The organism is Streptomyces sp. NPDC014676 (genome assembly GCF_043084105.1).
Taxonomy (GTDB): Bacteria; Actinomycetota; Actinomycetes; order Streptomycetales; family Streptomycetaceae; genus Streptomyces.
This window is the reverse complement of the sequence record NZ_JBIBZI010000007.1, coordinates 182730-238650: the sequence shown is the minus strand read 5'-3', so window position 1 is coordinate 238650 and position 55921 is coordinate 182730. Positions and strand designations below refer to the sequence as shown.

Annotated in this window: 50 protein-coding genes and 1 pseudogene (1 of these 51 running past the window's edge); 16 read left to right on the top strand and 35 right to left on the bottom strand. The window is 72.7% G+C overall.

Features of this window, described 5'->3' with window-relative positions; translation table 11 throughout:
- On the bottom strand, positions 1-1153 hold the 5' portion of the coding sequence (gene argH / locus ACF1DX_RS21580) for an argininosuccinate lyase (RefSeq protein WP_391792756.1). It extends 278 nt beyond the left edge of the window; the window shows 1153 of its 1431 coding nt (coding positions 1-1153); its start codon is at positions 1151-1153; its stop codon lies off the left edge, out of view.
- A 104-nt stretch (positions 1154-1257) separates the two neighbouring features.
- Positions 1258-2451: an argininosuccinate synthase gene (locus tag ACF1DX_RS21575; protein ID WP_391792755.1), complete on the bottom strand. Its 1194-nt coding sequence runs from the start codon at positions 2449-2451 to the stop codon at positions 1258-1260.
- Between the two features lie 202 nt (positions 2452-2653).
- Here ACF1DX_RS21575 and ACF1DX_RS21570 point away from each other — a divergent pair, with 202 nt between their 5' ends.
- From ACF1DX_RS21570 to ACF1DX_RS21550, 5 genes are all read left to right on the top strand, one after another.
- Complete coding sequence (locus ACF1DX_RS21570; RefSeq protein ID WP_391792754.1) at positions 2654-3103, top strand: hypothetical protein; 450 nt, start codon at positions 2654-2656, stop codon at positions 3101-3103.
- Between the two features lie 115 nt (positions 3104-3218).
- Positions 3219-3806, top strand: coding sequence for a pyridoxamine 5'-phosphate oxidase family protein (locus ACF1DX_RS21565; protein ID WP_391792753.1), 588 nt, complete (start codon positions 3219-3221; stop codon positions 3804-3806).
- 212 nt (positions 3807-4018) lie between these two features.
- Positions 4019-5401, top strand: a complete 1383-nt coding sequence (locus ACF1DX_RS21560; protein WP_391792752.1) for a ferric reductase-like transmembrane domain-containing protein — start codon at positions 4019-4021, stop codon at positions 5399-5401.
- A gap of 60 nt (positions 5402-5461) precedes the next feature.
- Complete coding sequence (locus tag ACF1DX_RS21555) at positions 5462-6232, top strand: FMN-binding protein (RefSeq protein WP_391792751.1); 771 nt, start codon at positions 5462-5464, stop codon at positions 6230-6232.
- A 55-nt stretch (positions 6233-6287) separates the two neighbouring features.
- A complete protein-coding gene (locus ACF1DX_RS21550) occupies positions 6288-7025 on the top strand; it encodes an FAD:protein FMN transferase (RefSeq protein ID WP_391792911.1) in 738 nt (245 codons plus the stop codon).
- A 391-nt stretch (positions 7026-7416) separates the two neighbouring features.
- Here the strand turns inward: ACF1DX_RS21550 and ACF1DX_RS21545 are convergent, their stop codons facing one another.
- The 9 genes from ACF1DX_RS21545 to ACF1DX_RS21505 all read right to left on the bottom strand — a co-directional run bounded on the left by ACF1DX_RS21545 (position 7417) and on the right by ACF1DX_RS21505 (position 19211).
- Positions 7417-7956, bottom strand: a complete 540-nt coding sequence (locus ACF1DX_RS21545) for an arginine repressor (protein WP_073933707.1) — start codon at positions 7954-7956, stop codon at positions 7417-7419.
- A 7-nt stretch (positions 7957-7963) separates the two neighbouring features.
- Positions 7964-9169: an acetylornithine transaminase gene (locus ACF1DX_RS21540; protein ID WP_391792750.1), complete on the bottom strand. Its 1206-nt coding sequence runs from the start codon at positions 9167-9169 to the stop codon at positions 7964-7966.
- Entirely contained in the window at positions 9166-10074 is a 909-nt protein-coding gene (argB, locus tag ACF1DX_RS21535; RefSeq protein WP_391792749.1) for an acetylglutamate kinase, read from the bottom strand. Before argB ends, ACF1DX_RS21540 begins: the two co-directional genes overlap by 4 nt.
- Entirely contained in the window at positions 10071-11222 is a 1152-nt protein-coding gene (argJ, locus tag ACF1DX_RS21530) for a bifunctional glutamate N-acetyltransferase/amino-acid acetyltransferase ArgJ (RefSeq protein WP_391792748.1), read from the bottom strand. The genes argB and argJ overlap by 4 nt, the downstream gene beginning before the upstream one ends.
- Positions 11219-12247, bottom strand: coding sequence for an N-acetyl-gamma-glutamyl-phosphate reductase (argC, locus tag ACF1DX_RS21525; RefSeq protein ID WP_391792747.1), 1029 nt, complete (start codon positions 12245-12247; stop codon positions 11219-11221). Before argC ends, argJ begins: the two co-directional genes overlap by 4 nt.
- A 45-nt stretch (positions 12248-12292) precedes the next feature.
- Entirely contained in the window at positions 12293-12697 is a 405-nt protein-coding gene (locus ACF1DX_RS21520; RefSeq protein ID WP_391792746.1) for a GtrA family protein, read from the bottom strand.
- Positions 12697-13674, bottom strand: a complete 978-nt coding sequence (locus tag ACF1DX_RS21515; protein WP_391792745.1) for a glycosyltransferase family 2 protein — start codon at positions 13672-13674, stop codon at positions 12697-12699. The genes ACF1DX_RS21520 and ACF1DX_RS21515 overlap by 1 nt, the downstream gene beginning before the upstream one ends.
- Before the next feature lie 17 nt (positions 13675-13691).
- Positions 13692-16352 (bottom strand): YfhO family protein, encoded by a 2661-nt coding sequence (locus tag ACF1DX_RS21510; protein ID WP_391792744.1) that lies wholly within the window; start codon positions 16350-16352, stop codon positions 13692-13694.
- A gap of 375 nt (positions 16353-16727) precedes the next feature.
- A complete protein-coding gene (locus ACF1DX_RS21505) occupies positions 16728-19211 on the bottom strand; it encodes an alpha-L-arabinofuranosidase C-terminal domain-containing protein (protein ID WP_391792743.1) in 2484 nt (827 codons plus the stop codon).
- Positions 19212-19363: 152 nt separating this feature from the next.
- Here ACF1DX_RS21505 and ACF1DX_RS21500 point away from each other — a divergent pair, with 152 nt between their 5' ends.
- Positions 19364-19804 carry a DUF6314 family protein gene (locus tag ACF1DX_RS21500; RefSeq protein ID WP_391792910.1) on the top strand — a complete coding sequence of 147 codons (441 nt, stop codon included), beginning with the start codon at positions 19364-19366 and terminating at the stop codon, positions 19802-19804.
- Here ACF1DX_RS21500 and ACF1DX_RS21495 read toward each other — a convergent pair.
- The 3 genes and pseudogenes from ACF1DX_RS21495 to ACF1DX_RS21485 form a co-directional block, all read right to left on the bottom strand.
- Positions 19786-20380, bottom strand: a pseudogene (locus ACF1DX_RS21495) (histidine phosphatase family protein). The gene ACF1DX_RS21500 and the pseudogene ACF1DX_RS21495 sit on opposite strands and share 19 nt — an antisense overlap.
- A 120-nt stretch (positions 20381-20500) precedes the next feature.
- Positions 20501-20938: a GNAT family N-acetyltransferase gene (locus ACF1DX_RS21490; RefSeq protein ID WP_391792742.1), complete on the bottom strand. Its 438-nt coding sequence runs from the start codon at positions 20936-20938 to the stop codon at positions 20501-20503.
- A gap of 40 nt (positions 20939-20978) precedes the next feature.
- Positions 20979-22415 carry a PLP-dependent aminotransferase family protein gene (locus ACF1DX_RS21485; protein ID WP_391792741.1) on the bottom strand — a complete coding sequence of 479 codons (1437 nt, stop codon included), beginning with the start codon at positions 22413-22415 and terminating at the stop codon, positions 20979-20981.
- On the opposite strand from ACF1DX_RS21485, the gene ACF1DX_RS21480 reads away from it, so the two are divergent.
- Both ACF1DX_RS21480 and ACF1DX_RS21475 read left to right on the top strand, forming a co-directional pair.
- The gene (locus ACF1DX_RS21480; protein ID WP_391792740.1) at positions 22414-23331 is read left to right on the top strand and encodes a DMT family transporter; all 918 of its coding nucleotides are present in this window, start codon (positions 22414-22416) and stop codon (positions 23329-23331) included. The genes ACF1DX_RS21485 and ACF1DX_RS21480 overlap by 2 nt on opposite strands.
- Before the next feature lie 12 nt (positions 23332-23343).
- Positions 23344-23541, top strand: a complete 198-nt coding sequence (locus ACF1DX_RS21475; protein ID WP_085575587.1) for a DUF1918 domain-containing protein — start codon at positions 23344-23346, stop codon at positions 23539-23541.
- Between the two features lie 88 nt (positions 23542-23629).
- Here ACF1DX_RS21475 and ACF1DX_RS21470 read toward each other — a convergent pair whose 3' ends face one another.
- The gene (locus ACF1DX_RS21470) at positions 23630-24844 is read right to left on the bottom strand and encodes a glycoside hydrolase family 10 protein (RefSeq protein WP_391792909.1); all 1215 of its coding nucleotides are present in this window, start codon (positions 24842-24844) and stop codon (positions 23630-23632) included.
- Positions 24845-25033: 189 nt separating this feature from the next.
- On the opposite strand from ACF1DX_RS21470, the gene ACF1DX_RS21465 reads away from it, so the two are divergent.
- Positions 25034-25891 carry a 3-hydroxybutyryl-CoA dehydrogenase gene (locus ACF1DX_RS21465; RefSeq protein WP_391792739.1) on the top strand — a complete coding sequence of 286 codons (858 nt, stop codon included), beginning with the start codon at positions 25034-25036 and terminating at the stop codon, positions 25889-25891.
- A 49-nt stretch (positions 25892-25940) separates the two neighbouring features.
- Here the strand turns inward: ACF1DX_RS21465 and ACF1DX_RS21460 are convergent, their stop codons facing one another.
- The 10 genes from ACF1DX_RS21460 to infC all read right to left on the bottom strand — a co-directional run bounded on the left by ACF1DX_RS21460 (position 25941) and on the right by infC (position 37298).
- Positions 25941-26486, bottom strand: a complete 546-nt coding sequence (locus ACF1DX_RS21460) for an NUDIX hydrolase (RefSeq protein WP_391792738.1) — start codon at positions 26484-26486, stop codon at positions 25941-25943.
- Positions 26487-26631: 145 nt separating this feature from the next.
- Positions 26632-27972: a transcriptional regulator gene (locus ACF1DX_RS21455; RefSeq protein ID WP_391792737.1), complete on the bottom strand. Its 1341-nt coding sequence runs from the start codon at positions 27970-27972 to the stop codon at positions 26632-26634.
- A 252-nt stretch (positions 27973-28224) separates the two neighbouring features.
- A complete protein-coding gene (locus tag ACF1DX_RS21450) occupies positions 28225-29334 on the bottom strand; it encodes a PP2C family protein-serine/threonine phosphatase (RefSeq protein WP_391792736.1) in 1110 nt (369 codons plus the stop codon).
- 411 nt (positions 29335-29745) lie between these two features.
- A complete protein-coding gene (gene pheT / locus ACF1DX_RS21445; protein ID WP_391792735.1) occupies positions 29746-32259 on the bottom strand; it encodes a phenylalanine--tRNA ligase subunit beta in 2514 nt (837 codons plus the stop codon).
- Positions 32259-33380 (bottom strand): phenylalanine--tRNA ligase subunit alpha, encoded by a 1122-nt coding sequence (gene pheS, locus ACF1DX_RS21440; protein WP_391792734.1) that lies wholly within the window; start codon positions 33378-33380, stop codon positions 32259-32261. The genes pheT and pheS overlap by 1 nt, the downstream gene beginning before the upstream one ends.
- A 146-nt stretch (positions 33381-33526) precedes the next feature.
- Positions 33527-34663, bottom strand: coding sequence for an ATP-binding protein (locus ACF1DX_RS21435; RefSeq protein ID WP_391792733.1), 1137 nt, complete (start codon positions 34661-34663; stop codon positions 33527-33529).
- A 91-nt stretch (positions 34664-34754) separates the two neighbouring features.
- Positions 34755-35603 carry a TrmH family RNA methyltransferase gene (locus tag ACF1DX_RS21430; protein ID WP_391792732.1) on the bottom strand — a complete coding sequence of 283 codons (849 nt, stop codon included), beginning with the start codon at positions 35601-35603 and terminating at the stop codon, positions 34755-34757.
- Positions 35604-35854: 251 nt separating this feature from the next.
- Complete coding sequence (gene rplT, locus ACF1DX_RS21425) at positions 35855-36238, bottom strand: 50S ribosomal protein L20 (protein ID WP_004933571.1); 384 nt, start codon at positions 36236-36238, stop codon at positions 35855-35857.
- A 97-nt stretch (positions 36239-36335) separates the two neighbouring features.
- Positions 36336-36530, bottom strand: a complete 195-nt coding sequence (gene rpmI, locus ACF1DX_RS21420; RefSeq protein ID WP_003977225.1) for a 50S ribosomal protein L35 — start codon at positions 36528-36530, stop codon at positions 36336-36338.
- A 114-nt stretch (positions 36531-36644) separates the two neighbouring features.
- Complete coding sequence (gene infC / locus ACF1DX_RS21415; protein WP_217130446.1) at positions 36645-37298, bottom strand: translation initiation factor IF-3; 654 nt, start codon at positions 37296-37298, stop codon at positions 36645-36647.
- Between the two features lie 395 nt (positions 37299-37693).
- Between infC and ACF1DX_RS21410 the strand changes: the two genes are divergently transcribed.
- On the top strand, positions 37694-38071 hold the full coding sequence (locus ACF1DX_RS21410; RefSeq protein ID WP_391792731.1) for a DUF1844 domain-containing protein: 378 nt from the start codon (positions 37694-37696) through the stop codon (positions 38069-38071).
- A 4-nt stretch (positions 38072-38075) separates the two neighbouring features.
- Here the strand turns inward: ACF1DX_RS21410 and ACF1DX_RS21405 are convergent, their stop codons facing one another.
- Positions 38076-38807: an SseB family protein gene (locus ACF1DX_RS21405; RefSeq protein WP_391792730.1), complete on the bottom strand. Its 732-nt coding sequence runs from the start codon at positions 38805-38807 to the stop codon at positions 38076-38078.
- Between the two features lie 117 nt (positions 38808-38924).
- On the opposite strand from ACF1DX_RS21405, the gene ACF1DX_RS21400 reads away from it, so the two are divergent.
- On the top strand, positions 38925-39908 hold the full coding sequence (locus tag ACF1DX_RS21400; protein ID WP_391792729.1) for a serine hydrolase: 984 nt from the start codon (positions 38925-38927) through the stop codon (positions 39906-39908).
- On the opposite strand, the gene mycP is transcribed toward ACF1DX_RS21400, so the two are convergent.
- Together mycP and ACF1DX_RS21390 are read right to left on the bottom strand one after the other, a co-directional pair.
- Positions 39893-41080 carry a type VII secretion-associated serine protease mycosin gene (mycP, locus tag ACF1DX_RS21395; RefSeq protein WP_391792728.1) on the bottom strand — a complete coding sequence of 396 codons (1188 nt, stop codon included), beginning with the start codon at positions 41078-41080 and terminating at the stop codon, positions 39893-39895. The genes ACF1DX_RS21400 and mycP overlap by 16 nt on opposite strands.
- Positions 41077-42036: a hypothetical protein gene (locus ACF1DX_RS21390; protein ID WP_391792727.1), complete on the bottom strand. Its 960-nt coding sequence runs from the start codon at positions 42034-42036 to the stop codon at positions 41077-41079. The genes mycP and ACF1DX_RS21390 overlap by 4 nt, the downstream gene beginning before the upstream one ends.
- A gap of 1026 nt (positions 42037-43062) precedes the next feature.
- Here ACF1DX_RS21390 and ACF1DX_RS21385 point away from each other — a divergent pair.
- The gene (locus ACF1DX_RS21385) at positions 43063-44265 is read left to right on the top strand and encodes an amino acid deaminase/aldolase (protein WP_391792726.1); all 1203 of its coding nucleotides are present in this window, start codon (positions 43063-43065) and stop codon (positions 44263-44265) included.
- A 4-nt stretch (positions 44266-44269) separates the two neighbouring features.
- On the opposite strand, the gene ACF1DX_RS21380 is transcribed toward ACF1DX_RS21385, so the two are convergent.
- From ACF1DX_RS21380 to ACF1DX_RS21365, 4 genes are read right to left on the bottom strand one after another with little or no spacing between them, the layout of a single operon-like run.
- Positions 44270-45163 carry a DUF2510 domain-containing protein gene (locus ACF1DX_RS21380; protein ID WP_391792908.1) on the bottom strand — a complete coding sequence of 298 codons (894 nt, stop codon included), beginning with the start codon at positions 45161-45163 and terminating at the stop codon, positions 44270-44272.
- A 28-nt stretch (positions 45164-45191) separates the two neighbouring features.
- On the bottom strand, positions 45192-45974 hold the full coding sequence (locus ACF1DX_RS21375; RefSeq protein ID WP_391792725.1) for a 3-oxoacyl-ACP reductase: 783 nt from the start codon (positions 45972-45974) through the stop codon (positions 45192-45194).
- Positions 45975-45980: 6 nt separating this feature from the next.
- Positions 45981-47354 carry an aldehyde dehydrogenase family protein gene (locus ACF1DX_RS21370; RefSeq protein ID WP_391792724.1) on the bottom strand — a complete coding sequence of 458 codons (1374 nt, stop codon included), beginning with the start codon at positions 47352-47354 and terminating at the stop codon, positions 45981-45983.
- An 8-nt stretch (positions 47355-47362) separates the two neighbouring features.
- Positions 47363-48733, bottom strand: a complete 1371-nt coding sequence (locus ACF1DX_RS21365; RefSeq protein WP_391792723.1) for a glutamine synthetase family protein — start codon at positions 48731-48733, stop codon at positions 47363-47365.
- 117 nt (positions 48734-48850) lie between these two features.
- On the opposite strand from ACF1DX_RS21365, the gene ACF1DX_RS21360 reads away from it, so the two are divergent.
- From ACF1DX_RS21360 to ACF1DX_RS21350, 3 genes are all read left to right on the top strand, one after another.
- The gene (locus tag ACF1DX_RS21360) at positions 48851-49585 is read left to right on the top strand and encodes a FadR/GntR family transcriptional regulator (RefSeq protein WP_391792722.1); all 735 of its coding nucleotides are present in this window, start codon (positions 48851-48853) and stop codon (positions 49583-49585) included.
- Positions 49586-49730: 145 nt separating this feature from the next.
- Positions 49731-51176 (top strand): ethanolamine permease, encoded by a 1446-nt coding sequence (gene eat / locus ACF1DX_RS21355; protein WP_391792721.1) that lies wholly within the window; start codon positions 49731-49733, stop codon positions 51174-51176.
- A gap of 21 nt (positions 51177-51197) precedes the next feature.
- Positions 51198-51899, top strand: a complete 702-nt coding sequence (locus ACF1DX_RS21350; protein ID WP_391792720.1) for a gamma-glutamyl-gamma-aminobutyrate hydrolase family protein — start codon at positions 51198-51200, stop codon at positions 51897-51899.
- 179 nt (positions 51900-52078) lie between these two features.
- Here ACF1DX_RS21350 and ACF1DX_RS21345 read toward each other — a convergent pair whose 3' ends face one another.
- Entirely contained in the window at positions 52079-53020 is a 942-nt protein-coding gene (locus tag ACF1DX_RS21345; protein ID WP_391792719.1) for a LysR family transcriptional regulator, read from the bottom strand.
- A 70-nt stretch (positions 53021-53090) separates the two neighbouring features.
- Here ACF1DX_RS21345 and ACF1DX_RS21340 point away from each other — a divergent pair, with 70 nt between their 5' ends.
- A complete protein-coding gene (locus ACF1DX_RS21340; protein WP_391792718.1) occupies positions 53091-54257 on the top strand; it encodes a TDT family transporter in 1167 nt (388 codons plus the stop codon).
- On the opposite strand, the gene ACF1DX_RS21335 is transcribed toward ACF1DX_RS21340, so the two are convergent.
- Both ACF1DX_RS21335 and ACF1DX_RS21330 read right to left on the bottom strand, forming a co-directional pair.
- Positions 54184-54912, bottom strand: a complete 729-nt coding sequence (locus tag ACF1DX_RS21335) for a helical backbone metal receptor (RefSeq protein WP_391792717.1) — start codon at positions 54910-54912, stop codon at positions 54184-54186. The two genes, ACF1DX_RS21340 and ACF1DX_RS21335, sit on opposite strands and share 74 nt — an antisense overlap.
- Positions 54909-55478 carry a helix-turn-helix domain-containing protein gene (locus ACF1DX_RS21330; protein ID WP_391792716.1) on the bottom strand — a complete coding sequence of 190 codons (570 nt, stop codon included), beginning with the start codon at positions 55476-55478 and terminating at the stop codon, positions 54909-54911. Before ACF1DX_RS21330 ends, ACF1DX_RS21335 begins: the two co-directional genes overlap by 4 nt.
- Between the last annotated feature and the right edge of the window lie 443 nt (positions 55479-55921).

Here is a 55921-nt window from a genome sequence, read left to right as displayed (position 1 = left end):
GCTTGACCAGCCACTCGGCGATGTCGGTGGCGAGGGAGAAGCCGGCCGGGGCCAGTTCCTCCATGCGCTCGCGGTGCACGGTGAGGGTGGCCATCATGCCGGTGAAGGCGGGGAGCAGAACCTCCAGCTGGTCGATGGAGTCGAAGACCGGCTCCTTGTCCTCCTGGAGGTCGCGGTTGTACGCGAGGGGCAGCGCCTTGAGGGTCGCCATCAGGCCGGTCAGGTTGCCGATGAGACGGCCGGACTTGCCGCGCGCCAGCTCGGCGATGTCCGGGTTCTTCTTCTGCGGCATGATCGACGAGCCGGTGGAGAACGCGTCGTGCAGGGTCACGAAGGAGAACTCCTTCGTGTTCCAGATGATGATCTCCTCGGCGATCCGGGAGACGTTCACGCCGATCATCGCGGTGATGAAGGCGAACTCGGCGACGAAGTCGCGGGAGGCCGTGCCGTCGATGGAGTTGGCGGCGCTGCCGTGCTCGAAGCCGAGGTCCGCGGCGACCGCCTCCGGGTCCAGGCCGAGGCTGCTGCCCGCGAGCGCTCCGGAACCGTACGGCGACACCGCCGTGCGCTCGTCCCACTGGCGCAGCCGCTCGGCGTCCCGGGACAGCGCCTGGACGTGGGCGAGGACGTGGTGGGCGAAGAGCACCGGCTGGGCGTGCTGGAGGTGGGTGCGGCCGGGCATGGCCACGTCCGGGTGGGCCTCGGCGAGGCCGACGAGCGCGTCCTGGAGGTCGGCGATCAGACCGCCGATGACGCGGGCGTGGTCCCGCAGGTACATGCGGAAGAGGGTGGCCACCTGGTCGTTGCGGGACCGGCCGGCGCGCAGCTTGCCGCCGAGGTCGGGGCCGAGACGCTCCAGCAGGCCGCGCTCGAGGGCGGTGTGGACGTCCTCGTCGGCGATGGTGCCGGTGAAGGAGCCGTCGGTGACGTCCGCTTCGAGCCGGTCGAGCCCGGCGAGCATGCGGGTCAGCTCGTCCTCGGTGAGCAGGCCCGCCGCGTGCAGCACGCGGGCGTGGGCACGCGAGCCGGCGATGTCGTAGGGCGCGAGCCGCCAGTCGAAGTGGACGGACGCGGACAGCTTCGCCAGGGCCTCGGCGGGACCGTCGGCGAAACGGCCGCCCCAGAGCCGTACGTCACCGCTGTTGCTGCTCACTTGCGTGCTCCTCGAAGGTTCCGGATGTGCCGCCGCCTCTCCACGGGCGCGTGGAGAGGCGGCTGTCAGGCCAGTGCGTGTGAGGGTTCGTCAGGCGCTACGGCTCAGGCGAGGTCGCGCTTGGCCGCGATCTTCGCCGACAGGCTGTAGATGTCGATGAACCCCTTGGCGGCAGCCTGGTCGAACGTGTCGCCCGTGTCGTACGTGGCCAGGTTGAAGTCGTACAGCGACGACTCCGAGCGCCGGCCGGTGACGACGGCGCGGCCGCCGTGCAGGGTCATCCGGATGTCGCCGTTGACGTGCTGGTTCGCCTCGGTGATGAAGCCGTCCAGGGCGCGCTTGAGCGGGGAGAACCACTGGCCGTCGTAGACCAGTTCGCCCCAGCGCTGCTCGACCTGCCGCTTGTAGCGGGCGAGCTCGCGCTCGACGGTGACGTTCTCCAGCTCCTGGTGGGCGGTGATCAGGGCGATCGCGCCGGGGGCCTCGTACACCTCGCGGGACTTGATGCCGACGAGGCGGTCCTCGACCATGTCGATCCGGCCGATGCCCTGGGCGCCGGCGCGCTCGTTGAGCTGCTGGATCGCCTGGAGGACGGTGACCGGCTTGCCGTCGACGGCGACGGGGACGCCCTCCTTGAAGGTGATGACGACCTCGTCGGGCTCACGCGCGACGGCGGGGTTCTGCGTGTACTCGTACACGTCCTCGATCGGCGCGTTCCAGATGTCCTCGAGGAAGCCGGTCTCGACGGCGCGGCCGAAGACGTTCTGGTCGATGGAGTAAGGGGACTTCTTGGTGGTCGCGATCGGCAGGCCCTTGGCCTCGCAGAAGGCGATGGCCTTGTCGCGGGTCATGGCGTAGTCGCGGACCGGGGCGATGCACTTCAGGTCGGGGGCGAGGGCGACGATGCCGGCCTCGAAGCGGACCTGGTCGTTGCCCTTGCCGGTGCAGCCGTGGGCGACGGTGGTGGCGCCGTGCTTCTGCGCGGCGGCGACGAGGTGCTTGACGATCGTCGGCCGGGACAGCGCGGAGACCAGCGGATAGCGGTCCATGTAGAGGGCGTTGGCCTTGATCGCCGGGAGGCAGTACTCCTCGGCGAACTCGTCCTTGGCGTCCGCGACCTCGGCCTCGACGGCACCGCAGGCGAGGGCGCGCTTGCGGATGACGTCCAGGTCCTCGCCGCCCTGGCCGACGTCGACCGCGACGGCGATGACCTCGGCGCCCGTCTCCTCGGCGATCCAGCCGATGGCGACGGAGGTGTCCAGACCGCCCGAGTAGGCGAGTACGACGCGCTCGGTCACGGGTTTCTCCTTACAGTGCATTCGCTGACATGCATGAGTATGCAGTAGTCCGCATGAATCGTCAATCTGCTCGCGAATCCGGGCCGGGTTGAACACCGGAAACCGCTTTCGCGTACTTGTCGCCGGACGCAGGCGCCGCGTCGGACCGATCGAGACAGCACGACAACCACCCGTGACACCCCGACCCGAGTGAGGCATCCGCATGTCCAGGGCCCTTCCGAAGTACAACAAGCGCCGCGTCGGCTTCATCGGCGGCGCCGCCGCGCTGGCGCTGTCCGGCGCGGTGATCGCCGGCTCCGCCCTCGCCGGCGAGTCGTCCGGGGACGGCGGCGACGCGAACGCCCGGACACTGGCGGGACCGGGCACGATCTCCTGCCCGGACGTGGCTCCGGAGCTGCCCGCGATCCCCGCCTCCGCCCAGGCCGAGGTCGACCGCAACCTCGGCGACCTCGACCAGCAGATCGCCGAAGCCGACAAGCGCCTCGCCGACACCGTCGGACAAGGCGGACCCGACTTCGTCCGGAACGCCATCCTCGGCCCCCTCGAGGACAAGCGCGTCGCCGCCATCAACCGCATCGCCACCGCCATCGGCCGCACCGCCGAACGCCCCTCCGGACTGGACTCCCTGGCCGCCTGCACACTCACCAAGTGAGGTGACAGGCGCTGTGGCCGCCCCGTACAAGCGCCGGCCGGGGCGGCCACGGTATTTCTCCAACGGCCGTCAATTGCTTAGACAAACGAAAGACCTGGCCTCATAATCGGTGGACATGGGAAAGACCTATGAGCGCATAGACGGCCGCCTCCGCACCTTCATCGAGGAACAGCCGGTCTTCTTCACCGCCACCGCCCCCCTGTCCGCCGACGGCACGGTCAATCTCTCGCCCAAGGGGCTCAAGGGGTCCTTCGTGGTCCTCGACGAGCTCACCGTCGCCTACCTCGACTTCGCCGGCTCCAACGCCGAGACCATCGCCCATCTGCGGGAGAACGGCCGGATCACCCTGATGTGGTGCGCGTTCCAGGGGCCGCCGAACATCGTGCGCGTGCACGGCCGCGGCGAGCCCGTCTTCCGGGACGATCCCCGCTTCGGGGAACTGCTCACCCGTTTCCCCGGCATCGACCCCTCGCTCCACGGCCTGCGCGCCGTCGTCGTCGTGACGGCCGAACTGATCCGGGACACCTGCGGATACGCAGTGCCCTTCATGGCGTACGAGAGCGAACGGGACCTGCACGGGAAGCGGTTCGCGCGGGAGGACGACGCCTCACTCGACGCGTACTTCACCAAGAAGGAGTACATCGCGACCAGCCTGGACGGACTCCCCGGGCTGCCGTTGCCGCTGCCCCCCTCCCCTGCCTGAGCCATGCGCCCAGGTGTCGCCCCCGCCGTCGTACGTCGCCTCCCCGCCCTCTCCCGGTGTCCGCCGTCCGGCCGCGCCGCTGCCGGACCGGACGGCGGACACCGGGAGGGGCGCACGACGGCCACCCGCCGCTGAGCCGCGCATCTCCTCTGAACACTCCGGCGTGACGGCACGTATGTGTGGGTCAAGGGTCAAGTCCCCACGGAGGAACCGTGACCACCACGCTCGCCGGCGGCCGTGCCGCCCGCCGCCAGACGATGCGCCGCATCCGTCCGCGCCGCTCTCCCGCCGTCCCCCTGCTGCTCGCGGTGGCCGCGGGCGCGGTGGCCGTGCTGTGGTTGTGGTGGACCAGCACACCGTCCATCGCGGACACCACCGGGAAGATCATCGCCGCGGGCCGGATCACCGGCCTGCTCGCCGGCTATCTGATGGCCCTGGTGGTGCTCCAGATGGCGCGCGTGCCCGCGCTGGAACGCCGGGTGGGCTCGGACCGGGTCGCCCGCTGGCACGCGATGAGCGGCCGCTACACCGTCAGCCTGGTCATCGCGCACGTCTTCCTGATCATGTGGGGCTACGCCCGGCAGGCGGGCAGGAGCCTCGGCGACATCGTGCAGCAGACGATCACCTCCATCAACACGCTGCCGGACATGGGCAAGGCCGCCATCGGCACCGGTCTGCTGTTCGTGATCGCCTTCCTCTCCATCGGCCCGGTCCGGCGCCGGCTGCCGTACGACGGCTGGTACCACGTGCACCTGCTGACGTACGCGGTGGTCTTCCTGACGTTCTGGCACCAGATCACCACCGGCAACGAGTTCGCCGTCGAACCGACCGCGAAGACCTTCTGGTACGGGCTCTACGGCGTCGTGACCGCACTGGTGCTGTGGTACCGGATCATCACCCCGGTACGGCTGAACCTGCGGCACCGGATGCGGGTCGAGGCGGTCATCGAGGAGACGCCGGGCATCGTGTCCGTGCTGATCGGCGGGCGCAGGCTGCACCGGATGGGCGCGGAGGCCGGGCAGTTCTTCCGCTGGCGGTTCAAGGCGCCGGGCATGCGGTTCAGCTCCCACCCGTACTCGCTGTCGGCGGCGCCCCGCCCGGACATGCTGCGGATCACGGTCAAGGCGATCGGCGACCACACCTCACGGCTGCGCGAGCTGGAGCCCGGCACGAAGGTGTGGGCGGAGGGCCCGTACGGGGCGCTGACCGCGCAGCGCCGCAGCCGCGGCAAGGTGCTGCTGGTGGCGGGCGGGGTGGGCATCACCCCGATGCGGGCGCTGTTCGAGACGCTGCCCGGCGCCTCCGGCGACATCACGCTGCTGTACCGGGCCAACAGCACCCAGGACCTGGCGCTGTGGGGCGAGCTGGCGAAGATCGCCGACGAACGGGGTGCCCGGCTGATGTACGCGGTGAACAGCCCCGACGGTGAGCGCCCCGACATCTCGGCGGAGAGCCTGCGCCGGAAGATCCCGGACGTCGACCGCCACGACGTGTTCATGTGCGGTCCGCCCGGGTTCGCGCAGTCGGTGTACGAAGCGCTGCGCGAGGCGGGAGTCCCCGCCCGGCGCATCCATCACGAGTCGTTCGAAATGTGAGCGACCGGTCAGCCAGCCATCCAGCCGGGTCATCCACACCCATCAGGAGCTTGAGAAGCGATGAGGAAGAGTCACCCCGTCCGGCGTGCCGTGCTCGCGACCGCTGCCACCGTGTCCGGCATCGTGCTGCTGCTGTCACTGAAGCCGGCGTCCGACCCCGGTTCGGCCGCCACGGCCGGCGGCGCGGTCCCGCCCGCGGCGGCCCAGTCGCCGCAGGGCGGCGCCGCCCAGCCCATCGGGGACGGCACCGTCACCGGTGACGCGGCACAGACCCAGTACGGGGCGGTGCAGGTCCGGCTGACGGTGAGCGGCGGGAAGATCACCAAGGCGGAGGCGGTGCAGGCGCCCAAGGGCGGACAGAGCGACCAGGTCACGTCCCACTCCGTGCCCCGGCTGAACCAGGCGACCGTGACGGCGCAGAGCGCGGACATCGACGTGGTGTCCGGGGCCACGTACACCAGCGGTGGGTACAAGAAGTCGCTGCAGTCGGCGCTGGACAAGGCGCGGGCGGCCGGGTCCCCGGGGGCTTCCGGATCGGACGGTGCCGGGAGCGCGCAGGCGCGGACCGTCACCGGGGACGTGGCGCAGACGCAGTACGGGCCGGTCCAGGTGCGGATCACCGTCAGCGGCGGGAAGATCACCAGGGCCGAGGCGGTGCAAACACCCAAGGGCGGGCAGAGCGACCAGGTCAACTCCGCCGCGGTGCCGAAGCTCAACCAGGCGGCGGTGGCGGCCGGGGACGCGGGGATCGACGCGGTGTCGGGGGCCACGTACACCAGCGCGGGGTACAAGCAGTCGCTCCAGTCGGCGCTGGACAAGGCCGGTGGCTGACACGGTGGCCGAGCCGGCCGAGGCTCCCGCCGCGGTGCGTCACGTGGAGGAGACGATGGGGACCGTCTTCTCCCTCGACGTCCGCGGCGGGGATCCCGCCGCGGTGCGCGCGGCGCTTCAGGAGGCGGTCGCGGGGCTGCACCGGGTGGACGAGGTGTTCAGCACGTACCGCGACGACAGCCAGATCTCCCGGCTGGCGCGGGGTGAGCTGAGTATCGGGGAGTGCGACGCCGAGGTCGCCGAGGTGCTGGAGCTGGCGGCGGAGGCGGAGCGGGTGAGCGAGGGCTGGTTCAGTCCGCGTTACCGGGGGCGGCTCGATCCGACGGGCGTGGTGAAGGGCTGGGCCACGGAACGGGCGGCGCGACGGCTCGCCGCCGCGGGGGCGACGGGGGTGAGCGTCAACGGGGGCGGAGACGTCCAGTTGCTGGGTGGGCCGGGGGCGGGGCGGCCGTGGCGGGTGGGGGTGTCGGACCCGTTGCGTCCGGGCGGTCTCGCCGCGGTCGTCTCCGCGGCGGGCGCCTCGGAGTTGGCTGTGGCGACGTCCGGCACGGCCGAACGGGGCGATCACATCGTCGACCCGCGCACGGGCCGCTCCGCGGTGACCGACCTGGTCGCGGTGACGGTCGTGGCCCCTCGCCTGACGTGGGCGGACTGCTGGGCCACGGCGGCGTTCGCGATGGGGTCGCGGGAGGGACTGCGATGGCTGGAGTCCCTCCCGGACGTCGAGGCCCTGCTGATCACGGGGGGCGACGAGGTGCGGTGCACCGGGGGGTTGGCGGGTCGGCTGGGGTGAGCGGCACTCCTGAGTGAGCGGCGCCGCGGCTGAGGCAACGGTTTCACTCACCGCGTTCGCGGGATGCCGCCGCGCCCACCCTCCCCCACCCTCGGCTGCGCTCGGACGGGGGGACCCCCATCGCCCTGGGGGCACCTCCCAGGCCTTCAAAGGCACTGGGGGAGGCACGACTGCCCGCGGCCGCAGGGGCCTCTCAGTGGGGAGTACCGCGGTTCCCCAGGGGCGCGGGGAACTGCGCGACCAGCCACAGACAGCCCGCAGCCGGCAGACCACCAGCCATGAGAACGCGAGCACTCGGTCGGCCGTATCGCGACTCCCCCAGGGGCGCGGGGAACTGCCCGATCGGCCACATGCGGCCCGCGGGGGCGTACCGGAGAGATGCGCGGAGCGCTCAGTGGCCGTTCTGGGCCAGGCGGAGCAAGTGGTCCGCCAGGGCCTGCCCTCCCGTCGGTTCCCGGCTGATCAGCAGCAGCGTGTCGTCGCCGGCGATCGTGCCGAGGATGTCGTGGAGTTCCGCCTGGTCGATGGCCGAGGCCAGGAACTGGGCCGCACCGGGCGGGGTCCGCAGGACCACCAGGTTCGCGGAGGCCTCCGCGGAGATCAGCAGCTCCTGCGACAGCCTCCGCATCCGCTCCTCCTTCGCCGACTCCCCCAGCGGAGCGCGAGGCGTGCGGAACCCCCCCTCGCTCGGCACCGCGTAGATCAGGTCGCCGTCGTTGTTGCGGATCTTCACCGCGTTCAGCTCGTCCAGGTCCCGCGACAGCGTCGCCTGGGTGACGCTCAGCCCGTCGTCCGCGAGCAGCTTCGCGAGCTGGCTCTGCGACCGCACCGGCTGCCGGTTGAGGATGTCCACGATCCGGCGGTGGCGTGCGGTGCGCGTCTGCGGCACGGCGGGCCCGGCCTGCTGACCCTGGTCCTGCTCCTGGCTCATCGTCGTCTCATTCTCCGGATCGTCCTTCCCCGCCCGCCGTACCGGCCTGGTCCAGGATGCCGGGCAGCGCCCCGAGGAAGGCGTCCACCGCGTCGTCCCCGAGGTTCAGCGGCGGCATCAGCCGTACGACATCGGGGGCGGGCGCGTTCACGAGGAATCCGGCGTCCTGAGCCGCCTGTTGCACCTGGGGCGCGAGCGGCTCGGTGAGCACGATACCCAGGAGGAGGCCCGCGCCCCGGACATGGTCGATCAAGGCGTGGCCGGATCCCTCGATCCCGTCGCGGAGTTTCTCGCCCTGCCGCTTGACGTTCTCCAGCAGCCCCGCGTCCTCGATGGTGTCGAGAACGGCGAGTCCCGCGGCGCAGGCGACCGGGTTGCCGCCGAAGGTCGTGCCGTGGTGGCCGGGCCGGAGCAGGTCGGCGGCGCGGCCGAAGGCGACGGTGGCGCCGAGCGGCAGGCCGCCGCCGAGCTGCTTGGCGAGGGTGACGACGTCCGGCAGGACGCCCTCGTGGGCCTGGTACTCGAACCAGTGCCCGGTCCGGCCGATGCCGGTCTGCACCTCGTCGAGGACGAGCAGCGCGCCGGTGGCGGCGGTGATGGCGCGGGCCGCCTTCAGGTAGCCGGCGGGCGGGACGACGACACCGAGTTCACCCTGGATGGGTTCGATGATCACCAGGGCCGTCTCCTCGGTGACCGCGGCGGCCAGCGCCTGCGCGTCGCCGAAGGGCACGTGGGTGACGTCGGCGGGCAGCGGCTGGAACGGCTCCCGCTTGCCGGGCTGCCCGGTGAGCGCGAGGGCGCCCATCGTGCGGCCGTGGAAGGCGCCCTCGGTGGCGACGACGTGGGTCCGCCCGGTGAGCCGGCCGATCTTGAAGGCGGCCTCGTTGGCCTCGGCGCCGGAGTTGCAGAAGAAGACCCTGCCGTCCCGGCCGAAGAGCCGGAGCAGCCGCTCGGCGAGGGCGACGGTCGGCTCGGCCATGAAGAAGTTGGAGATGTGGCCGAGGGAGCCGATCTGCCGGCTGACGGCCTCGACGATCGCCGGGTGGGCGTGGCCGAGGGCGTTGGTCGCGATGCCGCCGACGAAGTCGAGGTACTCCGTGCCCTCGGCGTCCCAGACCTTCGGGCCCTCGCCGCGTACGAGGGGCAGGCGCGGTGTGCCGTAGTTGTTCATCAGCGCGCCCTGCCACCGTGCGGTGAGCTCTGCGTTGGTCACGACTCCCCCTGTTCGTCGGGCACGACCATCGTGCCGATGCCCTCGTCCGTGAAGATCTCCAGCAGGATCGAGTGCTGGACCCGGCCGTCGATGACGCGGGCGGTGGTGACGCCGTTGCGTACGGCGTGCAGGCAGCCCTCCATCTTCGGCACCATGCCGGAGGACAGCTCCGGCAGGAGTTTCTCGAGCTGGGACGCGGTGAGGCGGCTGATCACCTCGTCGGAGTTCGGCCAGTCCTCGTAGAGTCCCTCGACGTCCGTGAGGACCATGAGGGTCTCGGCGCCCAGTGCAGCAGCGAGTGCCGCAGCCGCCGTATCAGCATTGACGTTGTAGACATGGTGGTCGTCCTGGCTGCGGGCGATCGAGGAGACGACCGGGATGCGGCCGTCGGCGAGCAGGGCCTCGATCGCACCGGTGTCGATGTCGGTGATCTCGCCGACCCGTCCGATGTCGACGAGCTCGCCGTCGATCTCGGGCCGGTGCCTGGTGGCGGTGAGGGTGTGCGCGTCCTCGCCGGTGAGGCCGACGGCGAGCGGGCCGTGCCGGTTGAGCAGCCCGACCAGTTCGCGCTGCACCTGTCCGGCGAGCACCATGCGGACGACGTCCATGGCGTCCTCGGTGGTGACGCGCAGGCCTGCCTTGAACTCGCTGACGATGCCGTGCCGGTCGAGCGCGCGGCTGATCTGAGGGCCGCCGCCGTGCACGACGACGGGCTTGAGGCCGGCGTGGCGCAGGAAGACGACGTCCTGGGCGAAGGCGGCCTTCAGGTCCTCGTCGACCATGGCGTTGCCGCCGAACTTGATGACGACGGTCTTGCCGTGGTGGCGGGTGAGCCAGGGCAGCGCCTCGATGAGGATCTGGGCCTTGGGCAGCGCGGTGTGCTTCCGCGTGGGTCCGTCGGTCATGAGGAATACGCGCTGTTCTCGTGGACGTAGTCGGCGGTGAGGTCGTTGGTCCAGATGACGGCGCCGGCGTCACCGGCGGCGAGGTCGGCGACGATGTGGACCTCGCGGTAGCGCATGTCGACCTGGTCGCGGTCCTCGCCGACGCCGCCGTTCTTGCAGACCCAGACGCCGTTGATGGCGACGTTGAGCTCGTCGGGCTCGAAGGCGGCCTTCGTCGTGCCGATCGCGGAGAGCACGCGGCCCCAGTTGGGGTCCTCGCCGTGGATCGCGCACTTGAGGAGGTTGTTGCGGGCGATGGAGCGGCCCACCTCGACGGCGTCGTCCTCGGTCGCCGCGTTGATCACCTCGACCTTGATGTCCTTGCTGGCGCCTTCCGCGTCCCGGATGAGCTGCTGGCCGAGGTCGTCGCAGACGGTCCGTACGGCCTCGGCGAAGTCGTCGTACTCCGGGGTGACGCCGGAGGCACCGGAGGCGAGCAGCAGCACGGTGTCGTTGGTGGACATGCAGCCGTCGGAGTCGACGCGGTCGAAGGTGACCTTGGTGGCGGCGCGGAGCGCCTTGTCCAGGGTGGCGCTGTCGACGTCGGCGTCGGTGGTGAGGACGACGAGCATGGTGGCGAGGCCGGGGGCGAGCATGCCGGCGCCCTTGGCCATGCCGCCGACGGTCCAGCCTTCCTTGGTGACCACGGAGGTCTTGTGGACGGTGTCGGTGGTCTTGATGGCGATGGCGGCCTTCTCACCGCCGTGCTCGGAGAGCTGGGCGGCGGCGGTCTCGACGCCGGGGAGCAGCTTGTCCATGGGGAGCAGCACGCCGATGAGTCCCGTCGAGCAGACGGCGATCTCGCCCGCGCCTGTGCCGAGCACCTCGGCCGCCTTCTCGGCGGTGGCGTGGGTGTCCTGGAAGCCCTTCGGTCCCGTACAGGCGTTTGCGCCGCCGGAGTTGAGGACGACGGCGGACAGCTGCCCGCTCTTCAGCACCTGCTCGGACCAGAGCACGGGCGCCGCCTTGACGCGGTTGGAGGTGAAGACGCCGGCGGCGGCGCGGCGGGGGCCGTTGTTGACCACGAGGGCCAGGTCGGGGTTGCCGTTCTCCTTGATCCCGGCGGCGATGCCCGCCGCCGTGAATCCCTTCGCTGCCGTCACACTCACGGCGCAACTCCGATCGTCGTCAGCCCGGTGGCCTCGTCGAGGCCCAGGGCGAGGTTCATGCTCTGGACGGCACCGCCCGCGGTGCCCTTGGTCAGGTTGTCGATGGCGCTGATCGCGATGATCCGGCCGGCGGCGGTGTCGTACGCGACCTGAATCTGAACGGCGTTGGAACCGTGGACGGACGCGGTCGCGGGCCACCGGCCCTCGGGCAGGAGGTGGACGAAGGGCTCGTCGGCGAAGGCCTTCTCATAGGCGGCGCGCACGGACTCGGCGGTGACGCCGGGCTTCGCCTTCGCGGTGCAGGTGGCGAGGATGCCACGGGGCATCGGCGCGAGGGTCGGCGTGAAGGAGACGGAGACCCGCTCGCCCGCCGCCGCGCTGAGGTTCTGGATCATCTCGGGGGTGTGCCGGTGCCCGCCGCCCACGCCGTACGGGGACATGGAGCCCATGACCTCGGAGCCCAGCAGGTGCGGCTTGAGCGCCTTGCCGGCGCCGGAGGTCCCGGAGGCGGCGACGATCACCGCCTCCGGCTCGGCGAGACCGGCGGCGTACGCCGGGAAGAGGGCGAGGGAGACGGCGGTCGGGTAGCAGCCGGGCACCGCGACGCGCTTGGACCCCTCCAGCGCGGCGCGGGCACCCGGCAGTTCGGGCAGGCCGTAGGGCCAGGTGCCGGCGTGCGGGGAGCCGTAGAACGCCTCCCAGTCGGCGGCGTCCTCCAGCCGGAAGTCGGCGCCCATGTCGATCACGAGCACCTCCTCGCCGAGCTGTTCGGCGACGGCGGCGGACTGGCCGTGCGGCAGCGCGAGGAAGACGACGTCGTGTCCGGCGAGCACCTCGGCGGTGGTCTCCTGGAGCGCACGGCCGGCCAGTGGCAGCAGGTGGGGCTGGAGCGCGCCGAGCCGCTGCCCCGCGTTGGAGTTGCCGGTCAGGGCACCGATCTCGACCTCGGGGTGGGCCAGGAGCAGGCGCAGGACCTCTCCGCCCGCGTATCCGCTCGCCCCGGCCACTGCCGCACGTACCACCATGTCCACCCTCCTCCGGATGGCATGACTATACGTTTCACTGCAGGTTTATGCAATCCGTGTGGGCTCCGCCCTCGTCGGCGCGGCCTCCGCCGCCGGGAGCATGATCCACCGGGAGACCACGAAGGTCACCGGGATCGCGGCCAGCGAGGCGAGCAGCGGGGCGAAGCGGCTGCCGACGTGCAGCAGGTCGACGAGCACATAGACGCCCACGGTCGTGACCAGGAAGTTCGCGGCGTTGGTCAGCGGGAACATCAGGAATTTCCGCCAGGTGGGCCGCGTCCGGTAGGTGAACTTGGCGTTGAGGAAAAAGGATCCGGTCATGCTGAGCAGGGTCGCGATGACATGGGCGACGAGATAAGGGAAACGGGTCAGGAACAACAGGTAGGGGCCGTAATAGGTGGCCGTGTTCACGACGCCGATCATGGCGAAGACGATGACCTGCCTTCTCATCAGGGAATGAGGTCTTTCGTCGTGCCGCGCGGGGCGTGGTCGTCGGCACGTTCCGCATTGGTCGCCTGCACCAGGAAGTGCGGGCGCCGCTTGACCTCGTAGTAGATCCGGCCGGTGTACTCTCCGATCACCCCGAGCATGATCATCTGCACTCCGACGAGGGCGGTGACGACGGTGATGATCGTGACGTAGCCGGGGGTCTGCACCCCGTTGACGAGCGCGGCGCCCACGATCCACGCGGTGTAGAGCCCGGCGCACAGCAGCAGGCCCATACCCAGGTAGAGGGCGGCGCGCAGGGGCCTGTTGTTGAAGGAGAGCAGGCCGTCGAGGCCGTAGTTGAGCAGCCTGCGCAGTGTCCAGGAGCTGCGGCCGTGCTCGCGTACGGCGTTCTCGTACTCGAAGGTGGTGCTGGGGAATCCGACCCAGGCGAACAGGCCCTTGGAGAAGCGGTTGTACTCGGTGAGGTTCAGGACCGCGTCCACCACGCGCCGGGACAGCAGCCGGAAGTCGCCGACGCCGTCCACGAGTTCGACGTCGACGAGCCGGTTGACGAGCCGGTAGTACAGGCGGGCGGTGAGGGTACGGGTGACCCGGTCGCCGCTCCTGGTGCGCCGGGCGATGACCTGGTCGTAACCCTGCGCACGCAGGTCGACCATGCGTGTGATCAGTTCCGGCGGGTGCTGGAGGTCTGCGTCCATGACGATCGAGGAGTCCCCCTTGGCGTGGCGCAGGCCGGCGAGCAGGGCGGCCTCCTTGCCGAAGTTGCGGCTGAAGGAGACGTACCGCACGCGCGGATCGCGGTCGGCCAGTTGCTGCAGGACGGCGAGAGTGCGGTCGTGGCTGCCGTCGTCGACGTACACGAACTCCATGTCGTGGCCGAGCGGCAGGAGTTCGTCGGCGACCTTCTGGACCTCGTCGTGGAACCGTTCGAGGACGTCTTCCTCGTTGTAGCAGGGCGCGACGATCGATATGAGCATGGCTCTCCCCCTGGACGTCAGGTGGCGCGGGTCAGGCGCTCGTGCGGTGGTGTGGTCATCGGCGGTGCCGTGGTGCGCCGCCGGCGGACGGCGGTGAGGGTGCCGAGCAGGATCAGCGCCAGGAGCGAGGCGCCCCCGACGGCCCCGCCCAGCCGCAGACCGGGCGGGTGGAAGGTGCAGGTGACACTGGTCGCGGAACCGTCGAGGGGGACGGCGATCAGACCGTAGTACTCCTTGGCGGGTACGGCGGGGGCGTCTCCCGCGGCACAGCGCCACCCGGCGATCCGGGGAGCCGCGAGCACGGCGGTCCCGGTGCTGCCGGCGGGGAGTTCGGCCCGTACGGTGCCGTCGGAGACGCTCACCTCGGTGGCGCCGGTGGAGCGGAGCCGGTCGGCGGCGGTGCGCAGCCGGGCTCTGTCCAGGCAGCCGACCGCGCCGTCCGGGACGACACCGGTGCGGTTCGGGGACAGCTCGATCCGCAGGTGCCCGGAGGCCGGGACGGTGCCGAGCGGCTCCATGGCGGCGATCTTGGTGCCGGGGTCGGACCGGAACCGCCCGGTCGAGCCGTCGGCCCCGGTCAGCCGGGCGGTGCCCGAGAAGTGCGGCGCCCACAGGTACACCTCGCTGCCGGCCGGGCACCGGGCGGTGATCGTCGGCCTGCCCCCGGCGGTCCCGGCGGGCGGGACACCGATCTTCAGGCCCGACCGCACACCGGTGCTGCGGTGCGGCTGCTTCCCGGAAGCGGTGCGCACGGTGAGGCGGGGCACGGTGTGGACGCGGGTGCCCAGCAGCAGTTCCTGGTTGCGGTACGGCGACGGCCCGAACGCGGAGACGTCCGTGCGCCCGTGAGCGGGCCCGTCGGACGGCCGGACCGTGACCAGGGGCGGCACGGCCCGCCGGGACACGCTCACCCCTCTGCCGTCCTGCGGGAACCAGTTCTGGTGCGGGTCCGGCGGAGAGTGCACGCGCGCGCCGACGGAGAAGATCACGTCCGTGACGGCGTTGTCCAGGCTCTGGAGGTTGCGGCCCCGGGAGGTGTAGCCGCCGCCGAGGGCGACGAGGGTGCGGCTGAGGACGTCGGAGGTCAGGCTGCTGTAGTACTGGGCGCCCTGACCGCCGACCAGCAGCGGGTCGTTGCCGACGGTCTGCTCACGGCCGGGGTCGGTGCGGTGGCGGGGCCAGCCGTCGGCGGCGGCGATCGCCTCCGCCTGTGTCCGCTGCCGGGCTCCCCAGGGCGCGTAGTCGTCGAGCCGGTCCAGCCGCATGCGCTCGGCCGCGGCGGCGGTGGCGGTGGTCTCACCGAGCTGCCCGCCGAGGAGCAGCACCACGGCGAGGCCCGCCGGCACCGCACGCCACCGGCCGCCGCCGGGCGGCTCGCCCACGGCGAAGGCCCTGCGGCCCGCGTCCACGTGGCCGAGCAGGGCCAGCCCGCCCAGCTCGGCCACGGCGGCGAGCAGCAGCACCGGCCAGGTGAAGGAGCGCACCAGGTCGCTCCGGCTCGCGACGGCGACGATCAGCGCGAGCAGCGCGCCCGCGGCGCCCAGCGCCCGTCCACCGGGCGGGCCGTAGGAGAGCGTGTGCCAGGCGGCGATCACGATCAGCGCGCACAGCACGAAGGTCTGGCGGTACGGGCTGCCCTGCGGCGTGGCGAAGGCATGCCACAGCAGGTGGGTGGGGCCCCATTGCAACGACAGCGCCACCGCGAGCACGAGCAGCGTCCACCCGGTGCGCACCCGTCGGGGAGCGGCCCGGTGGAAGGGCAGGGCGAGGGCGAGCACCAGCGCCGTGAGGCCCGTGTAGACGGCCGGTGTGCCGAAGCTGTACGTCGTCGGCAGCAGGCGGGCCAGCAGGTCCTCCGTCGGGACCGGCGCGAACTGCCGGACCCGGCCCGGGTAGGCGTGCTTGGTGCCTAAGTAGATCACCGTGATCAGCGGTGCGGCCAGGCCGACTCCGAGGGCGGCGGTGACGCCCGCCCGGCCGGCCGCCGCGAGCCGCCGCCGGCGCGGCAGGCCGGAGAGCCACAGCCGGAGCAGCAGGACCAGACCGGCGGCGAGGGTGGCCATGTAGGCGGTGTAGAAGTTGGCGATCCAGGCGAACGCCACGACGAGCACCCCGAGCAGTCGCCGCTGTCCGGTCAGCGTCCATTCGCCGACCAGGCACAGCAGCGGCAGAGCGAGCAGGCCGTCGAGCCACATCGGGTTGTACGAGGAGTCCGCCACGGTCCAGCCGCACAGGGCGTACGCCGCGCCCAGCAGACCCGCCGCCCACCAGCGGCCCGGGCGCAGCCGCAGCAGCAGCCAGGCCATCGCGGCGCCCGCACAGGCCACCTTCAGCAGGGTGATCACGTACACGGCGAGGTCGATCTCGTCGCGCGGGAAGAGCGCCACGAGCAGGGCGAAGGGGCTGCTGAGGTAGGTACCGAGATCGGGCAGGAAGCTCGCGCCGAACCCGGACTGCCAGTTGATGAGGAGACCGCCGTCGGCCCGGCCGTGCAGCAGGTCCCACAGATGGGCGTGGAACGGCACGTACTGGTTGCCCAGGTCGTTGACGCTCCGGGTGTGTGGGCCGAAGGGGTAGCTGCGGGCGACGGCGTCGGCGGCGCAGAGCACCGTGACGGTGAGGGCGGCCGCGAGCAGGGCGGCACGGGCCTTCGGCTCCGGAGCGGGTACCGGTGTCACACCCCTGCCCCTGTCCGCAGAGACAGCTGGGGCAGCGTCGAGCTTTCCATTTTCAGCAGGCTCCCGGGAAATTCGGGACACATGGCGCCCCGTCCGTCTGTTCGCTGCCTTAGACGGAAGAAGTTTCCGGTTGGTTGTGCCGTACCGAAAAAATGAGGAAGCGAATTCCGAATGGCTCGACAGGCCTTTTCACGGTGAGACGTTACGCAATTCGGAATAAGAAATGTCGAGTGAATGACCGGAAGATTAACGGACCTTGCGGGCGGGCGCGGGGAACTGCGCGCTCAGCCCGGGACGGCCTGCGCACGGCGAGCGACAGATGACGAACGGTGCGGGCCGCTGCCCCTCGGACAGCGGCCCGCTCGACTCTTGCGCCTACCTCTGCTTGATCCGCAGGAAGGTGACGGAGTTCGCCGGGAAGGTGTACGTGAACTCGCTGTCGACGTCCCTGAAGGTGGACGTCACCGGGGTGACCGGGGCGTCCGTCTCGGTGTTCACCGCGTCCGCGTCGGCGGCCAGGGTGGTCACGCGGGCCGTGGAGGAGACCCTCGCGCCGCCGAGGTCGATCGCGGTGCGGGCCTCGGACGGCCGGGCGTTGACGACCTTGACGATCAGGTCGCCGGTGCGGGCGTCCTCGGTGATCACCTGGCGGAACGGCTCGGCCGGCTTGTCGTCGGTGAAGCGGCCCCACTCCTGGCCGTCGAGGTAGAGGATCACCTGGCGGCCCCGCACCTTGACGTCGATGTCGTAGGCGCGGCCCGTCTCGATCGACCCGGCCTTGGAGATCAGTGTCGACTTGCCGCCGTCCGAGGCCTGCTCGACGGCGGACTGGGTGTTGTTCCAGCCGCCGAGGTTCCACCAGTAGTAGTTGCCGGTGTCCTTGACGCCGAAGGCGACGAGGAAGCCCTCCTTGCCTGCCTTCTTGGTGGCCTTCACATGGAGATCGTAGTCCTGCCAGGCCGGGTCCCCTGCCGTGACCAGGGTGTTCTCGGCGGCCTCGTCGGTCTGCACGTACTGCCCGTCCTGGACGCTCCAGCTTCCGCCCCCTCGCTGCGTCCACCGCGAGGCGTCACCGGAGAAGTCGTCGGTCAGCAGCGTCGTGCCGTCGGCGGCGGTCACCTTCACGTCGTCGTACGCCGCGCTCGTCGCCCACGTCGACAGGCCGACCGCTCCGGTGATGGGGCCGCTGACGTCCGGGGTGGTACTCGCCTCCGACGGGACCACGCGGTCGCCGACGTTGGTCATGAACAGCTTCTGGACCTCGTAGTTCGCCGAGCCCCAGGAGGCGTGGTTGTTGAACCAGATCATGTCCGGCGACCACTGGACGTAGTCCTCGTTGGCGAGCAGCGGCGCGTACGAGGCCAGCTCGACGATGTCGGCGTTGCGTTCCAGGCCGGTCATGAAGGCGGCTTCGGCGAGGCCGTTCTTCCAGGCGTTGCCCTGGGAGGCGTACTCGCCGAGGAAGACCTTCGGGCCGTTCCTGTCGTAGGAGTCGTAGCGGTCGTTGTTCTGGAGGAACCACTGCGGGCTGTTGTAGTAGTGCTCGTCGACCATGTCGACCCCGCCCTCGCGGCTCAGCTGCCAGGCGGTGTCGAAGGTGGTGCCGGAGTCGTCGGGGCCGGAGTTGGAGACGACGGTGATGTCCGGGTGCTCCGCCTCGATGGCGGCCCGGAACCGCTGGAAGCGGGCGAAGAACTCGCGCGGCAGGTTCTCCTCGTTGCCGACGGCGATGTGGGTGAGGCCGAAGGGCTTGCGGTGGCCCATCCCGGCGCGGACCTTGCCCCAGGTGGAGTCGGCCGGGCCGTTGGCGAACTCGATCAGGTCGAGGGTGTCCTGGATGTGCCGCTTCAGCAGTGCCTCGTCGTCGGTGGCCTTGTTCTGGCCGCAGCCGGTGACCAGCGCGGGGACGACGGGCAGCGGCATGGCGCCGATGTCCTCGGCGAAGCGGAAGTACTCGTAGTAGCCGAGGCCGTAACTCTGGTTGTAGCCCCAGAAGTTGGCGTTGGTGGCGCGCTCCTCGACCGGGCCGACGGTGTCCTTCCACTGGTAGGAGCGCTTGCGCTGCCAACCGGAGGCCTCGCTGTAGTCCTCCATGGAGCCGGTGTTGACCAGGCAGCCGCCGGGGAAGCGGACGAAGCCCGGTTCCAGGGCGGCGATCTTCTCGGCGAGGTCCTCGCGCAGCCCGTTGGGCTGGTTCTTGTACGTCTCGCGCGGGAACAGCGACACCATGTCGAGGGCCGCCGCGTCCGTGGTGGCGACGGCGAGCCGGCCGCGATTGCTGGTACGGGACGCCTTGAAGGTGGTCTCGTACTTGGCCCAGCCGCCCTCGACGGCCACCTTGCGGGCCTTCGCGAGCTCACCGGCGGCGTCCTTCAGCGTGACGGTGAGGGTGGTGGCGCCCTCGGCGCGGGCCCACACCGAGAAGTCGTACCGCTCACCCTCCTCGACCCGGATGCCGGTGTTGTAGCCGGAGTTCGTGACCGACGAACCGGCGGCCAGGGAGAGGTGGTTGCGGTTGCGCTCGTTGAGCCTGCCGGAGTCGTTCACCACCTCGGCCGTGCCGCCCACCGACCAGGAGGTCAGGGGGGTGTAGGAGCCGTTGTCGGCGGTGGAGTACTCGAAGGACCGGTTCTGCACGAGTTCGGCGTACAGACCGCCGTCGGCGGCCCGGTTGATGTCCTCGAAGAAGACGCCGTACATCGTGTCGTCGATCTCCGCGCCCTCGGCGCCCGGGTCGACGGTGATCGTGTAGTCGGTGGTGTCCTCGGCGTGCGCGGGGGCCGGGACGAGGGCGGCGGCCGTCAGGAGGGCGGTGGCGGTGAGCCCGAGGCGGGCGCGGTGGCGTGCTGTGCGTGACATGGACACTCGGCGGCTCTCTCTAGGAGTGAGTGACTCTAGGAGGTGTTCGATATATCGACCAATGGTCAGCACTTCGAACGGCAAGATAGGGAGGAGACAGGAGCACGTCAATGGGGCGTGCGACGACGGACACCACGCGGGAACGAGGCGGGATGGGTGAGTTCTGGCCAGTGCCCGACACACTGGGTTATCTGAGCGGCCGCTGGCGGGCGGAACGGACCGTGCGGGACCTGGCGAGCGGCGAGGAGGGGCGTTTCGAGGGAGCGGTCGTTTTCGGCCCGCTGGAGGGCGGCGGCCTGCTGCAGAGCGAGTCCGGCGACTTCACCTGGCGGGGCGTCACCCGGCCCGCCGAGCGGACCCTGCGCTTCCTGCCCGGACCGGGCGGCACGGCGGACGTACGGTTCGCGGACGGGCGCCCCTTCCACGGCCTGGACCTCACCGCGGGACGGTACGTCGCCGACCACCCCTGCTCGGCCGACCTCTACCGGGGCGAGTTCACCGTCCGGGACGCCGACCACTGGCGGACGGTCTGGCGGGTGCGCGGCCCCGCCAAGGACCTGGAGCTCACCACCGGCTACGCGCGCGTGGGCTGAGCGGACACCCCTTCGAGGCGCAGGTTCCAGCGGCCCGCCCGGCCGGCGACACCGATCGCCGACAGCGAGCGGACGTCGATGTTCCAGTACGTGGCGGGCGGGGCCTTGAGCACGTACACCAGAGCCGCGCGGATCACCGACGGCTCGGCCACCGCGACGACCCGGCAGCCGTCCTCGACCGGCCGGGTGTCGAGCCAGCCGCCGACCCGGCCGATGAAGTCGAGCAGTGACTCACCCCCGTGCGGGGTGGACCGCGGGTCGGCGAGCCAGGCGTCCACGGCCCCCCGGTTCCCGGGCCATCGCCTCCCCCAGGGTCAGTCCCCGCCAGCGACCCATGTCGCAGTCGCGCAGGGCGAGTTGCACCAGTGGCGCGTATCCGAGGCCCTCCCCGGTGGCGCGGCTGCGCGGGGCCGGGGAGCAGTAGCGCAGATCGGCCGCGGCGAGCGGCAGCAGTTCGTGCGCGGCCCGTTGCACCTCGCTCCAGCCGGCCTGGTCCAGCGGCCGGTCGTCCTCGAAACGTTCGGCGAGCACCGAGGAGCTCCCCGCGGCGGCGACGAACGTGACCCGAAGTGCCATGCGGGGATCGTGGGACGCCGGAGTGCGCGGGTCAAGAGGTGTCACGGAGACGTCACTCAAGGTGCATCCGGGTTTACCGGCCGGTAGGGACGCATCGGACAAATACCCCGGAGCGCGCCGTCATTCCTGGACGAGCGCCATCCAGTGGTCGGGCCGCTCCAGCGGCCGGAAACCGAACTTCGCGTAGACCCCGTGCGCGTCGTGCGTGGCCAGCATGATCCTCTTCACCCCACAGGGCCGCAGTTCCTCCCGCACGGCCGCCACCAGGGCCGTACCGACGCCCTTGCCGCGCACCGACGGGTCCACGTACACGTCGCACAGCCAGGCGAAGGTCGCCCGGTCGGTGACGACCCGGGCGTACGCCACCTGCTCCCCCGTGAGCGTGTCGTGGACGCCGAAGTTGAGCGAGCCCTCGATCGCCCGGTCCTGCTTCTCACGGGAGCGGCCCAGCGCCCAGTAGGCGTCGGTGGACAGCCACCGGTGCACGCGTTCGGCGTCGATGCGGGCGGGGTCGGTGGAGATCTCGTAGCCCTCGGGCAGGCGCGGGGAGTCGGTCATGACCGGATGCTCGCAGGTCGCGCGGGGCGGCGTCGAACGCTTATCCCAGCACCTCGTCCCAGGCGGCGCGCAGCCGCCGTACGCCCTCGGTGATCTCCCCGGTGCCGGCCACCGCCGCGAAGCTCAGCCGGAGGTGGCCGGCCGGGGGCTCGGCGCTGAAGTAGGGACGGCCGGGGGTGACGGCGACGCCCGCGCGCAGGGCGGCGGCGGTCAGGGCGGATTCGGACGTGCCGTCGGGCAGCCGCGGCCACAGGTGGTAGCCGCCGGACGGGATGTGCGGCAGGGCGAGTCCGGGCAGGTGGAGGCGGAGCGCGGCGGTCATCGCGTCCCGGCGGGCCCGCAACGCCACCGAGATCGCGCGCAGATGGCGCGGCCAGGCGGGCGAGCCGACGAGTTCCAGCGTGGCCTCCTGGAGCGGCCGGGGCACGAAGAAGGTGTCGACGACCTGGATGGCCCGCAGCCGTTCCAGGACCGGACCGTGCGCGGCGAGCGCGCTCACCCGGAAGCTGGGTGAGGTCGCCTTGGTCAGCGAGCAGACGTGCACCACCACCCCGTCGGGGTCGTCGGCGGCCAGCGGGCGCGGCAGCGGGCCCGCGTCCTCGTGCACCAGCCGCCGTACGAAGTCGTCCTCGACCACGAAGGCGCCCGCCTCGCGGGCGATGCGCAGCACCTCGCCGCGCCGCTCGGGGGCGAGCACGGCGCCGGTGGGGTTCTGGAAGAGCGGCTGGCAGACGAAGACGCGGGCGCCGGTCGCCCGGAACGCGTCCGCGAGCAGTGCGGGCCGTACGCCGTCCGCGTCCACCGGGACGGGCACCGGGCGCAGTCCGGCGGCGCGGGCGATGGCGAGCATGCCGGGGTAGGTGGGCGACTCGACGAGGACGGGGGCGCCCGGCGGGGCGAGTGCGCGCAGGGCGGTGGTCAGCGCGGACTGTCCGCCCGCGGTGACCAGCACGCCCGCCGCCGTGACCGGTCCGCCGATGCTGCGCGCGAACCACTCGCGCAGTTCGGGCAGCCCCTCCATGGGCGGCCGTCCCCAGGCGCCCGGCCGGCGTCCGGCGCGGGACAGTGCCGCCGCCATGGCCCGCTCGGGCTGGAGGGAGGGGTGCAGATAGCCGCCGTTGAACTCGATCACCCCGGGCGGCGGGGCGGCCAGCGAGACCAGTACCCCGGAGGCGTCCACCGAGCGCGGTACGAGGTCGGGGGCGCCGTCGGCGCTGAGGGTGACCTCCTGCCAGGAGGTGTCCCCGGCGGGCGCGGCCGCCTCCCGGGGCCGCGCCCGGAAGGCGCCGGCGCCGGGCCGGGTGACCACCAGACCCTCGGCGGCGAGCTGTGCCAGCGCCCGGGAGACGGTCACCGGACTCACCCGGAACCGCTCCACCAGGGCCCGGCTGGAGGGGAGCTTTCCACCGGGAGAGTAGCGGTCCAGCTCCCTTCGCAACCGTTCCGCCAGTTCATCGACGCTGCTACGCTCATGCATGAGAGCACAGAGTAGCGCTACCGCCGCATCACCGATAGCAGTCACCGCTCCCCGCGACCGCCGCGGCTTGGGCACCCTCCAGGCCGCCCTCGGCGTGATCGCCTTCTCCCTCACCTTCCCGGCCACCGCCTGGGGTCTCGAAGGGTTCGGGCCCTGGTCGCTGGTGGCCGTGCGCAGTGTGCTCGCGACGCTCATCGCCGGCGGCTGTCTGCTCGCGCTGCGCGTGCCGCCGCCGGACCGGAAGCACTGGCCCGGACTCGCGGTGGTCGGCGCGGGGGTGGTGCTCGGCTTCCCGATGCTGACCACCCTCGCCCTGCAGACCTCGACCACCGCGCACGCGGCCGTCGTGGTCGGCCTGCTCCCGCTGACCACGGCGCTGCTGTCCGCCCTGCGCGTCGGCTCCCGCCCCTCGCGCACCTTCTGGACGGCGGCCCTCGCGGGCGCGGCGGCGGTGCTGGCGTTCACCGTGCAGCAGAGCGGCGGCGCGCTGACCACGGCCGACCTGTACCTCTTCGCGGCGCTGCTGGTGTGCGCGGCCGGCTACACCGAGGGCGGCAGGCTGGCCCGGGTGATGCCGGGCTGGCAGGTGATCGGCTGGGCGCTGGTCCTGTGCCTGCCGCTCACCCTGCCCGTCGCCGCGGTCGCGCTGAGCGTCGAACCGGTGGAGCCGACCGCGCGCAGTGTGACCGGACTGCTGTGGGTGGCCGCCGGTTCGCAGTTCCTCGGGCTGATCGTCTGGTACCGGGGCATGGCGGCCATCGGCATCCCCAAGGCCAGCCAGTTGCAGCTGGCCCAGCCGCTGCTCACACTGGTGTGGTCGGTGCTGCTGCTGAACGAGCAGCTGACGGTGGCCGCCCCGCTGACGGCCGCGGCTGTGCTCGTGTGCATCGCCGTCACCCAGCGGGCACGCGGTTGAGAGGAGGCCCCGATGCGCGCAACCGAGGGTGACCAGCTTGTCCAGCACGGCAGGGTGGTCGGCCAGCACGACAAGGTCGGAGAGATCGTCGAAGTGATGGGCCAGGAAGGGAACCCGCCCTACCGCGTCCGCTTCCAGGACGGACACGAGGGCGTGTGCTCACCCGGCCCCGACACCGAGATCCGGCACAGGGCGACGCGACAGCGGTAGGAGGCGTCGTCGCCGGGCGGGGGCGCCGGGGGAGTGCGTGCCGGGCCCGCCCGGCCCGGCGGGATCCCGACGACACCCCTCCCCCGGATCAGCGCGGGGGTGCGGCCGGCCGCCGGTAGTGGTCGGCGACCACCCGCGCCATCGCCCCGACCGGGTCGGCCGTCACCTCGCGGGCGGCGAAGAAGACGTGTCCGCGCACCTCGGGGTGCTCGGCGGCCAGCGTGAGGTGGCGGGAGAGTTCGGCCGGGTCCCGCCAGGCCGCGGGCTGGGCCGGGTCGCCCGCCTTGTAGAGGGCCTCCCCCACGTACAACCGGGTCCCGGAGCCCCGGACGACCTCGGCCCACCAGGGCAGCAGCTCGGCGTAGTCGGCGGCGGCGAAGCCGATGTTCCAGTAGAGCTGGGGGCAGATGTAGTCGATCCAGTTCTCCCGGGCCCACCGGCGGGTGTCGGCGTGCAGGTCGTCGTACGTCTGCACGCCCGCGTGCGTGGCGGAGCCCCGCTCGTCCACGTCGGCGTTGCGCCACACCCCGAAGGGGCTGATGCCGAAGCGGGTGCCGGGGCGGATCTCCTTGATCCCGGCGGCCGTCTCCCGCACCAGCCGGTCGACGTTGTCCCGCCGCCAGGCCGCCCGGTCCGGGAAGCCGCCGCCGTGGGTGTCGTAGGCGAGGTCGTCGTCGAAGGTCTGCCCGGCCACCGGATACGGGTAGAAGTAGTCGTCGAAGTGGACCGCGTCGACGGGATAGCGGCGCACCGCGTCGAGCATCGCCTCCCGCACGAAGGCGCGGACCTCGGGCAGGCCCGGGTTGTAGTAGAGCTTGCCGCCGTACGGGACGGTCCAGCCGGGGTTTTGGCGGGCGGGGTGGGAGGCGGTGAGCCGGGTGGGGTCGGCGTGCAGGGCCACCCGGTACGGGTTGAACCAGGCGTGCAGTTCCAGACCGCGGGCGTGGGCCTCCGCGACGGCCGTGCCGAGCGGGTCCCAGCCGGGATGGGTGCCCTGGGTGCCGGTGAGGTACCGCGACCACGGCTCGTGCGGCGAGGGCCACAGCGCGTCGGCGGTGGGCCGTACCTGGAAGATCACGGTGTTGAGGCGGTCGCGGACGGCCGCGTCGAGGTGGTCGAGCAGTTCGGCGCGCTGCCGTGCGGCGCTCAGCCCCGGCCGGGAGGGCCAGTCCCGGTTGGTGACGGTGGCCACCCACATGCCCCGCATCTCACCGGCCGCCGCCCCCGGCACCGTGCGCCGCCGCGGCGCGGCGGACGCCCGCGGCACCGTCGCCAGCGCGGCCAGCGCCGCCGTCGCGAACATCCTGCGTGACACCCGCCCCATCGCGCCCTCCCCTGGAACACCGGCGCCCCCTGGCCGGATGCGGTCCCGCGCTCAGGATGCCCCACCCCCGCGATCGATCATCGATACTTCGGAGTAACGTGCACGGACGGAGCAGGACCCGGGACCCGGCGACCTGCCACGGCCATAAGCAGGAGCGAAAGGACCGATGTGACCGACATCGAACGCGTCGGAGTGGTGGGCTGCGGTCAGATGGGTGCGGGGATCGCCGAGGTGTGCGCCCGGGCCGGACTGGACGTCAAGGTCGCCGAGACCACCGGCGAGGCCCTGGAGATCGGCCGCACCCGGCTGTTCAACTCCCTGTCGAAGGCGGCCGAGCGCGGCAAGATCTCCGCGGAGGAGCTGGAGTCCACGCAGGCCCGGCTGAGCTTCACCACGGACCTCGGCGAATTCGCCGACCGTGATCTGGTGATCGAGGCCGTGGTCGAGAACGAGCAGGTCAAGACCGAGATCTTCCAGGTCCTCGATCAGGTGGTGACCCGGCCGGACGCGATCCTGGCCTCCAACACCTCCTCCATCCCGCTGGTGAGGCTGGCGGTCGCCACCTCGCGGCCCGACCACGTCATCGGCATCCACTTCTTCAACCCGGCCCCGGTGCAGAAGCTCGTCGAGCTGATCCCGGCGCTCACCACCTCCGAGGGCACGCTGAGCCGCGCCCAGGTCTTCGCCGAGAAGGCGCTGGGCAAGCACGCGATCCGCGCCCAGGACCGCTCCGGTTTCGTGGTGAACGCGCTGCTGATCCCGTATCTGCTCTCCGCGATCCGGATGTTCGAGTCGGGCATCGCCAGCCGTGAGGACATCGACAACGGCATGGAGATGGGCTGCGCCCACCCGATGGGCCCGCTGAAGCTGTCCGACCTGATCGGCCTGGACACGGTGGCCTCGGTGGCGTACTCGATGTACGAGGAGTACAAGGAGCCCCTGTACGCCGCTCCCCCGCTGCTCCAGCGCATGGTCGACGCGGGCCGGCTGGGCCGGAAGTCGGGGTCGGGCTTCTACACGTACTGAGTGTCCCCCTGAGGGCCCGGCATCCCGCGGTGCCGGGCCCTCGGCGTTCTCAGGGCCTGCCGTCCTGGCCGAGCCTGAGGTGGTGCAGCAGGAGTAACGCCGCCGCCATGCCGGCGGCCGGGACCTCGCCGGCGGCGACCAGGTCGGGGACCACTTTCAGGGGCACCCACTCCCGGCGGTCCGACTCGAAGTCGTCCACGGGGTGCCCGACGTACTCGCCCTCGCCGGACCAGTAGACGTGGTGCCGGGCGTCGGTGAGGCCGTTGGAGGGTTCCACGGTCATCAGGTGGTGCAGCGGTCCCGGCCGCCAGCCGGTCTCCTCCTCCAGTTCCCGCGCGGCGGCCCCGGCGATGTCCTCGCCGTCCTCGACCACTCCGGCCGCGAGTTCCCATCCCCAGCTGTCGGTGATGAAGCGGTGGCGCCACAGCAGGAGGACCTCGTCGGCCTCGTTGACCACCGTGGCCACGGCGACGGGCCGCAGCCGGATGAGGAAGTGGTCGAGATGCCGGCCGTCCGGCAGCTCGACATCCGCGAGATTGACGCTGAACCAGCGATTTGAGTACACAGCCTGTTCGTTTCGCTTCACCCACTGCACGGTTCTGCCACCTTCCGACGGGTAGGGGGCAATATCGCAGCAGCGGCGGCCCGGCAGGCAGGCGCACGGGAGGCAGCCCAGGGCGCAGCGGCGGGCGCGGCGGAGGCGCGCGGCCGGGCACGGGGGGCCTTGGACCGCGCCCGTGCTACAGCGGTACGCGCAACGCCCCGTCGATGAGTTCGGCCGCCTCGGCGGTGCCCGCGCAGCCGCTGCGGACGAGGTGCTCGCGCACCTCGCGCAGTCTGTCCCGCAGCCGCTGCGACTCCATTCCCCGGGCCTGCTCGGCCATCCGCACCGCGACGGCCACCGCCTTGTCGGCGTTGCCCTGGCGCAGTTCGATGGTGCTCAGCATGGCCAGCCGGTGCACCCGGCCCCGGTCGTGCGCGGGGTTGTCCACGGCCGCCGCCGCGTGCTCCCCGGCCGCCGCCAGCTCGCCGAGGCTGAGCAGCGCTTCCGCCACCTGGACGTTGACCAGGCCGGGCTGGACGTAGCCGGTCTCGTCGGGTTCGGTTCCGCGCCGGATCCGCTCGGCGGCCCGCTCGGCCCGCCGGATGCGGGACAGCGCGCTGCCGCCGTCGCCGAGGTGCGCGTACGCCTTGGCCTGCATCGCGTACAGGTCGGAGGCGAGGGCCGGGGTGATGTCGGTGCCGGCGGCGCGCAGCGCGGCCTCCGCGAAGGCGACGGCCTGCCGGTACTCCCGCAGGTACAGCGACTGGTTGACGAGCAGCGCGATCGCGTAGGCGCCGAGCCCCCGGTCCCCGCTGGCCTTCGCCAGGCGCAGCGCCTGGTGGAAGTAGCGCTGGGCGAGGCCGTGCGCGTCGGAGTCGTACGCGCAGATGCCGGCGACCGCCACCAGGCCGCCGGTGGCGCGGTGCAGTTGGCGGCCGGTGGCGTCGGTGTAGCGGCCGCGCAGCAGCGGGGCGGCCTCGGTGTTGAGGAAGCCGACGATCCGGGCGCGGGTCGCGACGCCGCCCGCCTTGCGGTACATCTGCTCGTAGTGGGTGCGGGCGGCGCGCAGCGTGTCGAGGTCGCCGGGGGTGACCCGGTGCCGGCCGCCGCGGGAGACGTCCATGTCCTCGGGCGGGTTCTCCCACTCCCATACGGGCATGACGGCGGGCGTGCCGGTGACGGCGGGGGCGCCGAGTATGTGCGGGCGCCGCTGCTGGTCGGAGCGCCACAGCGCGGTGGCCCGCTCGACGAACCCGGAGAGCGAGCCGGTGTGCGGGACGGACGGCTCGCCGGGCACGCCGAGGCCGATGTCGTCGAGGGTGACCTGGCGGTGCAGCCGGGCGGCGAGCACCTCGCAGATCAGGTCGGGCACCTGTCCCCGGGGCCGCTGTCCCTTCAGCCAGCGCGCCACGGCGGTGTGTTCGTAGCGGAGCGACAGGCCGCGCGCCCGTCCGGCCTGGTTGACGTGGGCGGCCAGGCCCGCGTGCGAGATCCCGGCCTCGTCGAGGATCGCGTCGAGCAGAGAATTGGGCTGCATTCAGGGCCCCCCGGTGGCTCGGTGCCGGACAGAGTAGTGGCCGCGCGTTCACACGGGGTGTGAAGGGAGTGCTCGAATCCGCAGTGTGCGCGCGCTGTCGCCGAACGTGTCCGGCCGGTTGACTGAGATGCCTCGAAAGAGGCCGGCCGGGCCGTCGGCTCCCCCTCGTACAGTGCGACGGCCCGTTCCACGCCGTCCGTCCTGCTGCCTGCCCGACACTCCGTGGCGGGACGGACGGCGTGGTGCCGCCGGTCACGCCGGGGACCGGAGGTGACCCGTCGGGTGCGGGTGCGCGGTGGCCGGCCGCACTGCGGCGCGCACCCCGGTGGGGGTGCCCCCCGTCTGCCGCTCGTTCCTCAGGATCAGCAGGGCCACGTCGTCCTTCGGCGGGCCGACGGTGTGCCGCAGCAGTGCCGTGAGGACCGTGCGCAGTACGGACCGGGGTGTGAGCGGGTGCTCGCGCGCGGCCTCGGTGAGGACGTCCCGCAGCGGGAAGAACCGGCCCTCGGCGTCCCGTGCCTCCTCGGCTCCGTCCGTGTACAGGACGAGCGCGTCGCCGGGCAGCAGGGGCCCGCAGGGCACGACGGGGAGTTCGGACGGCAGCGGGAACGGGCCGAGCGGCGGGAGCGGATCGGTGCGGGCGAGCGGTTCGGCCCGTGCGCCGGTCAGCAGATACGGCCAGGGGTGGCCGCAGTTCAGGGCCCGTACGCCCCCGTCCGGGAGGATCTCCAGCAGCAGGACGGTGACGAACTCCTCGCCGGGCGGGCCGTCCTGGGCGGCGTCCGCCGGGTCGTGCCCGCCGCGGGCCCGCTCCCGCAGGTGCCGGTCCATCGCCCGCTCCAGCCGGCGCAGCACACCGGCGAGTTCGGCCTCGTCGTGGGCGGCCTCGCGGAAGCTGCCGAGGACGGCGGCGACGGTCGTCACGGCTCCGAGCCCGTGACCGCGGACGTCACCGATGACGGCCCGTACGCCGTGCTCGGTGGCGACCACCTCGTACAGGTCGCCGCCGATCCGGGCTCCGGGGTCGGCGGAGAGGTGGACCGCGGCGGCGGCCAGGCCGTCGACCCGCGGGGGCGGCGGCCGCAGCAGCGCGCTCTGCGCGGCCTCCGCGGCCCGGCGGGCCAGCCGCAGCTCGCGCAGCAGCCGGCGCCGGACGTGCATCACCAGGCCGGTGACGATCGCGCACATCACGGCGCTGCTGACGAGGCGCGCGCCGAGGGCTTCGTCGTAGGCGAGCGGGCAGGTCAGCCGGTAGGCGACCGCGGTGGCGCCCAGGGCGGTGGGCACCGCGAAGGTGGGTACCCGTGAGGACAGGAACCGGGGTGGCACCCTGCGGGGAGCCCCAGGCTTGAAACGGATCATGCCGATGGCCCCCCATATAGGCCCGGACAGCGCAGACCGGCCTCGAGAGGCCGGTCTGATTCTGTCGACCGTGTGGCCTGATCCGGACGTATCGGCCCGAATAGTCACCCGAACGAGTGAGGTGACCGGTGGGATGAGGGGAACGGGGGGCGTGGGAGGCGTGCTGTGCGCCTCCCACGCCCCCCGTTTCCGGTGGTTATCGGCCTCGTGGGCCGGTCTCCGTGCGGTTGTCCTCGCGGGCGGCTGGGGACTTTTGTGTTTTCGCCCCCGCCGCCCCTTCCCTCCCCCACTCTCGGCTTCGCTCGAGCGGGGGACCCCCATCGTCCCTGGGGCTGCGCCCCAGACCCCTTGCCCTCAAACGCCGGACGGGCTGGGAGTGGCGGACGGGTCGGGAGTGGCGGGCGGGCTGGGTCAGCCCCTCAGGACCGCTCCGGTGCGGTCGCCCGCCAGGGCGACCGCCGATTCCCGGGCCGCCGAGGCCTCGTCGACGGTCAGGGTGCGGTCGGTCGCGCGGAAGCGGAGTGCGTAGGCCAGGGACTTGCGGCCCTCACCGAGCTGCTCGGCGTTCTCGTACACGTCGAACAGGCGGATGGACTCCAGCAGTTCACCGGCGCCCTCGCGCAGTGCCGCCTCGACGTCCGAGGCGGGCACGAACGCGTCGACGACCAGCGCGACGTCCTGCGTGGCGACCGGGAAGGTGGAGATGCCCGGCGCCTGCGGGATGCCGTCGCCGACCTGCTCCAGGGCGTCCAGGTCCAGCTCCATCGCGCAGCCGCGCGCGGGCAGGCCCAGGGTCTTCAGGACGCGCGGGTGCAGCTCACCGGCGTGGCCGATGACGCGCTCAGCGCCGTCGACGGTGACGGTCAGCTCGGCGCAGCGGCCCGGGTGCCACGGCCCGTACTGGCCCTTACGGACGCCCAGTTCGGCGCCGGCCTCGCGGGCGACGGTCCGGGCGGCCTCCACCGCGTCGGCCCAGTCGGCCGCGCGGCCCTTGCCCCACCAGCCGGCCTGCTCGCGGGCGCCGGCCAGCACGACGGCGACGTGCCGCGGCTGGTCGGGCAGCGCGGCGTCCAGCGCGGCGATGTCGGCCTCGCTGGGGCGGCGGTCGACGGGCAGGTTCGCGGCGACCCGCTGCTCCTCGCGCGGCCGGAAGACCAGGCCGGTCTCGAACAGCGCGAGGTCGTGCGAGCCCCGGCCGTCGTTGCGGCGCAGCGCGCCGAGCAGGCCCGGCAGCAGCGAGGTGCGCAGCGCGGGCTCCTCGTCGTTGAGCGGGTTGACCAGCTTGACGACGCGGCGGGCCGGGTCGTCGGCCTCCAGGCCGAGCTGGTCGAAGACCTGCTCGCTGACGAACGGGTAGTTCAGCGCCTCGACGTAACCGGCCCCGGCCAGGGCGCGGCCGATCCGGCGGTGCAGGCGCTGGCGGGCGGTCAGGCCTCGGCCGGCCGGCGGCCTGGGCAGCGTGGAGGGCAGGTTCTCGTAGCCCTCCAGCCGGATGACCTCCTCGGCCAGGTCGTTGGCGTCGGTGAGGTCGGGCCGCCAGGACGGCACGGTGACGATGAGCTCGTCCTGGCCGTACACGTCGCAGCCGACCTCCTGGAGGCGGCGTACGACGGTCTCCCGGCCGTACGTCACCCCCGCGACCTTGTCCGGGTGGTCGGCGGGGACGGTGATGGTGTGCGGCGCGGTCGGGGCGATGACCTCGGTGACGCCCGCCTCGGCGGTACCGCCCGCGAGCAGCACCAGCAGGTCGACGGTGCGCTGCGCGGCGGCGGCGGCGGCCTGCGGGTCGACGCCGCGCTCGAAGCGGCGGGACGCCTCGGAGGACAGCTTGTGCCGACGGGCGGTGCGCGCGATGGACACCTGGTCGAAGTGGGCCGCCTCGATCACCACGTCGCCGGTCGACTTCTCGAGGTCGTCGTGGTCGGCGATCTCCGTGTCGGCGCCGCCCATGACGCCCGCGAGGCCGATCGGGCCGCGGTCGTCGGTGATGACGAGGTCCTCGGCGTGCAGCTTCCGCTCGACGCCGTCGAGGGTGACGATCTTCTCGCCCTCCTCGGCCCGGCGCACGCCGATGGTGCCCTGGACCAGGGAGCGGTCGTAGGCGTGCAGCGGCTGGCCGAGCTCCATCATCACGTAGTTGGTGACGTCGACGGCGAGCGAGATCGGACGCATGCCGACCTTCTGGAGCCGGCGCTTCAGCCAGATCGGGGAGCGCGCCTCGGGGCTGAGCCCGGTCACCGTGCGGGCGGTGAAGCGGTCGCAGCCGGCCGGGTCGGAGACCTGCACCGGGTAGCCGAAGGCGTTCGGCCCGGGCACGTCGAGCAGCGCCGGGTCGCGCAGCGGCAGGCCGTAGGCGATGGCGGTCTCGCGGGCGACGCCGCGGATGGACAGGCAGTCGCCGCGGTTGGCGGTGACGGCGATGTCCAGGACCTCGTCGACCAGTTCGAGGAGCTCGATGGCGTCCTTGCCGACCTCGGTCTCGGGCGGCAGCACGATGATGCCGTGGGTGCCGTCGTCGCCCATGCCCAGCTCGTCGGCGGAGCAGATCATGCCGTGGGACGTCTTGCCGTAGGTCTTGCGGGCGCTGATCGAGAAGCCGCCGGGCAGGGTGGCGCCGGGGAGGACCACGACGACCTTGTCGCCGACGGCGAAGTTGCGGGCGCCGCAGACGATCTCCTGCGGCTCACCGGTGCCGTTGGCCTGGCCCACGTCGACCGTGCAGAAGCGGATCGGCTTCTTGAAGCCCTCCAGCTCCTCGATGGTCAGCACCTGGCCGACGACGAGGGGGCCCTTGAGGTCGGCGCCGAGGTGCTCGACGGTCTCGACCTCGAGACCGGCCGAAATGAGCTTGGCCTGTACGTCACGGCCGGTCTCCGTCGCCGGCAGGTCGACGTACTCCCGCAGCCAAGAAAGCGGGATCCGCATCAGATCTCCATCCCGAACGGCCGGGTGAACCGGACGTCACCCTCGACCATGTCTCGCATGTCCTCGACGTTGTGGCGGAACATCAGCATCCGCTCGATGCCGAACCCGAAGGCGAAGCCGCTGTACTTCTCCGGGTCGACGCCGCAGGCGGTGAGCACCCGCGGGTTGACCATGCCGCAGCCGCCCAGCTCGATCCAGCCTTCGCTGGAGCAGGTGCGGCAGGGGCGGTCGGGGTTGCCGACGGACGCGCCCTTGCAGACGTAGCAGAGCATGTCCATCTCGGCGCTCGGCTCGGTGAAGGGGAAGAAGTTCGGCCGCAGCCGGGTCTTCATCTCCGCGCCGAACAGCGACTGGACCATGTGGTCCAGGGTGCCCTTGAGGTCCGCCATGGTCAGGCCCTCGTCCACGGCGAGCAGCTCGACCTGGTGGAAGACGGGGGTGTGCGTGGCGTCCAGCTCGTCGGTGCGGTACACCCGGCCGGGGCAGATCACGTAGACCGGCAGCTCGCGGTCGAGCAGGGAGCGGATCTGCACGGGCGAGGTGTGGGTGCGCAGCACGACACCGGACTCGGTGCCGCCCTCGGGGCCCTGCACGAAGAAGGTGTCGGCCTCGCCGCGGGCCGGGTGGTCCGGGCCGATGTTGAGGGCGTCGAAGTTGAACCACTCGGCCTCGACCTGGGGGCCCTCGGCGACCTCGTAGCCCATGGCCACGAAGATGTCCTCGATGCGCTCCGAGAGCGTGGTGAGCGGGTGGCGGGCGCCGGCCGGGACGCGGTCGTGGGGCAGCGTGACGTCCACGGCCTCCTCGACCAGGACGCGCGCGTCGCGCTCGGCCTCGAGTTCGGCCTGACGGGCGGCGAGGCCCTTGTTCACGGCACCGCGCGCCTGGCCGACGCGCTTGCCGGCGTCGGCCTTGGCGTGCGGCGGCAGGGCGCCGATCTCGCGGTTGGCCAGCGACAGCGGGGAGGTGCCGCCGGTGTGGGCGACCTTGGCCTCCTGGAGCGCGTCGAGGGAGTCCGCGGCGGCGAAGGCGGCGAGCGCCTCGTCCCGCATGCGCTCGATCTCTTCCGGTTTCAACGCCTCGACCTCGACAGGGTCGTACGACTTATTCGGTGCCGACATCTCTTCCCGTACTTCCGATTGGCTGGCTGATGGTCCCCGTACCGACTCGGGACGGTGCGTCCTGGTTTTTGGGACACAAAGGTGCCAAAGGCCGAGTCTAACGGGGTGGGGGAACGCGGATGCGCCCGTGGGGCCCGGCCCGGATCTCAGGTGAGATACGCGGGGGCCGCCACGGGCAACGTAAATCGGAACTGCGCGCCGCCGCCGGGGGCGCGTCCGACCGTGATGGTGCCGCCGTGGGCTTCGACGATGCCCTTGACGATGTACAGCCCGAGGCCCGTCCCGCCGCGCTTGCTGCCCCGCCAGAAGCGGGTGAAGACGCGGTTCATGGACTCCTCCGGAATGCCGGGCCCCTCGTCGCTCACCGTGACCGACGTGCCGGTGTCCTCCCGTTCGCGCGGGGACGCCGAGGGCGTGATGTCGATGGTGACAGTTCCCTCGCCGTGGCGCACCGCGTTTTCCAGCAGGTTGCTGAGCACCTGGTCGACCTTGTCGGGGTCGGCCCACAGGTCGGGCAGCGGGTGCTGCACGCGGAGCAGGAACCGGTCGGCCTGCTGTCCGGCGGCGACGTAGGCCTGGATGTGCCGTCCGACGGCGGCCCCGATGTCGACGGGCTGGCGGCGCACCTCCAGGCGCCCGGAGTCGATGCGGGATATGTCGAGCAGCTCGGCGATGAGCCGGGTGACCCGGTCGGCGTCGGCGTCGACGGTCTCCAGCATCAGCCGTTTCTGGTCGTCGGTGAACCGCTCCCACTTGGCGAGCAGGGTGGCCGTGAAGCCCTTGACGGAGGTGAGTGGGGAGCGCAGTTCGTGGGCGACGGTGGCGATCAGTTCGGCGTGGCTGCGCTCGGTGCGGCGCCGGGCCTCGGTGTCGCGCAGGGTGACGACGACGCGGCGGACGGGGCCGGTGGGTTCGGCGCGGACGTAGCGGGCGGAGACGAGGACCTCGCGGCCGCCGGGGAGCAGCAGGTTGCGTTCAGGCTGGCGGACGCGGATGGCGAGGCCGCCGTAGGGGTCGGTGAGCTGCCACCAGCGGCGGCCCTCCAGGTCCTCTAACGGCAGGGCGGTCTCCAGCCGCTGTCCGAGGGCCTGCCCGGCGGGGACGGCCGTGATGCGGACGGCCGCCGCGTTGAAGCAGATCACCCGTCCGTGCTCGTCGGCGACGACGAGTCCGTCGGGCAGTTGGTCGGGGTCGAGGCCGAGTTCGGCGAGATCACCGGGCCGGGGCGCGGGCGGGCGCGCCGCCCGCTGTGCTCCCGGTGCGCTGCTCGTGCCGACGCTCATCCCCGTACCCCACCTCTCGAACGTCCTCGGGGCGCCCCGTGCTCGAGTCCTGCCGAGAGCTTGGGGGAGGGTCCCCGAGCTGGTCACCCTACTAGTTCCCGGTGACGGAGCGGCACCCTCCGGCGGCGCGCTGTGCACGTGCCGACGCGTAGAGACATACGGCGGCGGCGGTGGCGAGGTTCAGGCTCTCCGCCTTTCCGTGGATGGGGACGCGGACGACGGCGTCGGTGAGGGCGCGGGTCTCCTCGGGCAGGCCCCAGGCCTCGTTGCCGAAGACCCAGGCGGTGGGCCCGCCCATGGTGCCCTTGTCGAGCTCGTCGTCGAGGTCCCGGTCCCCGGCGCCGTCGGCGGCGAGCAGCCGCACGCCCGCGTCCCGCAGTCCGCTCACGGCCCGTTCGACGGGGACGCCGACGGCGACGGGCAGGTGGAACAGGGAGCCGACGGAGGCACGCACGGCCTTGGGGTTGTACAGGTCGACGGAGGCGTCGGTGAGGACGACGGCCTCGGCTCCGGCGGCGTCGGCGCAGCGCAGCACGGTGCCGGCGTTCCCGGGGTCGCGGACGTGCGCGAGGACGGCGACGAGCCTGGGCCGGGCGGCGAGGATCTCCTCGAACGGCGTGTCCAGGAACCGGCACACCCCGACGAGTCCCTGCGGGGTGACGGTGGTGGAGATGTCGGCGATGACGTCCTCGGAGGCGAGGTGGATCCGGGCGCCGGCGTCGCGGGCCCCGCCGATGATGTCGGCGTACCGCTCGGCGGCCTCGACGGTGGCGAACAGCTCGACGAGCGTGTCCCCGTGGCCGGCGGCCTCCCGCACGGCCTGCGGCCCCTCGGCGAGGAACAGCCGCTCCTTCCCCCGGAAGTTCCGCTTGCCGAGCCGCCGGGCGGCACTCACGCGGGTGGAACGGGGAGAGATCGGCTCGGGGCTGACGGGGGGCATCTTCTTCACCTTCGGGAGAATCGCAACGAGCGGCATTTCTTGGGGCGCGGCATCAGCATCGCCCCCGGCACCGACGTACGGCCGCCGTGCAGGCGGAGGCCCGCCGCAACGCCCGGGGGCGCGGGGAAACTGCGCGACCAGCCCCTACGGACCCGCAGCCGAGAACCCGCCGTGGAACGGCAAACAACAGGACCCGCAAGCCGTAAGCCTGCGGGTCCTGCACTCACGTGCGGCTCAAAGCCGACGCAGCGTCACGCGGCCTTCGGCGCGTTGACGTCGGCCGGCAGCGCCTTCTGCGCGACCTCGACCAGCGCCGCGAAGGCGGTCGCGTCGTTGACGGCCAGCTCCGCGAGGATCTTGCGGTCGACCTCGACGTTGGCGGCCTTCAGGCCCTGGATGAAGCGGTTGTACGTGATGCCGTTGGCGCGGGCAGCGGCGTTGATGCGCTGGATCCACAGCTGGCGGAAGTCACCCTTGCGCTTCTTGCGGTCGTTGTAGTTGTAGACCAGCGAGTGGGTGACCTGCTCCTTGGCCTTGCGGTACAGGCGCGAGCGCTGACCGCGGTAGCCGGAGGCCTGCTCGAGGATCGCCCGGCGCTTCTTGTGGGCGTTGACTGCCCGCTTGACGCGTGCCACTTGTTAACTCCTTGTAGCGGGGCCGTGGTTGTCCTCACACGACCCGGTATCGATGGGGTCCCGGTCCTGCCGTACGGCGCTCAGTGGCGCCCGTACGTCACTTGCCGAGAAGCTTCTTGATCTTCGCGGCGTCGCCCGGGGCCATCTCGGCGTTGCCGGTGAGGCGACGCGTCACGCGGGACGACTTGTGCTCGAGCAGGTGGCGCTTGCCGGCGCGCTCGCGGAGCACCTTGCCGGAGCCGGTGATCTTGAAGCGCTTGCTGGCACCGCTGTGCGACTTGTTCTTCGGCATAGCGCCGTTCTCTCCTCGTCGGTGGCGCTCCGGTGCCCGGTCATGAGAACCGGGCACGGTGGAGCGTCGTACTTGTTTCGGTTACGTCCTGGGGGACTCGCGTCCTCCCGGGGGTCACGCCTCCGCGGAAGCCTCGGCCGGGGCGTCGGCGTTCGCGGCGTCGGGGTCCGCGGCGTTCATCGAACGGCCGGGGTTGGCCTTCGCCTCCGCCTTGCGGGCTTCCTGTGCCTGGCGAGCCTCGGCCATCGCCTCGGTCTTCTTCTTGTGCGGACCGAGAACCATGATCATGTTGCGACCGTCCTGCTTCGGGTTCGACTCCACGAAACCGAGGTCCTGGACGTCCTCCGCGAGACGCTGCAGCAGTCGGTAGCCGAGCTCCGGCCGGGACTGCTCGCGACCACGGAACATGATCGTGATCTTGACCTTGTCGCCCTGCTTGAGGAACCGGACGACGTGACCCTTCTTGGTGTCATAGTCGTGCGGGTCGATCTTCGGCCGGAGCTTCATCTCCTTGATGACCGTGTGCGCCTGGTTCTTGCGCGCCTCACGGGCCTTCATGGCCGACTCGTACTTGAACTTCCCGTAGTCCATGAGCTTGCACACGGGCGGACGGGCGTTCGCCGCGACCTCGACGAGGTCGAGGTCGTACTCCTGCGCAAGCTCCAGGGCCTTGGCAAGCGGGACAATCCCGACCTGCTCGCCGCTGGGACCGACAAGTCGCACCTCGGGAACGCGAATCCGGTCGTTGATGCGGGGCTCGGCGCTGATGGATCCTCCTCGGTAGCACCACGCGACGGTCTGGCGGACAGCCGCGTAACGTCTGTATGCGTAAGACCTAACCGCGCCGAAGCAGAAAAAATGCCCCGGACGATCACAGGCGGGGTTCCTCGAACTACCGGAACACCACCACGGGGACCGCGGGGCGCGCTTTCGGGCGGATCGCCGCCTCGGGGACGGGACCGCCTGACCGGTGACCCGCCGCCCTGAGGGCGGCCAGGTGGGAGTTCGAAGCCTCCACTTGTGGGCCGGGCTCGCGTGCCGTGAGGCATACGGGTCCGACCGGTCGTTACACAAGGTTAGCAGCTCCGGAAGGCGTGCGCTAACCGCGTGCCTCGTGCCTCCTGCTGTCAAGGGGACACGCGTCTGCGCCTATCGTGTGGGGCATGAGTGACACCTCCCCCTCGGACACCCCCGAGACCCCCGGCAACCCCGACTTCGACGCCATGGCCCGCGACATCGCGGAGGTCCCGGCGGTCGAGGTGATCGTGACGGTCGCCGTCAACCTGATGAGCGCCGCCGCCGTGAAGCTCGGTCTGACCGAGGAGGGCGACACGTTCAAGGACCTGGACGAGGCCCGCAAGCTGGTGCACGCGCTGGCCGGTCTGCTGGACGCCTCCGCGACGGAGATCAGCTCGTTCCACGCGGCACCGCTGCGCGACGGTCTGAAGTCGCTCCAGCTGGCGTTCCGCGAGGCCTCCCTGGTCCCGGACGAGACCGGCCAGGGCCCGGGTGAGAAGTACACCGGGCCGCTCTACGGCTAGGACGTCAGGGACGTACGTACAGGGGCTCGCCCGGAGGCGTGGTTCCGGCCGGCAGGACTGCCAGGTCGAGGCCGTGCACCAGGCGGGCCCTCAGTGTCTCGTCGGCGGCCAGCCGCTGGGCCACGGCGCGGGCGGCCTCCGCGGTGGGCGCGGCGGGGTCGAGGACGAGGGCGAGAGTGCCGTCGGCCTGTCCCGGCCCGAGGTGGGCGCGCAGCACGGCGGGCTCCGCGGCGACGGCGGCCCGTACGGCCTCGACGACGGCCGGGTCGGCGAGCGGGGCGGTGCTGGTGCGGCCCTCGGCGAGGGCGATCAGCGTGGGGCCGGTCAGCTCGAAGGGCACGGGCCCGGCCAGGTCCAGGACGACCGTGTCCGCCTTCTCGTGCGCGGCGGCCTGCAGTGCCTGGTGCAGCGGTACGGCGACGGGGCGGGCCGCCGGGTCCCAGCGGGCGAGCGACTCGGTGGACGTGAAGGCGGGCAGGGCGGTGCGCCCGCCGGCCTTCAGGGTCGGTACGGCCATGTCGCTGGTCTTCTCGCGGCGCAGCCCGTTCTCGTCCTCCTCCACCTCGCCGAGGACGGCCACGACGGGGACGAGCAGCCGGGCGCCCTTGAGCGCCTCCAGGACGGGGCCGACGGCGTTGCCGTCCTCGGCCCAGGCGGCGAGCGCGGCGCTCAGCCGGGGGTCGGCGGTGCCGTCGTCGTCGCGGAACGGGGAGTCGGGAATGTTCTTGTTCGCCACGGTCACCGACCCTATCGGGGGGTGGACGGCGTTCCTCACCGGCCTCTCACCGAGATCTGAGCCGGTTCTCAGCTCCGTCCAACGGTCCGCACAGCCACCGCCCCGACCATCGCGGCCATGGACTCCTCCAGCAGGCCGCGGCGGCAGCGTGCCCGCCGGTCCCGGCGCCGTGCCCTGGTCCCCCTCGCCCTCTGCCTGGCCGCCACCGGGTGCGGTACGGCGGCGGGGGCGATGTACATGACCTCGTGGGCGCATCCGCGGACGGCGGAAACCGTATCCTCGTCGGCCTCGCGGGCGACCGGAGGGGAGGAAGCGGCGGTGGAGAGCGTGACGGAGGCGGCGGTGGACCGGGACGCGCTGCTGGCGGCGGCCATGGGATCGGTGGACGTGGCGGACGGCGCCGAGGTGTCGGTGGCGGTGCTCGACCCGGACTCCGGGGAGAGCGCCTCGTACGGAGGGGGCGCCTTCGACACGGCGAGCATCGTCAAGGTCGACGTCCTGGCGGCGCTGCTGCTCCAGGCGCAGGACGCGGGGCGGACGCTGACCGCCGAGGAGAGGACGTACGCCGCCGCCATGATCGAGAACAGTGACAACGACTCCACGTCGGCGCTGTGGCGGGTGATCGGGACGGCGGACGGGCTCGACGCCGCGAACGAGCGGTTCGGGCTGACGGGGACGGCGGGCGGGGACGGCCCGCTGTGGGGGCTGACGCGGACCACGGCGGTCGACCAGATCGCGCTGTTGCGGCAGGTGTTCGACGCGGAGGGTTCGGAGCTGGACGAGGCCTCACGGGCGTATGTGCGGGAGCTGATGGAGCGGATCGCCGTGGGGCAGCGGTGGGGTGTGTCGGCGGCGGCCGACGGTGCGGAATGGGCGTTGAAGAACGGCTGGCTGCGGCGGAGCACCACCGGGCTGTGGGTGATCAACAGCATCGGGCGGGTGACGGCGGGCGGCCACGGCTACCTGGTGGCGGTGCTGTCGCGGGGCAGTGCGACCCGGGAGGAGGGGGTCGCACTGACCGAGGCCGCGGCGCGGGCGGCGGTGTCCGTGTTCACCGGGGACACCGCGGGTGACCCGGCCGGGGCTCAGGCCTCGTCGTAGGAGCGGGTGCGGCGGCCGCGCCACAGGACCACCGCGGCGACCAGCAGCACACCGCCCGCGCCGCCCGCCAGGGGGGCCGCCCAGTCGGCGGTGTCGTCGTCGGAGCCGGCGGTGTCCGGGCCGGGGCCGAAGTACTTGTCGCCGTACGCCGCCGACTTCAGGCCCTCCGGCTCCGTCCGGGACGCGGCCTCGATCGCGGCGGCCGGGTCGATGAAGCCGAAGCCGCGGGAGTCGTCGCGGCCGTCGGCGGGGGCGTTGCGGGCGGTGTCCTCCAGGAGCCGCTTGATCTGGGCCGGGGCCAGGTCCGGGTGGGCGGCCTTGACCAGGGCGACGGCGCCGGAGACGAACGCGGCGGCGGCGCTGGTGCCCCAGCCCTCGTAGTACTTGTGGTCGGGGTCGGCGATGATCACGTCGACGCCGGGGGCGCTGACCGTGGCGTACCAGCGACGGGTGGAGAACGGGGCGCGGGTGCCGTAGCGGTCGACGGCGGTGGCGGCGATGACGCCCGGGTAGGCGGCCGGGTAGGAGACGTGGTCGCCCTTCTCGCCGCCGTTCCCGGCGGAGGCGACGACGGTCACGCCCTTGCGCAGGGCGTACTGGATGGCCTGGTCCTCGCCGGGTTCGGGGTGCGCGGAGGCGGAGTCGTCACCGAGGGAGAGGTTGATGACGTCGGCGCCGTTGTCGGCGGCCCAGCGGATGCCCTCGGCGAGGGCGTTGCCGCGGGTCTTGCGGGCCTCGGCGCGGGCGTCGTCGCCGTCCTCCAGGATCACGCGGACGGGGAGGATCTTCGCCTCGGGCGCGATGCCCATGACGCCGTCGGCGTTGCCGGGGCCGTGTCCGTGGCCGGCGATGATGCCGGCCATGGCGGTGCCGTGGCGGGCCCAGGCGCGGTCGCCCTCCCTCGCGCCGAAGCCGACGAGGTCCTTGCCGGTGAGGACGTTGCCGTCGAGGTCGGGGTGGTCGGCCTCGACGCCGGTGTCCAGGACGGCGACGGTGACGCCCGCGCCCTTCGTGGTCTGCCACACCTGCTCGGTGTGCATGGCCTCCAGGGACCACTGCCGGGCGCGGATGCCGTCGGCGTGCGCGGTGGTGGCGGGGACGAGTACGAGGGCGGTGGCGAGGAGGCCGCCGAGTGCCGCCGCGGCGGGGCGCCGGCCGGTGACGGGCCTCATGACGGCTGCTCCGTGACGGTGCCGGTCTTCTTGCGCAGGCCGCGTTCGACGCGGTCGGCGAGGCCCTGGGCCTCGTGGCCGAGGCCTGCCTGGGCGGGGGCGGTGGTGGCTCCGGACTGCATGGCGTCCTCGGCGGGTTGCGGGGTGTCGACGGTGCGGCCGTCGGCCCAGCCGGAGACGGCGTAGACGACGACGGGGGCGTCCGTGAGGACGGAGACCGTCCAGGTGGCGCGCTGTGCGGCGCCGAATCCGGCGGCGGCGGTGCCCTGCTCGGCGTACGGCAGGGGCATGAGGTCGGTACGGCGGTCCAGGCGTTCCTTGTCGAAGCGGCGGGCGAGGGAGGTCATGGCGGCGGCGTCGGCCTCGGTGAACAGCAGGCCGACGGTGGTGACATGGCTCTGGGTGGCGTCGGTGTAGGTGGCGCGCAGCAGGCGCTCGCAGCCGACGGGGGCGAGGACCTTGCGCAGGAGGGCGTCGAAGGCGTTCTTGCAGCCGCTGTCGGGGGCCACGGCGATACGGGTCCAGGTCCGGTCGGCGCCGCCGGGGCCCGCGCCCTCGCCCTGGAGGGTGGGCGGGAACAGCTGGTCGACCGGGACGCTGTGCCACAGGTCCTGGGCGGCGGCGAAGCCGCTTCGGGCGCCCGGCCCGTCGGGGTCCCCGGCGAGCCAGCTTCCGGTGACGGCACCGCCGATGAGTCCCGTCCCGAGGACGAGGCAGGCGGCGGCCGCGACGGCCTGCGACCGCCCCCGCCGCCCGAGCGGCCGGGGCCGCGCGCCCTCGTCGTACCCCTCGGGCTTCCCGAACGACACCACGGGCCGCCCCGCTCCGGGCGTACCGCCCGGCGCCATGGGGGCACTCCAGGAGAGCGCGGGATCGGGCCCGTCCACCGGGCCCGCACCGGCCGGCGCGTACGCCCCGGAACGGCTCGCGCCGCCGTCGCCGGACGCGGGGTTCACTCCGGGGCGGCGCTCCTGACCGGCGCCCGGCCGCGTGTCGGACGCCGGAGGCGTGCCCGGTCGTGCGGGCCGCACGGCGCGCAGGCGGGTGGTGGTCTCCGACGGGGTTTCGGGAGGGGTGGCCGTGCCACGCGCGGTGGGCTGCGGCGGTACGGAGGGCGAGCCGCCCGGGGCCCGCGTCCCCCGGCCGACGGTCGGCGGCGTGTCGGGGAAACGGGCGGAGGCACGCGGAGGCGGGGGTGCGACGGGGCCCGTACCGGCGGCCACGCCGTCACCGAGGCCCGGAGAACGCGGCGGACCGACCCTCCCGGCCGGCGGACGCGCGGTTTCACGGGGCCCGAACACACCGGACCCACCGGAAGTCCGCCCACGGGGACCGACCGCGCCGTCGGCCTCCGTACGAGCGGAACCCTCCACCGACGGACGCGCAGACTCACGGGACCCGAACACACCGGAACCACCCGAGGTCCGCCCACGAGGACCAGCCGTGCCGTCGGCCTCCGTGCGGGCGGAACCCTCCACCGGCGGACGCGCGGGTTCGCGGGGGTCGAAGAGGCCGGAGCCGCCCGAGGTCCGCCCACGAGGACCGACCGCGCCGTCGACGTCCGTGCGGGCGGAACCCTCCGCCGGCGGACGCGCGGGTTCGCGGGGGTCGAAGAGGCCGGAGCCGCCCGAGGTGCTGCCGCGGGGGGCGGCGGGGGTTTCCGGTTGTTCCGTCGGCCTCGGTGGGTGTGCGGGGCGCGGGGGGACGGTGGGGCGCGGGGGGTGGGAGGCGCGGCGCGCTTCCGTGCTCATGCACCCCCCGTTTCGTCGTGCCCGCCCGGCAACGGACTCGTCCCGGGTAGAGATACCCGCACGGACGACGCGTCATCCCGGTCCGGACCTCCGTCCGGCGCCGCTCCGCCGTCGTGCGTGCGCGTCACTCTACGGCGTGGTCCGCGTCGAACGGGAACCAGTCCGCAGGGCCGCGGCATCTGCCCGGAACATCCCCTACCGTGCGGTAATCCCGTCTGGCAGGCTGCGCCCATGACTGCGCGCGCCGCCGACCGGGCCCGTTACGACCGGGCCACCGCCCACCTCGACGCCCCCTTCTCGATCGTGGACCTGGAGGCCTTCGACGCCAACGCGGACGATCTGGTCCGCAGGGCCGGCGGGAAGCCGGTCCGGGTCGCGAGCAAGTCCGTACGCTGTCGCGCGCTGCTCGAACGGGTCCTTGGCCGGGACGGTTTCGCGGGCGTCATGTCGTTCACCCTCGCCGAGTCCCTGTGGCTGGCCCGTTCCGGTTTCGACGACGTCCTGCTGGCCTACCCCTCCGCCGACCGCGCCCGCTACGCCGAGCTCGCCGCCGATCCCAAGCTCGCCGCCGCCGTCACGGTCATGGTCGACGATCCGGCGCAGCTCGACCTGATCGACGCCTCGCGCGGGGGCGGCGACGAAGTGGTGCGCGTCTGCCTGGAGCTGGACACGTCCCTGAAGCTGCTCGGCGGGCGGGTGCGGATCGGCGCCCGGCGTTCCCCGCTGCACTCCCCCGACCGGGTCGCCGAGTTCGCGCGCGCGGTGGCCCGGCGCCCTGGCTTCGCACTCGTCGGGATCATGGCGTACGAGGGTCATGTGGCCGGTGTCGGCGACGCGGTGGCCGGGCGGCCGCTGCGGTCGCGGGCGGTGCGGTTGATGCAGGCCGTCGCGCGCCGTGAACTCGCCGAGCGGCGGGCCGCGGTGGTGCGGGCGGTGCGGGAGGCCGTACCGGATCTGGAGTTCGTCAACGGCGGAGGCACGGGCAGTGTGCAGCACACCGCCGCGGAGGACTCGGTCACCGAGATCGCGGCCGGTTCGGGACTGTACGTGCCGCGTCTGTTCGACAACTACACGTCGTTCAGCGGGCGTCCGGCGGCCCTGTTCGCCCTGCCCGTCGTACGGCGGCCCGGTGTCGGCGTGGTGACGGTGCTGGGCGGGGGCTATCCGGCGTCGGGCGCGGCCGGCGCGGACCGGCTGCCGGTGCCGTATCTGCCCGAGGGGCTGCGGTACGACCCGCAGGAGGGGCCGGGCGAGGTGCAGACGCCGCTGCTGGGCTCGCCCGCCGACGACCTGCTGATCGGCGACACGGTGTGGTTCCGGCACGCCAAGGCGGGCGAGCTGTGCGAACGGTTCGACGCGCTGCACCTGGTGGAGGGCGACGCGGTGACGGCGACCGTGCCGACGTACCGGGGCGAGGGCCACACGTTCCTGTGACGGCTCAGTCCGCCGGGCCGATGCTGCTGCCGACGCCGCCGCCGGAGGCCGTGTCGGTGACCGAGCGGATGCCCTCGGTGATGCGGTCCATGTCGGCCGGGGGCGGGCTGTCCTCCCCCGCCTCGAAGACGTAGCGGACGAGGACCGGGGAGCCGGTGCCGACGCTGGAGGGGAACACCAGTGACTGCACGTAGCCGCCGGGCCCCTTGGCGGTGGTGACGCGCCACCGCACGAGGTAGCCGGCGCGGCCCGCCACCGCGACCGGGCCGGACTTCACGACCTCGTGGGACTCCAGGCCTCCGTAGGGGCGTTGGCCGAGGGAGTCCTTGTCGAAGGCCGCGTCGGCCGCGTCGGAGATGTCCTCCTCGGCGAGCGCCCGGGGCGAGGTCTCGTCGTTCTCGGTGACGGTGCGGGAGACGACGAGGCCGTGCCGGCAGAGGCTGCCGTCGCCGGGGCAGTCGTGGGTGCCGTCGGTGGTCATGACGACGTCGTCCTGGGTCACGTTCTCGGGCCGGACCCAGCCGTCGAGGAGCGGGAAGGTGATCCCGTTGAGCTGGTCCTCGACCACGTCCGGGTCCCCGGCGGGCGACTCGGACGCGGACGGTGACGGCGACGGGGACTCGGGGACGGACGTGGTGGCCGTCGGACCGGTGCGCGTCTCCGGGTCGCCGCCGTCCCCGCCGAGGAGCACCGCGCCGGTGACGACCGCCGCGGCCAGCACGGCCCCGGCGGTGGTGAGCGCGACCGCCTTCGTGCGGCCGGTGCCGCCGGCGGGCGGGGCCGGCGGCGCGGCGGGGGCACCGGGCGTGCGCCGGTGCTCCGTCCAGGCCGTGCCGTCCCACCAGCGTTCCAGGTGCGGTGCGTGCGGGTCGCGGTACCAGCCGGGCGGGGGCGTCATGCTCATCCGGGCACTGTAACGACGACGGCTACAGGGGGGTGACGTACGCCCCCGAGATCCCGCCGTCCACGAGGAAGTCGGTGGCGTTGACGAAGGAGGAGTCGTCGCTGGCCAGGAAGGCGACGGCGGCGGCGATCTCGTCGGCCTCGGCGAACCGGCCGAGCGGAATGTGCACCAGGCGGCGGGCGGCGCGCTCGGGGTCCTTGGCGAACAGTTCCCGCAGGAGCGGGGTGTTGACCGGGCCGGGGCACAGGGCGTTGACCCGGATGCCCTCGCGGGCGAACTGCACGCCGAGTTCGCGGGACATGGCGAGGACGCCGCCCTTGGAGGCGGTGTACGAGATCTGCGAGGTGGCCGCGCCCATCCGGGCCACGAAGGACGCGGTGTTGATGATGGAGCCCTTGCCCTGGCGCCGCATGTAGGGGAGGGCGGCCTTGCAGCACAGGTAGACGGAGGTGAGGTTGACCTCCTGGACCCGCTTCCAGGCGTCCAGCCCTGTCTCCAGGATGGAGTCGTCGTCGGGCGGGGAGATCCCGGCGTTGTTGAAGGCGACGTCGACGCTGCCGTAGGTGTCGTACGCGGCCTTGAACAGTGCCTCGACCTGCTCGGGGTCGGTGACGTCGACGTTCACGAAGATGCCGCCGGTCTCCTCGGCGGCGGCCTTGCCGCGTGCCTCGTCCACGTCCCCGCAGACGACGTGCGCGCCCTCGGAGGCGAGCCGGCGGGCGGTGGCGAGGCCGATGCCGCTGCCGGCTCCGGTGACGACGGCGGTGCGGCCGACCAGTCGGCGGCAGATGTTCTCTTCGCTCATGTGCCCTCAGGCCTCCGTGCTGATGAAGACGTTCTTGGTCTCGGTGAAGGCGGCCAGCGCGTCCGGGCCGAGCTCGCGGCCGACGCCGGACTGCTTGAACCCGCCGAAGGGGGTCCAGTAGCGGACGCTGGAGTGGGAGTTGACGGACAGGTTCCCGGCGCGGACGGCCCGGGAGACGCGCAGGGCGCGGCCGACGTCCCGGGTCCAGATCGAGCCCGAGAGTCCGTAGTCGGTGGCGTTGGCGAGGCGGACGGCGTCGGCCTCGTCGTCGAAGGGGAGGACGACGGCGACGGGTCCGAACACCTCCTCGACGGCGACACGGTCGTCCGGGCCGACGCCGGTGAGGACGGTGGGCGGGAACCAGTAGCCGGGGCCCTCGGGGGCCTTGCCGCGGATGCCGTCGAGGTCGTCGGTGACGTAGGAGCGGACGCGGGCGAGCTGGGCGGCGGAGATCAGCGGGCCCATGTCCACGTCCTCGTTTGCCGGGTCGCCCACCCGGACCGCCTCGATCGCGGGGGCGAGCAGTTCCAGGAACCGGTCGTGCGCGGAGCGCTGGACGAGGATGCGGGTGCGGGCGCAGCAGTCCTGTCCGGCGTTGTCGAGGAAGGACATGGGGGCGGCGGCCGCGGCGGCCTCCAGGTCGGCGTCGGCGAAGACGATGTTGGGGCTCTTGCCGCCGAGTTCGAGGGTGACGCGCTTGAGGCGGTCCGCGCCCTTGGCCCACACCCGTTTGCCCACGGTCGTCGACCCGGTGAACACGATCTTGGCGACGCCGGGGTGTTCGACGAGGGCGTTCCCGGCGACGGGGCCGTGCCCGGGGAGCACCTGGAACAGGCCCTCGGGCAGGCCCGCCTCCAGGGCGAGCTCGGCGAGGCGCAGGGCGGTGAGGGGGGTGGTCTCGGCGGGTTTGAGGAGCACCGCGTTGCCGGCGGCGAGGGCGGGTGCGGTGCCCCAGGCCGCGATGGGCATGGGGAAGTTCCAGGGGGCGATGACGCCGACGACGCCGAGCGGTTCGAGGAAGGTGACGTTCACCCCGCCGGGGACCGGGATCTGCCGGCCGGTGAGACGCTCCACTCCCCCGGCCGCGTAGTCGAGCAGGTCGCGGACGTTGCCCGCCTCCCAGCGGGCGTTGCCGAGGGTGTGGCCGGCCTCGCGGACCTCCAGGCGGGCCAGTTCCTCGACGTGCTCGTCGACCGCGGCGGCGAACCGGCGCAGCAGCCGGGCCCGGTCGGCGGGGGCGAGGGCGGCCCACGCGGTCTGCGCGCGTGCGGCGCGTACGACGGCGGCGTCGACGTCGGCGGGGGTCGCGGCCGGGACGGTGGCGATCACCTCCTCGGTCGCGGGGTTGCGTACCTGGAGCTCGGGGGGCTGGTCGGACACGGAGGGCCTCACATGCGTTCGAAGGAGCGGCGCAGCTCCCAGTCGGTGACCGCGGCGTCGAAGGCGTCGGTCTCGACGCGCGCCATGTTGCGGTAGTGCGCGACGACCTCGTCGCCGAAGGCCGCCTTGGCGATCGCGCTGTTCTCCCACAGCTCGGCGGCCTCGCGCAGAGTGGTGGGGACGTGTGCGAAGCCGGCCGTGTAGGCGTTGCCGGAGCAGGGCTCGGGCAGTTCCAGCTTCTGCTCGATGCCGTACAGCCCGGCCGCGACCATGCCGGCCACGGCGAGGTACGGGTTGACGTCACCGCCGGGCAGCCGGTTCTCGAAGCGCAGGGAGCGGCCGTGGCCGACCACGCGCAGCGCGCAGGTGCGGTTGTCGCGGCCCCAGGCGACGGCGGTCGGGGCGAAGGAGCCGGGCTGGAACCGCTTGTACGAGTTGATGTGCGGGGCGTAGAGCAGGGAGAACTCGCGCAGCGCGGCGAGCTGTCCGGCGAGGAAGTGCCGCATGACCTCGGACATGGCGTCCGGCACCGCGGCGGAGTCCGGCATGGCGGTCTCGCCGTCGAGGCCGGCGAGGGAGAGGTGGATGTGGCAGGAGTTGCCCTCGCGCTCGTTGTACTTGGCCATGAAGGTGAGCGAGACGCCCTCCTGGGCGGCGATCTCCTTGGCACCGGTCTTGTAGACCGCGTGCTGGTCGCAGGTGATCAGGGCCTCGTCGTAGCGGAAGGCGATCTCGTGCTGGCCCGGGTTGCACTCGCCCTTGGCGGACTCGACGGTGAGCCCGGCGCCTGCCATCTCGTTGCGGATGCGGCGCAGCAGGGGCTCGACACGGCCGGTGCCGAGCACCGAGTAGTCGACGTTGTACCGGTTGGCGGGGGTGAGCCCGCGGTAGCCGGCGTCCCACGCCTGCTCGTAGGTGTCCTTGAAGACGATGAACTCCAGCTCGGTGCCGACCTGAGCGGTGTAGCCGAGGGCGGCGAGGCGGTCCAGCTGGCGGCGCAGTATCTGCCGGGGGGCGGCGGCGACCGGGGTGCCGTCGGCCCAGGCGAGGTCGGCGACGACCAGGGCGGTGCCCTCGTTCCACGGCACCCGGCGCAGGGTGTCGAGGTCGGGGTACATGGCGAAGTCGCCGTAGCCGGTCTCCCAGGAGGACATGGCGTAGCCGTCGACGGTGTTCATGTCGGCGTCGACGGCGAGCAGGTAGTTGCAGCCCTCGGCGCCGTGCCGGAGCACCTCGTCGAGGAAGAAGCGCGCGGCGAACCGCTTGCCCTGGAGGCGTCCCTGCATGTCGGGGAAGGCCAGGACGACGGTGTCGATCTCACCGCCGGCGACGAGGGTGTGCAGCTCCTCGACGGTGAGCGGGGGTGTGCGGTCTGCCACGGGAGGGCCTCCTCGGGCTTCTGCGGGCTTCTTCGAGCTTCTTCCGGCCTTCTTCGGCCGAGCCGGGAGCCTTAAGGTATTGCCGGGAACCATTGCTTGGGAAGGGGGCACGGCCGGATGCCGGACGACACGGCCGGCGCGGTCGGGGACCGCCTGGCGCCGGTGCTGCGGCAGGTCCGCGCGGGCAACGGCTTCGAGGAGGCGCTGGAGCAGATCCTCCAGGTGGTGCGGCTGGGCCTGGTGGCGGCCGGGGAGCGACTGCCGGCCGAGCGGGAGCTGGCGGAGCGGCTGGGGATCAGCCGGGTGACGCTGCGCGAGGTGCTGAAGGTGCTCCAGGACCAGGGTCTGGTGGAGTCGCGGCGCGGCCGGTACGGCGGGACGTTCGTGCTGCCCCGCCCGACGGACACCGGGGAGGAGGAGCTGCGGCGGCGGATCGCCGAGGTCGACATCGAGGACGTGCTGCGCTTCCGTGAGGTGCTGGAGGTGGGCGCGGCGGGGCTGTGCGCGGCGCACGGGCTGACGAAGGAGCGGGCGGCGCGGCTGCGCGCGGCGCTGTCCGGCACGCAGGACGCGCCGCTGGGCGACTACCGGCGCCTCGACACGCTGTTCCACCTCACCCTGGCGGAGCTGTGCGGCTCGCCGACGCTGACCGCGCAGTACGCGGCGGTACGGGCGACGGTGAACGACCTGCTGGACTGCATCCCGCTGCTGGTGCGCAACCTGGAGCACTCGCAGCGGCAGCACGCGGCGCTGGTCGAGGCGGTGCTGGAGGGGGACGCGGACGGGGCGAGGGAGATGATGCGCGAGCACTGCGCGGGGACGGCGGCGCTGCTGCGGGGCTTCCTGGCGTGAGGGCGTGACGCCACGCGGATGGTTTACCGCGGCTTAACGCACGGGGCTTGCGCTCGCGGTGTCCGCGCCACGAAGGTATGGGCCCACAAAGGTCTGGATCCGTTCCATTGCCCCCTGCCGTCGCCGCCCCCTGGGGAGTCGCCTTGTGAGCCTTCCATCCGCGTCCCGTGAACCCGCCGATGAGCCGGACGACTACCTCGAACGCAGGAAGCTGCGCCGCGGCAGCGCCGGCTGGCTGCTGCTGACCGGCCTCGGCGTCGCCTACGTCGTGTCCGGCGACTACTCGGGCTGGAACTTCGGCCTGGCCGAGGGCGGCTTCGGCGGCCTGGCGATCGCCATGGTGGTGATGGGAGCCATGTACACCTGCATGGTCTTCGCCCTCGCCGAGCTGTCGTCGGTCCTGCCCACGGCCGGCGGCGGCTACGGCTTCGCCCGCCGGGCGCTCGGGCCGTGGGGCGGCTTCCTCACCGGCACCGCGATCCTCATCGAGTACGTCCTCGCACCCGCCGCGATCTCCATCTTCATCGGCGACTACGTCGAGTCGCTGGGCCTGTTCGGCCTGGAGTCCGGCTGGCCGGTGTACCTGGCCTGCTTCGTGATCTTCATCGGCATCCACCTGTGGGGCGTGGGCGAGGCGCTGCGCTTCAGCTTCGTCGTCACGGGCATCGCGGTGGCGGCGCTGGTCGTGTTCGCGCTCGGCGCGCTGCCCGAGTTCGACGCCTCCTCGCTGGACGACATCCCGGTGGATTCCTCCGCGTTCGGCGCGAACTCCTGGCTGCCGATGGGGCTGCTGGGCATCTGGGCGGCGTTCCCGTTCGGCATGTGGTTCTTCCTGGGCGTGGAGGGCGTACCGCTGGCCGCCGAGGAGACCAGGGAGCCGGCCCGTACGCTGCCGAGGGCGATCCGCTGGTCCATGGGCATCCTGGTGGTGCTGGCCGTGGTGACCTTCTTCGCGGCGGCCGGGGCGCGCGGCTCGGCGGCGGTCCAGGAGGCGGGCAACCCGCTGGTGGAGGCGCTCCAGCCGGACGGCGAGGCGACGGCGCTCAGCCGGATCGTGAACTACGCGGGCCTCGCGGGACTGGTCGCGTCGTTCTTCTCGCTGATCTACGCCGGTTCGCGCCAGCTCTTCGCGCTGTCCCGCGCGGGCTACCTGCCGAGGTTCCTCTCCCTCACCAGCAGCCGCAGGGCGCCCTACCTCGGTCTGCTGGTGCCCGGCGCGATCGGCTTCGCGCTGGCCGCCGGGTCCGGCGACGGCGCGCGCATGCTGAACATCGCCGTCTTCGGCGCGACGATCTCGTACGCGCTGATGTCCCTCTCGCACATCGTGCTGCGCCGCCGCGAGCCGGAGCTGCCGCGGCCGTACCGCACGCCGGGCGGGGTGCTCACCTCGTCGGTGGCGCTGGTGCTGGCCTGTGCGGCGCTGGTGGCGACGTTCCTGGTGGACGTGACGGCGGCGTTCATCGCGCTGGCGGTCTACATCGTGGCCGTGGCGTACTTCGGTCTCTACAGCCGCAGGCACCTGGTGGCGAAGGCGCCGGAGGAGGAATTCGCAGCGCTGGCGGCGGCCGAGGCCGAGTTGTCACGGGACTGAGGTGCGGGAAAGGTGCTCGGCATGACGGCCGGACCACTCATCGGCATCAGCACGTACGCGGAGTCCGGTGTGCGCTGGGGAGTGTGGCGACTGGACGCCGCGCTGCTGCCGGCCGGCTATCCGCGGCTGGTGCAGCGGGCGGGCGGACTGGCCGCGATGCTCCCCCCGGACGCGCCGGAGCGGGCGGCGGCGACCGTGGCCCGGCTCGACGGCCTGGTCGTCGCGGGCGGCCCGGACGTGGAACCCGTCCGCTACGGCGCCGAGCCCGGCCCGCGCACGGGACCTCCCGCCCGGACGCGGGACGCCTGGGAACTCGCCCTGATCGAGGCGGCCCTGGACCGCCGGATCCCGCTGCTGGGCATCTGCCGCGGCATGCAGCTCCTGAACGTCGCCCTGGGCGGCACCCTGGTCCAGCACATCGACGGCCACGCGGAGGTGCCGGGCGTCTTCGGTCACCACCCGGTCAAGCCGGTCCCCGGCACCCTCTACGGCGGCATCGCCCCGGAACAGACCTCCGTCCCCACCTACCACCACCAGGCGGTGGACCGCCTGGGCAGGAACCTGATCCCGTCGGCGTACGCGGAGGACGGCACGGTGGAGGCGATCGAACTCCCGACACCCGCCTGGGCCCTGGGCGTCCAGTGGCACCCGGAGATGGGTGAGGACACACGAGTAATGCAAGCGTTGATCAACGCCACACAGCCGCTTCCCGCGGGAAAGTAGCCCGCCCACCGCGGGCAGTCGTGCCTCCCCCAGTGCCTCAAGGGCCTGGGAGGTACCCCCAGGGCGGCACGGGTGGGCGGTGGGGGTCCCCCCGCTCGAGCGGAGCCGAGAGTGGGGGAGGCACCCCGTAAGCGCCGGGCAGCGCACCCCAGCCCAGCCCAGCCCAGCCCCAACGAGGCTCACCCCCGCGTCAGCGACAGCAGATCCCGCGCCGGCCCGGTCGGCCGGTGCCCCGTGGGCCACACCGCACGCAAATCGCGGGCGAGAGCGATCCCGTTCACAGGAACCCGCACCAGCCGCCGCATCGCCAACTCCTCCCCCACCGCGAGCTCGCTCAACACCGCCGGCCCCGCCCCACCCACAGCCGCCGCTTTCACCGCGGTGGTGGAGGACAACTCGATCAACGGCCGAGCCAACCCCCCGAGCGCCGCGTCCAGAACCTGCCGCGTCCCCGACCCCTTCTCCCGCAGGATCAACGGCGTGCTCGCCAGCTCCTCCGCCGCGATCGGCCGCCGCCGGCGGGCCCACGCGTGCGACGGCGCCGCGACCACGATCAGCCGGTCATGGGCGATCACCGCGGAATCCAGCCCCGGCGGCACCGTGAGCCCTTCCACGAACCCCACGTCCGCCTCCCCCGCCAGCAGCCTCTCCGCCACCGCCGCCGAGTTCCCGGCCAGCAGCGACACCGCCGTGTCCGGCCGGTCCGCGCGCAGCGCGAGCAGCCACCCCGGCAGCAGGTACTCGGCGATCGTCATGCTCGCCGCCACCCGCAGCCGTGAGTCCCTGCGGTCCCGCAGGGCCTGCGCGCCCGCGTCGAAGGCCTCCGCCGCCTCCACGATCCGCCGCGCCCAGTCGGTGACCAGCGCCCCCGCGTCGGTCAGCCGCGACCCGCGCGGCGAGCGGTCGACGAGCGCCACCCCGAGCTGTCGTTCCATCGACCGGATCCGGCTGCTGGCGGCGGGCTGGGTGATGCCCAGCTCCCGTGCCGCCCCGCCCAGGCTCCCCAGCCGCGCCACCGCCAGCAGCAGCTCCAGCGCCCCGAGGTCCGGCACCCGGTGAGACAGGGACCCCGGGCTCGCGGAGCGGTGCCCTGGAGGGTCGTACTCATCCGTTGTGCTCATAAGCCCAGCTTATGCCGCCATAGAGGAGGGCTCCCTGGTGCCGGCGCCCCGCCGGCCCGACCGTATGACCATGGTCACCGCAACCCGGCCCCTGCCACCCCTCCCCCGTGCCACCGCACGGCCCCCGCGTGCCACCGCCGTCCGTCACCTCGGACCCCACTGGTACGCCTGCGTGATGGGCACCGCCATCGTCGCCGGAGCGGGCGCCGCGCTCCCCGCTCACGCGACCGTCCCGCGCCCCGTGCTCACCACCGTCTGGGCGCTGTCCCTCGCCCTCCTGGCGGTCCTGCTCGCCGCCCGCGCCCTGCACTGGGCCCACCACCGCGACCGGGCTCGCGCCCACCTCCTCGACCCCGCCGTGGCGCCCTTCTACGGCTGCCTCTCCATGGCCCTGCTGGCCGTCGGCGGCGGCGCCCTGACCCTCGGGCGGGACTGGACCGGGCTGCGCGCGGCCGTCGTCCTCGACGCCGTGCTGTTCACCGCCGGTACGGCCGTCGGGCTGGCCGCCGCCGTGGCCGTCCCGTACCTCATGGCCGTACGCCACCGGGTGACGGCGCGGGAGGTGACGCCCGTCTGGCTGCTGCCGCTGGTCGCGCCCATGGTGTCCGCCGCGCTCGGGCCCCGGCTGGTGCCGTACCTCCCTCAGGGCCAGCCCCGCGCGACCCTGCTGCTCGCCTGTGTCGCGATGTTCGGGCTCAGCCTCCTGGCCACCCTGATGACGCTGCCGCTGGTCTTCGGCCGGCTGCTCACCGACGGTCCGCTGCCCCTCGCGCTCACCCCGTCGCTGTTCCTGGTGCTCGGGCCGCTCGGCCAGTCCACGACCGCCGTCGGCGCCTTCGCGGACATCGCCCCGGGGGTCGTACCGGCGCCGTACGACGAGGGCTTCCGTGTGCTCGCCGTCCTGTACGGGGTGCCCGTCACGGGGTTCGCGCTGCTGTGGCTCTGCCTCGCCGCCGCGCATGTCGTACGGGCGTGGCGGCGGGGCATGCGCTTCGCGATGACGTGGTGGTCGTTCACGTTCCCGGTCGGCACCTGTGTCACCGGCGCCGGGGCCCTCGCCTCGCACACCGGGCTGCTCGTCTACGACGTCCTGGCGCTCGCCCTGTACGCCCTGCTGGCCGGTGCCTGGGCCACCGCCGCCTGGTGCACGGCGCGCGGCCTGTTCAGCGGCGCGCTGCTCGCAGGGCCCGCCCCAGCACCGCCGGCGCCCCGGTCAGCGACGGCCCGTACCAGGTGAGGTGCCGGCCGTCGACGAGGGCGCAGGGCAGGCCGGGGAAGGCCTCCGGGCCGTCGTCGGCGGTGAAGCGGTAGGGCTCGTCGGGGAGGACCACCACGTCGGGGCCCGCCGCGCGCAGCGCGTCGAGCGGGACGCGCGGATAGCGCTCCGGGTGGTGCGCGTAGAGGTGGTCGACGCCGAGGCGGGAGAGCAGGTCGCCCGCGAAGGTGTCCCGGCCCAGCACCGTCCAGGGCCGCCGCCAGACGGGCACGACCGCCGTCCGGCGCTCCGCGGGCGCCGGCAGCGCCGCCCAGGCCGCCTCGGCCTCGTCCAGCCAGCGGGGGCGGGCGGGCACCCCGCACGCCGTGAGCACCCGGTCCAGTTCGTGGAAGGCCTGGGGCAGCGTCCGTACCTCGGTCACCAGCACGTCGAGGCCCGCCGCGCGCAGGGCCGCCAGGTCGCTCCCGCGGTTCTCCTCCTCGTTGGCGATCACCAGGTCGGGGGCGAGGGCGACGATCCGGTCGGTCCTCGGGTTCTTCGTGCCGCCGACACGGACGACGTCCAGCCCGGCCGGGTGCGTGCACCAGTCGGTGGCGCCGGCCAGGGAGCCGGGGGCGGAGAGCGCCACGGCCTCCGTCAGCGACGGGACGAGGGAGACGACCCTGGCGGGGCTCACCGGCGGGGCTTGTCCCGCAGCGCCTCGATGTGCTCGGCGACGGCGACGACCAGCAGCCGGGTCTCCGGGACCGTGGCCCGCCAGCGGTGCCGGACGCCTCCGGTGAGGTACAGGGTGTCGCCGCGGCCGAGGCGGTACGCGCGGCCCTCCGCCTCGATCTCCACCGCACCGTCCGCCACGTACATCAACTGGTCGTTGCGGAACTGCAGTTCACGGCCGGCGTCATGGTCGCCGGTGAACTCGGAGGCGTGCATCTGGTGATGACCGCGCACCAGGGGGCGCACCCGCGGTTCCGCCCACGGCTCGGCGCCCTCGGCGCGGACGACGTCCACGCTGCACGCCGGGTCGGCGGCGGCGAGGAGCTCCACGGCGGTGGTGCGCAGGGCGTCGGCGACCTTCTCCAGGGAGTTCTGGCTGGGACGCGCCCGCTCGTTCTCGATCTGGCTGAGGAAGGGAACCGACAGGCCGCTGCGCTCGGCCACGACGGCGAGGGTAAGGTCCAGCGCGCGGCGTCGTCGCCGCACGGCCGCGCCCACCCGCAAGGGCTGTTCCTTGTGGTCGCCCATCGCTCCGGCTCCCTCCTCCGCCGATCGTCCCGCACCCCGTGCGCCGCGGACCCGGCGCGCTCCTTCTCGTGAGTTGTCTGCACCCTACGCATGTTCGGCAAACCGTTTCAGGCACCTGTCACGTCGCCGTCACACGCGCCCGGCGCCGACCCGCCAGTTCACGCCAGCCGCCCCGGGGCCCCTCGGTTCCCCCGGTGCGCGATAAGGGGTGTTCCCGCCATTGTTCCCCTCCCCCGGCGAAAGGTCACCAGGAGGTCCGGGGAGGGCATCACGCTACGTGGTTGTCCGGATTCCTGCCGTGTTCCCGTCCGGTTCCGGACATGCCCGAGGGGCGGGCCCTGCCGCGCGTGCCGCGGAGTGGGCTGCCCCGCCCTCCTCCGCGCCAGCAACGCCGGGTGCACCTCCCGCCACTAGCCCAGGGCCAACTCCTCCACCCCCTCCCC

What these genes read in the sequence shown, in the direction of transcription:
- ACF1DX_RS21555 (WP_391792751.1), top strand. Translation starts at nt 5,462, where the DNA reads ATGAGGAAGAGTCACCCCGTCCGGCGTGCCGTGCTCGCGACCGCTGCC.
- ACF1DX_RS21330 (WP_391792716.1), bottom strand. Translation starts at nt 55,478, where the DNA reads ATGGGCGACCACAAGGAACAGCCCTTGCGGGTGGGCGCGGCCGTGCGG.
- ACF1DX_RS21470 (WP_391792909.1), bottom strand. Translation starts at nt 24,844, where the DNA reads ATGTTCGCGACGGCGGCGCTGGCCGCGCTGGCGACGGTGCCGCGGGCG.
- ACF1DX_RS21410 (WP_391792731.1), top strand. Translation starts at nt 37,694, where the DNA reads ATGAGTGACACCTCCCCCTCGGACACCCCCGAGACCCCCGGCAACCCC.
- ACF1DX_RS21360 (WP_391792722.1), top strand. Translation starts at nt 48,851, where the DNA reads ATGCCGGACGACACGGCCGGCGCGGTCGGGGACCGCCTGGCGCCGGTG.
- ACF1DX_RS21435 (WP_391792733.1), bottom strand. Translation starts at nt 34,663, where the DNA reads ATGAGCGTCGGCACGAGCAGCGCACCGGGAGCACAGCGGGCGGCGCGC.
- ACF1DX_RS21500 (WP_391792910.1), top strand. Translation starts at nt 19,364, where the DNA reads ATGGGTGAGTTCTGGCCAGTGCCCGACACACTGGGTTATCTGAGCGGC.
- rpmI (WP_003977225.1), bottom strand. Translation starts at nt 36,530, where the DNA reads ATGCCGAAGAACAAGTCGCACAGCGGTGCCAGCAAGCGCTTCAAGATC.
- argB (WP_391792749.1), bottom strand. Translation starts at nt 10,074, where the DNA reads ATGACCGACGGACCCACGCGGAAGCACACCGCGCTGCCCAAGGCCCAG.
- ACF1DX_RS21490 (WP_391792742.1), bottom strand. Translation starts at nt 20,938, where the DNA reads ATGACCGACTCCCCGCGCCTGCCCGAGGGCTACGAGATCTCCACCGAC.
- ACF1DX_RS21550 (WP_391792911.1), top strand. Translation starts at nt 6,288, where the DNA reads ATGGGGACCGTCTTCTCCCTCGACGTCCGCGGCGGGGATCCCGCCGCG.
- ACF1DX_RS21385 (WP_391792726.1), top strand. Translation starts at nt 43,063, where the DNA reads ATGACTGCGCGCGCCGCCGACCGGGCCCGTTACGACCGGGCCACCGCC.
- ACF1DX_RS21570 (WP_391792754.1), top strand. Translation starts at nt 2,654, where the DNA reads ATGTCCAGGGCCCTTCCGAAGTACAACAAGCGCCGCGTCGGCTTCATC.
- ACF1DX_RS21515 (WP_391792745.1), bottom strand. Translation starts at nt 13,674, where the DNA reads ATGCTCATATCGATCGTCGCGCCCTGCTACAACGAGGAAGACGTCCTC.
- ACF1DX_RS21375 (WP_391792725.1), bottom strand. Translation starts at nt 45,974, where the DNA reads ATGAGCGAAGAGAACATCTGCCGCCGACTGGTCGGCCGCACCGCCGTC.
- ACF1DX_RS21350 (WP_391792720.1), top strand. Translation starts at nt 51,198, where the DNA reads ATGACGGCCGGACCACTCATCGGCATCAGCACGTACGCGGAGTCCGGT.
- ACF1DX_RS21430 (WP_391792732.1), bottom strand. Translation starts at nt 35,603, where the DNA reads ATGCCCCCCGTCAGCCCCGAGCCGATCTCTCCCCGTTCCACCCGCGTG.
- ACF1DX_RS21520 (WP_391792746.1), bottom strand. Translation starts at nt 12,697, where the DNA reads ATGAGAAGGCAGGTCATCGTCTTCGCCATGATCGGCGTCGTGAACACG.
- ACF1DX_RS21455 (WP_391792737.1), bottom strand. Translation starts at nt 27,972, where the DNA reads ATGCAGCCCAATTCTCTGCTCGACGCGATCCTCGACGAGGCCGGGATC.
- ACF1DX_RS21380 (WP_391792908.1), bottom strand. Translation starts at nt 45,163, where the DNA reads ATGACGCCCCCGCCCGGCTGGTACCGCGACCCGCACGCACCGCACCTG.
- ACF1DX_RS21345 (WP_391792719.1), bottom strand. Translation starts at nt 53,020, where the DNA reads ATGAGCACAACGGATGAGTACGACCCTCCAGGGCACCGCTCCGCGAGC.
- pheS (WP_391792734.1), bottom strand. Translation starts at nt 33,380, where the DNA reads ATGTCGGCACCGAATAAGTCGTACGACCCTGTCGAGGTCGAGGCGTTG.
- ACF1DX_RS21450 (WP_391792736.1), bottom strand. Translation starts at nt 29,334, where the DNA reads ATGATCCGTTTCAAGCCTGGGGCTCCCCGCAGGGTGCCACCCCGGTTC.
- pheT (WP_391792735.1), bottom strand. Translation starts at nt 32,259, where the DNA reads ATGCGGATCCCGCTTTCTTGGCTGCGGGAGTACGTCGACCTGCCGGCG.
- argC (WP_391792747.1), bottom strand. Translation starts at nt 12,247, where the DNA reads ATGGTGGTACGTGCGGCAGTGGCCGGGGCGAGCGGATACGCGGGCGGA.
- ACF1DX_RS21545 (WP_073933707.1), bottom strand. Translation starts at nt 7,956, where the DNA reads ATGAGCCAGGAGCAGGACCAGGGTCAGCAGGCCGGGCCCGCCGTGCCG.
- ACF1DX_RS21475 (WP_085575587.1), top strand. Translation starts at nt 23,344, where the DNA reads ATGCGCGCAACCGAGGGTGACCAGCTTGTCCAGCACGGCAGGGTGGTC.
- ACF1DX_RS21480 (WP_391792740.1), top strand. Translation starts at nt 22,414, where the DNA reads ATGAGAGCACAGAGTAGCGCTACCGCCGCATCACCGATAGCAGTCACC.
- ACF1DX_RS21340 (WP_391792718.1), top strand. Translation starts at nt 53,091, where the DNA reads ATGGTCACCGCAACCCGGCCCCTGCCACCCCTCCCCCGTGCCACCGCA.
- ACF1DX_RS21505 (WP_391792743.1), bottom strand. Translation starts at nt 19,211, where the DNA reads ATGTCACGCACAGCACGCCACCGCGCCCGCCTCGGGCTCACCGCCACC.
- ACF1DX_RS21400 (WP_391792729.1), top strand. Translation starts at nt 38,925, where the DNA reads ATGGACTCCTCCAGCAGGCCGCGGCGGCAGCGTGCCCGCCGGTCCCGG.
- mycP (WP_391792728.1), bottom strand. Translation starts at nt 41,080, where the DNA reads ATGAGGCCCGTCACCGGCCGGCGCCCCGCCGCGGCGGCACTCGGCGGC.
- ACF1DX_RS21485 (WP_391792741.1), bottom strand. Translation starts at nt 22,415, where the DNA reads ATGCATGAGCGTAGCAGCGTCGATGAACTGGCGGAACGGTTGCGAAGG.
- ACF1DX_RS21565 (WP_391792753.1), top strand. Translation starts at nt 3,219, where the DNA reads ATGGGAAAGACCTATGAGCGCATAGACGGCCGCCTCCGCACCTTCATC.